Raw genomic sequence first — 57,671 nt, 5'->3', positions numbered from 1 at the left:
GCGGGCCCTGATGTGCTATAATAACGACCAAATGACGGAATGGATAACGGAGGAATGCCTATGAAACTGGAACGATTGATTTCGATCATCTATAAGCTGTTGAACAATGAAGTGATCTCGGCCACCATGCTGGCCGATGAGTTTCAAGTATCCCCGCGAACCATATACAGAGATATCGACGCGATCTGCGCCGCCGGCTTCCCGGTCGTGTCTTACCAGGGTTATAAGGGCGGATTTGGAATGATGGACGGTTTCAAAATGGATAAAAGCCTGCTCGGCTCGTATGATGTCGCTTCCCTGATTACTGTTCTCAGCAGTCTCTCCACCGTGTTTGAGGATGAGCGCGCGCAAGGAACCATCGAACGGCTGCAAACGATTGGAGAGGAGCATGAGACTCCGATTCTGGCGGTGGACCTGGATACCCGACGTACGGATCCCGACGCGCTGCCTCATCTGCGCGCGGCCATTAAGGAACGAATGGTCGTCCGGTTTGAATACATCAATGCCAATAATGAACGCACGACCCGTGATGTAGAACCGATGAAGCTGCATTTTAAATTTGGGAACTGGTACGTTCACGGCTTTTGCCGGACGCGGCAGGAATATCGGGAATTCCGGTTATCCCGGATGTTGAATTTGACCCCGACACAGGAGACCTTCCAGCCGAATTCCGAGTCGAAGGATGCCGCTTCATCAGGCAGGGCGGGGCTGGATCTGGCGGAGGAGGTTGTGGTGCGGGTTGGTCCCGAAGCTTTGGCGGATGCGCTGGACGAGTTTCATCAGGCCGATAAGCAATTCCATCCCGACGGAAGCATGACGATGCGAATATCGGTGTACAGGCCGCTTACAGCGCGTTGGCTTTGGTCCAAGCTGCTCAGCTTCGGCAGCGGCGCCGAGGTTCTCGAGCCTCCCGCGCTGCGGGACATCCTAAAAGAACAGCTTAAAAATACGCTCAAACTTTATGAAGTAGTATGACAGTCTGTTGTCATATTACTTTTTTTATAATGACGACAGAAGCCAAAACAAATCCTATATCGCATCAAAAGGAGACGATACGAATGACAAATTACCCTATTGAAATGTTCAATTACCACGCATGGGCCAACCAAACGATCTTAGGAAGAATCAAGGAACTGCCGTCCTCGGTGCTAAGTCAAGAAGTGAACAGCTCGTACCCGACTATCGCGCACGCCCTCAACCACATCTATGTGGTGGATAAAATGTGGTATCTGATTTTAACAGGCATGGAAATGCGGGAGGCGCTGCAGGAATGTATGCGTCATGCGGACATTCTGGATTCCGCCGACGGATATGCCGAACGGTTTGCGCAGCTCTCAGAGCAGTACCGGGAGTGGTTCCGGAGCCAGCCAGATCTGGAGCAATCCATTCTGCTCGACAATCCGTTCGCCGGCATCCGCCAAACGAGCTATTCGGAAATTGTGCTGCATGTCGCCAATCACGGCAGCTACCACAGGGGCAATGTGTCGACGATGCTCCGTCAGCTCGGCCATGCCTCTACCATGAACGACTACGCGCTGTATTGGTACCAAGAGCCTGTTGGATCCGCAAGCTAATGGACATTGAAAATCTGCTGCCAGCCAAATCAAGAGAGGAATTGAGGGCTTGGCTGCAGGAGAACGGCAAGACGGAAAAATGCTGCTGGATCATTGTCAGCATGAAGCCAAGACCCGGCACCTTGCTCTACTTGGACGCGGTCGAGGAATCGTTATGCTTCGGCTGGATCGACGGCGTAAAAAAGAAAATATCCGATACGGAGACGGCGCAGAGGCTGTCTCCCCGGAGCAAACGAAGCTTATGGACCGAGCTGAACAAAGAGCGCGTCCGGCGCCTCGAGAGGCTGGGGCTCATGACAGACGAAGGAAGAAAGGCGCTTCCGGATATGAATCCCCATTCCTTCCAAATTGACCCTGTAATTGAACAAAGGCTCAGAGAGGATAAGAAAGTGTGGGAGCATTTTATGGCGTTCCCGGAGCTATATAAAAGGGTTCGAATCGACACGATTCAAAGCCTTAAAAATGAGCCGGAAGTGTTTAAAAGCCGGTTGGACAAATTTATAGCGAGCACCAGGGAAAATAAAATGTACGGCCAATGGCATGATGACGGCCGTCTTCTGGATTAACAAAATAAGCCGGCCGCAGAAATGCGGCCGGCTTGTTCATGTTGGTATGCCTACGGCGTTTGACGCCTAAGGCTATTAGGAATTGATGCGAAGCTCTCCGTCGTACGACGCGATGATGCCGTACAGGTCCGGACGGCGGTCGCGGAAGATGCCCCATTCGATGCGCTGGGTCTCCAGCTGGTTCAGGTCGAATTCTGCGACCAGCACCGTCTCTTCCGTGCGGTTGGCTTCAGCGATTTTGTTGCCTTGCGGGCCCGCGATGAAGGAGGAGCCGTAGAAGGTAATGCTGGAATCGCAATCCGTCTCCACGCCTACGCGGTTCGAAGCGACGACAGGCACCAGGTTGCAGGCCGCATGGCCCAGCATGCAAGTCTGCCAGTGATCTTTGGAATCGATCGAGCCGTCCTGCGGCTCCGAGCCGATCGCGGTCGGGTAGAACAGGATCTCCGCGCCCATCAGCGCCATGCAGCGCGCCGCTTCCGGATACCATTGATCCCAGCAGATGCCGACGCCGATTTTCGCGTAGCGCGTATTCCAAACCTTAAAGCCCGTATCGCCGGGGTTGAAATAGAACTTCTCTTCATAGCCCGGACCGTCCGGGATATGGCTCTTGCGGTAACGGCCTAGAATCTCGCCGTCGGCGTCGATGACCGCGAGCGAGTTGTAGCGGGCGTTATTTTTCTTCTCGTAGAAGCTGATCGGCAGTACGACCTGCAGCTCCTTCGCGACTTGACGGAAGTGGTTGATTGCCGCGTTCTGCTCCATCTCGGAAGCGTACACGTAGTAGTCCGACTTCTCCTTCTGGCAGAAGTAAGGCGTCTCGAACAGCTCCTGCAGCAAAATAATTTGCGCGCCCTGCTTGGCCGCTTCGCGAACCAGCGCGTCGGCCTTGCGGATGTTCTCGTCTCTATCGGCGGAGCAGCTCATCTGTGTGGCTGCGACTTTGACCATTCGTTTGTTCATTCTGAAACCTCCTCAATGTTTCGCGTTAGCGAAACATGCTTCGTAAGATTATGCTAATGTTTGCGAAGCAAACATACTTCGTAAGCGTAAGCTAATGTTTCGCGTTAGCGAAACATGCTTCAACATTAACCTTCAGCCTAGCCTCTGCGGCCGGCCGGCATTTGTTGCGTCGTGCAGTGCACGTTGCCGCCTTCCGCGATAATGCCCATGCCGTTCACTTTGCGGATCCGGCGGTCCGGGAATGCCGCCGCCAGAATCTCCTCCGCCTTGCGGTCCGTCTCCTCCGCCTCGCCGCCGAACACCGGCAAAATTATGCCGCCGTTGACGAAGTAGAAGTTCAGGTAGCTCAGCGTCAGACGATTGCCTTCATATTCGCGCTTCGGAGGCTGCGGAATTTCGATGATCTCGAGCTTGCGGCCTTTGGCATCCACCGCGTTCCGAAGAATGTCCCGGTTCTCCTGAGTAATCTCATAGTTATCGTCCTCAGGATCGTCGCATACTTGCAGGATCACTTTGCCCGGCGCAGCGAAGCAAGCGATGTTGTCGACATGGCCGTCGGTCTCGTCGCCGCTTAAGCCGCGCTTCAGCCAGATGACTTTATCGACGTTCACGTAATTTTTCACAAGCTCTTCAATCTGCTCGCGCGTCAGCACGGGATTGCGGTTTTCGTTCAGCAGGCACTCTTCCGTCGTCAGCAGCGTTCCTTCGCCGTCCGTATGAATCGAACCGCCTTCCATAACAAGCGGCGCGTCGAACTGGCGCACGCCGACATGCTGGAGCACCTGAGACGCCACCGCATCGTCCAGATCCCATGGGGAATATTTGCCGCCCCACGCGTTAAAGCCCCAGTTCACGCCCGCAAGCTCGCTCTGCTCGTTCAGCAGGAAGGTCGGGCCGTTATCCCGCAGCCATGCGTCGTTATGCTCGATCGGCAGGAAATCTACGCTGCTGTTGCCGGCGAAAAGCGTTTTTACCTCAACCAGATCGTCCGGATTGACGACAACCGTTACCGGCTCAAACTCCGCCATCGCTTCTATGATTTCGGCATAGGCCTTTTTTACGTTCGGGTAGTTGTCCGGATAAACCATGGAGTCCTGCACAGGCCAGGAAATAAAAGTGCGCTCATGCTTTGCCCATTCGGCGGGCATTCTATAGTTGAAATCTCTAGGATTCATTTTATCGGAATTCATCGTATCCTCCGTCATCGCAGCAAATTGGTGACGGGCGTTCGCCCGAAAATCACCTTACATATCATATAACAAAAGATCAGCTGCTACAATGGATAAGACTGCTGTAATCTCATCTGCTATAGTCTTTCAATCTAAACGTCAAATCATGCTCCGATTTCCCCAAGCTTTGCCGTTGCTTCCCGAACGAACCGAGCATGCTTCTCCCGCATTGCGGCTTCCATCCCCGCTTCCAGCCCCCAAGTGGACAGCTTCGACGCCGGACGAAGCGCCGCATACAAATCCCAGCATGGCAGCGCATCGTAGTTCAAGCCCCGCATCAACGACCGATACCGCTTCGTAAAAGCAGCCATCGCCTCTTCGCTATAGTTCCATAACAGCTCCAGACGGGCATTGCCGACGTCGGACAGCGGGTCGCCGCAAGCCGCATCCTCCCAATCGATGATCGCCGCCAGCCGGTCTTCCCGCCACAGCACATTCCCCGGCCAATAATCGCCATGTAAAATCGCATCCTCATTTTGGGGCATAGTCGGCCATGCCTTCACGAGCGTCTCCCGTATGAGCCCTTCGCTCAGCGAATCGTCGAGCTTCTCCGGCGGCGAGGCAAGCTTGTCAGCCGCTGCGCTATGCGCGCCCTGAAGAAACGACTTCGCCTGGCGAACCGTTTGGCTAGGGAGTGAATGTACACGCGCGAGCTCGTCCGCCAGCTGAAGCGCGCGGTCAACCGGGTCCGCAGGCTGCAGCTCCATCGATCCTTCCATATACTCCACGACAATATAGGGAGTCGAAAAAATTTCGCCCGAGTCATCCGCCAGATAAGGCTTCGCCACCGGCAGTCCATGGGCTGTCAGCAGCTTCAACAGCTCATATTCATGCCTGGCCACATCAGGCTCGCGCCGCAGATCGGCTTCGCCATGCCGACGCACAACCAGCTTCATCAATCCTCTGCCGCCTGCGTCTACTTCCATATACGCCGTCTGCGCCGACACGCCGCCTTGCAGCATCTTGCAGGAGAGCAGCCTGGCCGAAGGCTCAAGCCTGCGCGCAATCGCCTCATAAGGCGTTTTGTCAGAACGCTCTTCCATATCTTCAACTCCCTTCAGCCGTTCATTTTATTTGCTTCACGCTTTGTATTATACTTTTGATGAATCCCACTTTACAGGAGCTGAATTGCCCATGTCCATGAAAGAGGAATTAATTAAACGTTTTTTTACATACGTGAAGGTCGATACCCAATCGGATGAAAATAACCCGAACTGCCCGTCGACGCCGGGCCAGCTGGAGCTCGGACGCATGCTGGCCGAGGAATTGAAGGAAATCGGCATGACCGAAGTGAGTATCGACGAGAACGGTTACCTTTTCGCTACCTTACCGGCTAATACGGATAAGGACGTGCTGACGGTCGGATTTATGGCGCATCTGGATACCGCCACCGACATGACCGGCAAAAACGTTAATCCGCAAATCGTCGAGAACTACGATGGCGGCGATATCGTGCTGAACAAGGAGCAGAACATTATCCTGTCGCCTTCGGAATTTCCCGAGCTGGCTGGATATAAAGGCCAGACGCTTGTCACAACCGACGGCACAACGCTGCTCGGGGCCGACGATAAAGCCGGCATGACGGAAATTATGACCGCGATGGCGTACCTGATCAAGCATCCGGAGATTAAGCATGGCAAAATTCGCGTGGCCTTTACGCCGGACGAGGAAATCGGCCGCGGCGCGCACCGCTTCAACGTCGATGCCTTCGGCGCGACCTACGCGTATACAATGGACGGCGGGCCGCTCGGCGAGCTGCAGTACGAAAGCTTCAACGCAGCCGGCGTCCGCATCGCGATTCGCGGCAAAAACGTACATCCCGGCACCGCCAAAAACAAGATGGTCAATGCCGTAAAAATCGCGATGGAGCTGAACGGCAAGCTGCCGGCTCAAGAAGCGCCTGAGCATACCGAGGGCTACGAGGGCTTCTTCCATCTCCAGTCGCTTGAAGGCGACGTAGAAGGCGCGGAGCTGCGCTATCTGATCCGCGACCATGACCGCGAGAAATTTAACGCGCGGAAGGCGCTTATGACGAGCGTTGTGGAGGAGCTTCAGGCGAAGTACGGCGCAGACCGGATTACGCTGGAGATGAAGGATCAATATTACAACATGCGGGAGCGCATCGAGCCCGTCAAAGAAGTCGTGGACATCGCGCATGAGGCAATGGTTAACCTGGGCATCAAGCCGATTGTTGAGCCGATCCGCGGCGGCACGGACGGATCCCAGCTTTCGTATATGGGGCTGCCGACGCCGAATATTTTTACAGGCGGCATGAACTACCACGGCCGTTACGAATACGTCTCGGTCGATCATATGGAGCTCGCCGTCAAGACGATCGTCGAAATCGTCCGGCTTTACGAGGCGAAGGCGTAAAGAGGCTGATGGCGCTGGCCGAAACCGGAAGCCGAAGGCAGATGGCGATGGCAGATGGCTGAAGTTCGAAAGCCGGATGCCGAAACCGGAAACGAAACCGGAAGCCGTAAGGCGAAGGCCGAAAACCGGAAGCAGAAGGCAGATGGCGATGGCAGATGGCAGATGGCCGAAGGTCGAAAGCCGGATGCCGAAACTGGAAACCGAAACCGGAAGCCGTAAGGCGTAGGCCGAAAACCGGAGGCAGAAGGCAGATGGCATATTGCGATGGAAAAGGCGATGGCAGAAGGCGATGGCCGCAGGGCGAAAATCGAAACCGAAAGCCCTCCAGCCGAAATTCCTGCGAATATGCATCATTTTTTTCGAGCTATGGCTGTATCGCATGAAATTCATGCAAAAATACAGCAATTTACCCGCAAAATGACCACCTGATCGACCATTAAGGCCGAATTCCTGCAGATTTGCAGCATTTTGGTGCGGAACAGCGGGCAGACGCTTGATTTCCTGCAGATTTGCAGTATTTTGGCGCGGAACAGCGGGCTGACGCTTGATTTCCTGCAGATTTACAGCATTTTGGTGCGGAACAGCAGTCTGATGCTTGAATTCCTGCATATTTGCAGCATTTTGGCGCGGAACAGCGGGCTGACGCTTGATTTCCTGTATTTTTGCAGCATTTTGGCGCGGAACAGTGGTCTAACACCTTGATTCCTGCATTTTTGCAGCATTTTGGTCCGGAACAGCGGTCTAACACCTTGATTCCTGCATTTTTGCAGTATTTTGGCGCGGAACAGCGGTTTGACGCTTGATTTCCTGCAGATTTGCAGCATTTTGGTGCGGAACAGCGGTTTGACGCTTGATTTCCTGCATTTTTGCAGCATTTTGGCGCGGAACAGTGGTCTAACCCCTGGATTCCTGCAGATTTGCAGCATTTTGGTGCGGAACAGCGGTCTAACACCTGGATTCCTGCAGATTTGCAGCAATTTTTTCCAGAACACCGCTCCAACGCCTGGATTCCTGCAGATTTGCAGCAAATTTGGTCCAGAACACCGCTCCACACTTGGATTCCTGCGAATGTGCATCAATTTTTTCGAGCTGCGGCTGTTTCGCTTGAAATTCATGCAAAAATACAGCAATTTACCTGTAAAATGACCAACCGATCAGCTATTTAGGCGGAAATCCTGCATTTTTGCAGCATTTTGGTCCGGAACAGCGGTCTAACACCTGATTTCCTGCATTTTTGCAGCATTTTGGTGCGGAACAGAGGTTTGAAGCTTGCTTTCCTGCATTTTGCAGCATTTTGGCGCGAAACAAGCGAGCTGACGCTTGATTTCCTGCAGATTTGCAGCAATTTGGTCCAGAACACCGCTCCAACCCCTGGATTCCTGCAGATTTGCAGCAATTTTGCAATTTGACCGAGTGGTTGGTATTTCGCCGCAAGGTGAGGAGCTCAGCTGAATAGCTATTTGCAGCGGTTTTGACTTAAGCAGCGAGCAATACGTGCGACCCGCATCAAGAATAGCAAAGAAAAGCCGGCCCCACTCGTCCAAAATGACGATAAGGCCGGCCTTTATTTACTCCTTCTCCCGTGAAGCGAAAAACAGCGCCTCAAGCTCCTTCGCAGGGAGCGGCTTGCTGTAGTAATAGCCTTGAATCTTCTGGCAGTCGTTATCCATCAGGATATCGAGCTGCTCCTTCGTTTCGATCCCTTCCGCAATGACATCCATATTCAAATGCTTGGCCATCGATACGATGGTCGCGACGATCGCTTTATCGTTCGGATTTTCGGTTATATCCCGAATGAAGGAGCGGTCGATCTTCAGCTTCTGGACCGGCAGCAGCTTCAAGTAGCTGAGCGAGCTGTAGCCCGTTCCGAAATCATCCAGGCTCAGCCTTATGCCATATTCGCTAAGCTCGCTTAAGATGCTGTTCGACACGGCCGGATCCATCATCATGCTCTCGGTAATCTCAAGCTCGAGATATTGGGGCTCCAATCCCGTCTCTTCCAAAATCGAATGGATGTGCGCGCCTAAATTCGCTTGATGGAATTGCTGGGACGACAGGTTGACGGAGATCGGAATTCGCGGCCCTCCCGCCATATGCCATTCCTTCATTTGCCGGCATGCTTCGCGCAGCACCCAGGTGCCCAGCTCGTATATGATGCCGGTCTCCTCCGCAATTGGAATAAAGACGCCCGGGGAGATCACGCCTCGGGAGGGATGCTGCCAGCGCACGAGCGCTTCTACCCCGATCAGCTCGTTATTTGCCGCCCGCACCTGGGGCTGATAGTGCAAAAAAAACTCGTTCGCGGCCAGCGCCTTGCGCAAATGGGCTTCCAGCTCAATTCTATCCTGCAATTTGTTGTTCAAGTCGCTGGAGTAAAAGCGGTAGCCGTTCTTCCCGTTTTTCTTCACCTCGTACATCGCCGTATCCGCGTTTTTAAGCAGCTGAACCGCGTCGCTGCCGTCCCCCGGATACAAGGCGATACCAATACTTGCCGTGACATAAAAGTCATTATCTTTAAGCCGGTAAGGGTAACTAATGGCTCGAATAATTCGTTCGACCATCTTCGAAAGGTCGCGATAGCTGTACGCGCCGTCGCACAGCAGCGTAAATTCGTCCCCGCCCATCCGGGCGGCCGTAACGTTCATCCCCGCTATGCAGTCTTGAATACGCCTGCTCATCTCCTGCAAAAACTGGTCCCCGTACAGATGACCCAAGGAGTCGTTGATCATTTTAAACCGGTCGATATCGATGACCATCACGGCGAACCGTTCCGTCTTACTCTCGATCTTCTCCGTCAAAAGCTGGTTGAACATGCGCCGGTTCGGCAAGCCTGTCAGCTCATCATGGTAGGCTTGGTGGCGGATCATATTTTTGTAACGCTTCTCGTCCGTAATATCCCGCGCAATGATGTAGCTGCCGACAACGCGGCCGTCTACCACCACCGGCACATTAATCCCATGCAGCTCAACGCGTTCCCCGTTCCGGCGCACAATGGCCGTCTCGTAGTTTTGCAGCTCCCCGCTAAAGGAGCGCTGCAAGCTTTCTCTCGTATGTTCCTGCTCTTCTTCCGCGATATAATGCAAGATCTCGTCAATCGACCGGTTGAGCGGCAAATCGCCGTTTAAACCGAGCAGCTCGGCCATCGCCGGATTAAAGCCCGTAATCCGGTACTCCAGATCCACGGCAATAATGCCGTCCTGGTTATTGTCGAACAACGATTTATACCAGGTAAATCCGGCCTGGATTTCCGACTCCTTGCTCGCGAACCGGTTCGATATAAAAATGCCGAGAATCGATAGCCCCAGCGTCAGCAGCGTGCCGCACGCGATGAAGTAAGCAAGCCGTTTCTGATCGAGGATAATGCCGGCCGTCGAGTTGAACTTGTCGCCCAAATAGAACTCGGCTGCGAACATGCCCGTATAATGCATCCCGACAACGGCCGCGCCCATAATAAAACCGCTGGCCAGCTTCTTCCACATTTTCCCGCTGTCCTTTCCCTTACGGAAATAGAAGGACAACCAGAATGCGGTTATAGCGGCCCCAATCGCAATCACAACCGATAAAGCCACATAATAAGGGTCGTAGGAAATGTTGATCTGCATAGCCTCCATGCCCCAGTAGTGCATGGCGACAATACCGGCCGCAAGCAGCAATCCTCCGCCTAACAGATGGCGAACCTCCAAGCGCTCCCGCCCTACGACGATCAATGACAAAAAGGAGCCCGCTAGAATAGCGATGTACGACTCTACGACCGTAATCAAGTCATATGCGACCGGAACATGAAGCGAAAAAGCCAGCATGCCGATAAAATGCATCGACCATACGCCCATGGCCATACCGGCAGCGCCGAACAACAGCCACAGCCATCGGAAACGCCCGACGGACGTGCTGATTCTCCCCACCAAATCCAGTACCGTATAAGAAGCGACAACCGCAACCAAGTAAGAAAAAACGACTAAAGCAATATCGTAATTACCATGCACGTGGTCCATGCAAATCCCCATTTCAAATGATGTTAATCATGATGTACGCTCAAAGTCCGTTCGCACGTTCGACTACATTCGACATGATTAGACACTAACCTATATTATTTTTTCGGTAAAAGAATGCCGGTTTTGAAGAGTCTTAGCAAAACAAAAACCGCAGATCTGATTATTTCATCAGACTGCGGTCTTTTGGCATAAGGGACTGGCCCCCGGCCTTCATGCTTCTTCCATTTCACCAACCGATAAAGCGTTATACTTCAGCATCATTTGACTAACCCACTCCGCCCTCTCGCTTTCGCACTGAACGAGCACCGTTATTTCAGGCTGGGCGTTCGAACGTTTTCGCCTCACCCTCCCGATCATGCTCCTCTGCCTGCGGCCCATCACCGTTCTTGCAATCAGAAACGCCGCAAGCATTCCGCCGAATGAGAAAATCACTCCCCACATCAGCGGTCCCAGCTCCAGAGTGAATCCTACGCTTGTGCCGACAACGCCAAGCGCGGTAGCGCATGCGATGCCGATTTCGAATGCCTTTTCGTTCACGGTGCCGGTTTTTGCGGATACGGAAGCTTGAGTCATTTCACGACCGTGCATCGGGACCACCGCAATATGTTCCGCAGGGACGCCATGATGCTCCAGAACGGAAAGCGCCAGCTCCAATTCGGTGTTTTGAATAAAGGTTCCGATCACGACCATTCGCTCACCCCGTTTTTGAAAAAAGCTTCAGAGTAGGGCGGCCGTACCGCTCGCGGAAATATTGAACTTGCTCGATGCGGAACAGGCGGTTGTGCTCGAGGGACGTTATAAAGGCATGATAGATTGAACCGCCAATCACGGATGGCATAAATAGGAGCCAATGAGGTCGCAGCAGCTGCGTGGAATACGCGATGTTCCCATAGACAAGCTCCAGTGCAGCGATATAAAAGTTGGATAAGCTAATATAAATAAACCACCACGTCATCGCATACGCGGCCAGACCGATTCGATGGTTGTACATCTGTCCCATTCCGGGGAAGCCGAATGAAAAGATGGCGGCCTTCAGCGGACTTTTTTTCTCCAAATAATGAATCTCCGATTTCCCGATAAAAAAAGGGCTGATCCGCGTATTTTCCAGCTCGGCAAGCTGAACGAGTTTATTATTTTGCAGAGCGGAGCGGTAGCTGTCCCACATGGCCAGCAAATAAACAAGCATATAACCGTAAGCCCACCTAGGATCTACAATTTCCGCCGCCAATCTGAAATTGCCGGAGCACGAGTAGACTAATGCCTCGTTCACTCTCGCCAGCGTATTCATGAGCACTTCCGCCAGCGTAAGAAAGGTCGCCCTTAAATATTGGCCTAGCAAATAATGTCCAAAACCGGGAAAAGCCGCAGACCACCAAGCAACCATAAAAGGGTTTCGCCATTCGATATACGTGACGCCGGATGAGCTAATTTTAGATTTTAATCTGCGTGGTTGCCCGGCTGCCGTTCCCGTCATCGCGAATCTCCCCTTATTTTTCGATGTACGCTTCTATGTTTCCTAATATTTGGGATTTTATGCAACAAAAAACCAGGCAAACTTTCTTGCCTGGTTTTGATATCGCGGCTCTCTATTAACGTCCTTCGCGCACCGGCTTCATAAAGCTGTCGATCGAGCTTCCCGTCACATAAATATCCGGCTGGATTCGCGTCGAGGCAATATTCGTCTGCTTCACATTCCAATAGAAGTTAACGACGAACACCATCATTTTGGCGGATCTGTCCTCGAAAACGACTTGGCCGACTCCTTTGCCGTAAGTGTCCCGTCCGATAATGGTCACATTCGGCAAATACGTCTTCAACCCAAGCGTGACAAGCTCCGCCGCGCTGGCCGTACCCTCGTCGACGAGAACATAGATCTTTTTAAAGGCTAGACTCGATGAATCGGAATAGTAGCTTTCGGTCGACCCGTCCCGATAAATCATGGTGCTTGTCACGTAGTCAGGAAGCAGCGCATCCAGCATACGGTTGGCGCTGTCGGATAACCCGCCTGCATTCCCGCGGAGATCAAGCACCAACGTTTTTCTCTCCGGATTTTTCACGCTGTCGAGGATTTCAATAAAGCGGTTATCCGTTGTCGCATCGAACGTCGAGACGGATAAATACAGCAGATCGCCTTCTTCCCGGAACGTTACGCTTTCTCCCCCGGATAATGAGGACAACTGGTCATACTCTTCCCCATAAATGACGAAGGTAAAGGGATCATCCTGCTTTTTGGCCCGCTCCACAGCTTCCGCAATCTCTTGCGGGGACGCCGCTTCAGTCAAACTGGCGAAGGCTTTCTCCCACTCTGAAGAGGTTTCCTGATATAAATATTGATCCCGGAAAAACGCCTCCACCCGCTTGCTGAGCGGCCGCTTGCGCTCCTTAAGCTCCTGCTCGACATACAGGGCGGTCGCTTCGCTGTCGTAAAGCTCCAGGCTGGCCGAAGCAAATTCAGCTGCCTCCTCGTCATTGCCTGTCAGGAGGTGAGCATAAGCCAGCTGGGCAAGCGAAGCATAATCGTCAGGGTTAATGGCGACCGCTTCCTCGAACGAAATGACCGCGCTCTCGTAGTCTCCTTTCTCCAGCTGGCAAAGCCCTGTATACCATGCGATATTTCCGCTGTAGCTCATCTTATTCCGCATGCTTGCGCCGCTCGCCGCGCATCGGTCGATCCGGTTCCCATAGTAAAGCGCCTCGAGCGCCGCCGTCGCATAGATCTCGTTATAGGGCTCCCATTCGGCAGCAAGGCCGTAATAATGCGCGGCTTCCGCGTACTGCGTTTGGTCCAAATACATATCGCCCATCGCCTCAGCCAGCTCCGCATGATCCGGATTCGAGCGCGCGGCTTGATGATAAGCTTCTTCGGCAGCGGCATAATCCTGCATCGCCGCATAGCTGCGAATGAGCCATACCGCGCTGCCCGACTCCGACGGATGCGATGCAAGCCTGCTTTTGAAATAGGCAACCGCTTCCCCGTAATACCCGGAATCGTAATACAGCCTTCCCGGCAGCTCCTGCGCTTCCGTCAAGCCGGGAAAAGCTTCAGCCGCTTGAAGGGCGAAAGCCTCGGCCTCCTCGAATTCGCCCGCATGCTCAAGCGCAATGGATTTCAGCCGGTAAGCGTCGAATCGGTCCGGATAATCGCCCAGCCATTTCTCCGCGAAAGCCAGCGCATCCTCCTCCTGTTCCCGTCCCAGAAACGAATAGAGGAGCATTTCCGCCGCATCGTAGTCGCTGGAGTCAATCGAGAGGCAGCGGTTGAACATGTCGGCCGCGCCGCTATAATAACCTTTGTCGTAGTAAATGAGGCCTTTTCCGTAAAGGGCGTTTAAGCTGTCCTCATTCTCTTCGAGCGCGAGGTCATAATAATCGACCGCCTCGTCGTAGCGGTTCAAGCCGTACAACGCATTGCCCTTATTTATATATTCGATCTCGGTATTCGGCAGAAGCAGCAGCGCCCTGTCGATCCAGTACAAGCTCTCTTCATAATCGCCAAGCTCATTATACGCCCAGCTCATATTGTTGAACGGCGAGTCGAACAGCTCCTTGGACCGCACCTCATCCTCAAGCGTTTCATACTCGGGATGCACCTCGTAGACGAACTTTACGGCCTCCCAAAGCCAGCCTATGCCTTCATCGTATTTCCCTTCTTCAATTAAATCGTACCCCGTCTGGTTATGCTTTTCGATCGCGCGCACGACTTCCGGCGGCCCGTCCGCAGGCTCGGCCAATCCTTCGCGGAAGCCTCTTGCAAAATCGCTGCAGGCTGCAGCGACGGCCGCAAGCGCAAGTATAGCCGCCAGCTTAACGGCAGCGGTTAATAAACGGTTCAATCGCTTCCCTCTTCTCTTCCGGCAATAAACGGTATTCCCTATTGTATTCGGAACTGCGCTGACGCTTTCCTGCTAGGCGAGGTAGCGGGCTGCCATAGCCTCCGCCTTTCTTTGCATGCGCGCAACGGCTTCAGCAGGAGCTTCAATGACCGCATCTTCACCGAGGGCCCAGAGCAAATCGACATAGAAAGGAAGCTCATCCCGCGCGATCGGCACAACCGCGTTGCCGCCCCCGTCTTCCCCTCTCTGCAAATACGCGGAGAATCGGGAGTTGGACTCCAGCTGCCATAATCCTTTGGCGGTAAGCGCCACGCGGAGCACGGTCTGCTCCCTTTGGCTGCTGTCCGGCTTGTCGCGGAGCGTGAGCTCCGCGATGTCTTCCCGATAAGGAATATCGGGATTGATTACCGCCGATTCGATACGATCGGCCCGAAACTGTCTGACCTCCTCCCGCAGGAGGCAATAGGCCGGACAATACCAATAACCGGTGCTGGCGTATAGGCTGAAGGGCATAATGTCCCGCTCCGTCCGGCCATCGCTCCCGCGGTATACAATCGTAACGGCGCGCTTTTCGATAACGGCCTGAAGCAGCGTACGCAGCACATCCTCCGACATCGGACGGAACGGGCTCCACAGCATCACCTTCTCCTTCATCGCGTCGATTTTCTCCCGCGCGTCGGCCGGCAAATAATGATAGAACTTATGAAGTGCGCCGTCCGCATCCTTTCCGAACGGATGAGACCCGAAGAACTGCAAAGAATGGCAGGCGAAAAACAAAGCGGCGGCTTCGCTCTCCGTGAAGCTGATCGGCGGAAGCAGCCTTTCCCGCAGCAGCTTATAGCCCCCACCCCTTCCCTGCACCGAATAAATCGGGATGCCCAGCTCGCTTAGCTCTTGCAAATCTCTTGTAATCGTGCGGGTCGATAAGCCAAATTCATCCGCTAACTCCTTCACGGTAAACGAACGCCGGGCGTTAATCATCATGATCAATTGGATAAGCCTCTGCGATTTCTGCATTTTTTTCACTCCTCCGCTTTTTTCTTAGTATCGCATTTAAATAAGACATGATCTGTCTTATTTTTGTCCTATGATTAGCGTACATGAAATGAAGCACGAGAAAAAGTACTGGAGGATGATGAATGTGACAACTTATAATAAACGGCAAGAAGAAATCGGGGCGGTATTCCTGCATGGCGTCGGACTGCGCGGTAGCGTATGGAGCGAGACGGCGGAGCGGCTGGGCATACCTTGTCTGCTCGCCGATTTCCCTCGCCGCGATGAAGCAGAGGATACGAGAGCGGACCTGGCGCTGGAAGATTATATCTCCGCCATTCAGCGGCAGATCGAGGAGTGGGGATGTGAGCGGTTCATCCTTGTCGCCCATTCGATCTCCGGCATCCTCGCGATGGAGCTTGCGCAACGCTTCCAAGGGCGCGTCGCCGGTCTCGTCGCGGTGGGCGCGGTTATTTCAAGAAACGGCGGCTCCTTCTTATCGTCGCTGCCGGCCCCGAACCGCTGGATCCTTGGCGCGATTCTTCGTCTAGCAGGAACCAAGCCGCCGGAATCGGCCCTTCGCAAGGGGCTTTGCAGCGATCTGCCGCCCGAGCAGGCGGACAGAGTCGTCAGGGACTTTCTCCCGGAATCGAAGCGCCTTTATACCGAGCGGATTCGCGCGTCCGCTCCCGCCGGCATCCCTAAGATGTATGTCAAACTGACGGAGGATAAAGAGATTACTCCGTCTCTGCAGAATCGGATGATTGCCGCTCTTGAGCCGGAGTATATCGAGGAGCTTCCGTCAGGCCATCTGCCCATGCTGAGCGAGCCTGAGGGTCTTAGCCAAGCCTTAAGTCGCATGCTTTCTCTTGTTGATTAAACCAGCAAAGATTTGCCTCTATACGAAGCCGAGGAAACTGCCGATGATTTATTAAGCAAGCTGTTTCATCAACCCTCAATATGATGACATCATAGAATCGGCTCGGAGGTTAGTGTATACATGAATCAAATAAAGGAGACCCGGCTCCACCGTTTGCTCGAGAAGTGCGGATACGGATCGCACTCGCATCTGTATTTTTTAGGCGACAAGGAATGGTTCTGGGACTCGAAACGCGAATCGCTCATTGCCTACCGTTCGGTCGGCAACAGCAGAATCGCGCTTGGCGATCCGATCGGCAGCAAGCACGCCAAAAAACGAGCGGCGATGCAGTTCGTTGCGGCTTGCAGGAGCAAGCGATGTTTGCCGGTCTTCTATCAGACGAAGGCGGACATGCTCCACGTCTACAGAGAGCTCGGCTTGCGGGCGGCCAAGATCGGTGAAGAGGCGGCGATTGGTCTGCGGGGCTTTAGTCTAAGCGGCAAGGCCTGGCTGAAGCAGCGCAACCGGCTGAGCAAGTTTCGCAAGTGCGGTTATTCGTTCCAGATGCTGAAGCCGCCCTATTCCGTTCAGACGCTTGACCGTTTGGAAGCCATTTCGAATGAATGGCTGCAAGACCGGAAAGAAAAAAGCTTCTCCGTCGGCGCGTTCAGCCGCGGCTATGTCGGCCGGTTTCCAGTTGCAGTAATGACCGGTCCGGACGGCGGGATCGAAGCTTTTCTAACCGTAGCCGGAGCCTCCAATGAACCGTCTGACGACTCGCAGCTGACCGTTGATCTTATGCGGTACTCGCATTCCTGTCCGCAGGGCACCATGGACTACCTTATCCTATCGCTCTGCTTATGGGCTCAGGAGCAAGGCTATGGACGCTGCAGCCTTGGAATGGCGCCGCTGGCCAATATCAACGACATGCTGGCCGCGAGACTGCTGTACAAGTATGGGAGCCGTCTCTATAACTTCAAAGGTCTTTACGAGTTCAAAAACAAGTTCGCTCCGCAATGGGAAGACATCTACCTCGTCTATCCGCCGGCAACCTTCTCGTTAACGGCTGCGCTATTGACCTATATCGTCCATTCCCCCGTACAAGCGCCAGCGAGCCGGCAATACTTGTCGGCATCCGAATAACATTAAAAAACCGTCTATATAAGCCAGTACGAAATGGACCTGCTGCGGCGCAAAACCGCTTGCAGGTCTTTTCTGTTATACTACATGTGGCAATGACCGATACTAACGAATAACATCGCTAATCCACTTACAATAATTGATTTACATTATTATTTATAGTAGAATTGAGATAAGAAAAAGGAGGCTACGGCATGATCGAACTTGGAATCAGCACATTTCTGGAAACAACCTCGCATCCGAAGACGGGTGCGGCAGTGAGTCATGCGGAACGGCTCCGCAACGCGGTCGAGGAGATTGTCTTGGCGGATCAGGTCGGGCTCGATGTATACGGCATCGGCGAGCATCACCGCGCGGACTATGCGGCGAGCGCGCCGGCGGTCGTGCTTGCGGCCGCGGCTTCCCGCACAAGCCGAATCAGGCTGAGCAGCGCCGTTACCGTCTTATCTTCGGATGATCCCGTCCGCGTCTATCAGGCGTTCTCGACCGTGGACGCGCTGTCGAACGGTCGGGCGGAAATTATGGCAGGGCGCGGCTCGTTCATCGAATCGTTCCCGCTCTTCGGCCAAAGCCTCGATGACTACGAGGAATTGTTCGAGGAGAAGCTGGAGCTGCTGCTAGCCATCCGCGAATCGGAGAAGGTGACATGGCGCGGCGGTCACCGCCCGGCGATCGATAACCGGGGCGTCTATCCGCGTTCGGTGCAGGAGCCGCTGCCGGTATGGATCGCAAGCGGAGGCAGCCCGGAATCGGCCGTTCGCGCCGGTACGCTGGGACTGCCGATCGTATTCGCCATTATCGGCGGTATGCCGGAGCGGTTCGCTCCGCTTGTGAACCTGTACAAGCAGGCTGCCGCGAAAGCCGGACACGATCCGAGCAAGCTGCAAATCGCGACGCATTCGCACGGCTTTATCGCGGATACGACGGAGGCGGCGGCCGACCTGTTCTTCCCGTACAATCAGGCGCAGATGAATACTATCGGCAGAGAACGCAGATGGCCGCATTACGACCGTGACGCGTTCGACTCCGCGCGCAGCCTGCGCGGCGCCCTCTATGTCGGCGACCCTGAATATGTAGCGGAGAAGATCGTCCTCCTCTACAAAAACTTAGGGATTACCCGATTCTTCCATCATGTCGATATCGGCTCCATGCCGCACCGCGACGTGCTGCGCTCCATCGAGCTGCTCGGCACCAAGGTCGCGCCGATCGTGCGCAAGGAGCTGGAGAAGATGGAAGGCAAGGCTTAACTCGAAAGCCCATCTAAGAACAAGCCGAGACGTTAACCCCGTCCCGGCTTGTTTTATTTGCACCTTTTCGAAACGCCCTCACGAGCATTCGAATCCGACCTCCCGTATGCGCAGCAAGCCCACATACTGTTCGACTGACCTTGCAAAGCGATACATGCATGGAAGCGCTAAAAAATGCTATGATAAACGTTGTGCAACAAATATCCAACAATCAGACTAAATGGAGGCTGTAAACAATGAGTGTACATATAGAAGCAAAGGCCGGCGAAATCGCGGAAACTGTACTGCTGCCGGGCGACCCGCTGCGCGCCAAATACATCGCGGAGACGTTCCTGGAGAACGCCGTCTGCTATAACCAAGTTCGCGGCATGCTGGGCTACACCGGCACCTACAAAGGGCATCGCATTTCCGTCCAAGGCACAGGTATGGGCATGCCTTCCGCGGCTATTTATATCCACGAGCTCATTAACGATTACGGCGCCAAAACCCTCGTTCGCGTCGGCACCTGCGGCGCGATCCAACGGGACGTGAAGGTTCGCGACGTGATTATCGCGCAAGCCGCCGCCACGAACTCGGCCATTATCCGCAACCGGTTCCCCGGTTACGATTTCCCGCAAATCGGCGATTTTGAATTGATGATGAAAGCTTACAACAGCGGACTTAAGAAGGGGCTTCAGCTGCGCGTCGGCAACGTGCTGTCTTCCGACATGTTCTACTCCGGCGACCAGGAGATGACGGCGTCGCTGGGCGCGCACGGCGTACTCGCGATTGAGATGGAGGCAGCGGTGCTGTATTATTTGGCCAGCAAGTTCGGGGTGAAGGGGCTGTGCGTACTGACGGTAAGCGACCATATCCTGACCGGCGAAGAGACGACGGCGCTGGAGCGGCAGACAACCTTCAACGATATGATCGAGGTTGCGCTTGAAGCGGTGACGGTTTAATACCGAGCGAAAAGCTCCCTGAAGGCTTACGCCGTCAGGGAGCTTTTGGGTTGGGTCTATTTTTTTAGGCCTGCTTAAATTTTCGTTACCGGATTGTAGGTGAAATCCCTGACCATCCTCAGCACTTTAAATAACCGTATGCCTTTCGGTTTAGGCATCCGCACCCTAAATTCCATATAAGGGGATAAGTTTATTAATTCCGTATCCTCGTCATACTGCTCTTTAATTAATCGAATATAGTCGCCGACCGTGGCTTGTTTGCCTTTCTCTACAAGAAGCGGCAATTGCTCGTTTTTCACTTGGTAATACCCGATCACTTCAATCGTAACAAAATATCGGTCTTTGGATACCAGGCCGGTTTCCTTTTTCAGCATATCTTTATCCACTGCGTTCATTCCCCTTCGTGCGTGACTGCAGGCATATTCTCGCTGCGCGTTTCTCTTTGAAGTCTTACCCTTACAGTGCCCTTTTTCCAGCAGAGGAATGCACTTGTTTAAGCTTTCGCCGTGTTCCCTTTTTATGCGGATCCCGTGCACAAAAAAAAGCTGTCCGCGTACGCCTGACGGCAACGTTCCGGACAGCCTTTCAGTTAAACCTTGATCTCCAGAAGCTCGTATTCGATAATGCCCATCGGAGCGTTAACTTGAATTTTATCGCCGACTCTTTTGCCCATCAGCTCTTTACCGAGCGGACTTTCGTACGAGATTTTATTATCCGCGACATCCGCCTCGGTCGGTCCGACAACGCGGTATTCGATCTTCTCGTTAAATTCAACATCGTTCAACGTGACCAGCGAACCGACGCCTACCTTATCAGCAGCTATACTGCCCGTATCCACAACCCGCGCAATCTTCAGCATTCTCTCCAGCTGCAAAATTCTAGTCTCCAAATGCGCCTGATCATCCTTAGCCGAATGATATTCGCTGTTCTCCCTCAAATCACCGTAGCTGATCGCGACCTTGAGCCGCTCCGACAATTCCTTCCGCTTTACGGTTTTGAGCTCTTGAAGCTCCGCTTCGATCTTCGCCAGACCTTCCGGCGTTAAGACCAACTCTTCATTTGCCACGACGTAACTCCCCTTTCACTTTCACTTTACCATTGTACCCTAAAAACCCGGTAAATTACATGCTGCTTCCGCACCGCGCCCGTTTAAATCTTTTTCACAAACTCCGATTTCAGCTGCATCGCACCAAAGCCGTCGATTTTGCAATCGATATCGTGATCGCCTTCGATCAGGCGGATATTTTTCACCTTTGTGCCGATCTTGATGACGGACGAGCTCCCCTTCACCTTCAAATCTTTGATAACGCTGACCGCGTCGCCATCGTTCAAGATGTTGCCATTGGCATCCCGAACGACACGCTTCTCCTCTGCGCTTTCTAGCTCGGCTCCGGCCGGCCATTCATGCGCGCATTCCGGGCAAACATACATATTGCCATCCTCATAGGTGTATTCAGAACCGCATTCCGGGCAGTTTGGCAAAGTGGACATCTTCGCATTCTCCATCTCTTTTTTTCTTTCCAGTATAACGGAATCGGGCGGGAAGATACAGCGATGTAGTTGGAGAAGAGCAGCGCGCGAAGGCTTCGTTATGTAATGTCGCCGGCGTAGCAGGATACTGCTTTCTTATTCTAAAATGATTATAAAATGTCACATTCTGGAGCGCCCGATTGTCATATACGGTTAACTAAGCTAAAAGGAGGCGAGGCATTGGAGGCAGCCGAAACGAATTTACCTTTGGCGGAACTTATACTTCCGTATCATCAGCCCATCTTTAAGTATTGCTATCACATGCTCAGGCACAAGCAAGACGCCGAGGACGCCGCGCAGGAGGTATTCGTCAAGGCGATGCGGCATGGTCGTCCGCAATCCATTGACATGTATTACGAGAACGCCGGGGACCCTATCCAGCCGCGTATCGCCTTGTATATCTCGGAGGCTACAGGTTTTTCCTCGACGAGCAGAATGGCTCCGAAGACGGAGGTCATTCAGGCGGCTCAATCGGAGGTTCTATATGAAGAAGAGCATATGCATGTAACGCTTGTCGTCCCGCATCATAACAACAATCTGCAATATACAATTGCCGGAAACAGCTTCACGTCCAAAGAAGACCTCCTTCGCATCGCCGAAGGAATCCTCGCCGCTTCGGAGCCGCAAGCGTCAACGTCGCAATAAAACAACTATAATTCTTCATTACATTTTCTTCCGGCGCGCGAATGGATTACAATGGATTCAGGCAATCTTAAAATTTATCCATTCCCATGAAAGCGGGTGTAGAGACGTGAAGTTTAGCGAATATACGTATGAGCGTCCGAATGTAAAAGAGTTTGAAAGCAAGTTCAAAGCACTGCTTAGCACGTTCGAGTCGGCGGGGAGCTACGAGGAGCAGGATGCGGCGATGACCGGTCTGAACAAGCTGCGCAGCGAGTGGGGCACGATGGAGACGATTGCGAGCATCCGCCACTCTATCGACACCAATGACGAATTTTATAAAGCGGAGCAGGATTTCTTCGACGAGAACGGACCGGTCGTGCAGGAATACATAAACGACTACTACCGCGCGCTCGTCCATTCGAAGTTCCGCGGACAGCTGGAGCAGAAATGGGGCCGTCAGCTGTTCCAGCTCGCCGAGCTGTCGCTGAAGACGTTCAGCCCCGAGGTCATTGAAGATCTCCAGCAGGAGAACAAGCTGACGACCGCCTACTCGAAGCTGATCGCCTCCGCGAAAATCCCATTCGAAGGCGAAGAGCGAACATTGGCTCAGCTGGCTCCGTTCCAGCAGTCCACCGACCGCGACATGCGCAAGCGCGCAGCCGAGGCATCCTCCGGCTTTATGGCGGAGCATGAGGCCGAGTTCGACCGCTTATACGACGAGCTCGTTAAGACCCGGACGCGCATTGCGAAGAAGCTGGGCTTCGAAAGCTACGTTGAGCTGGGCTACGCCCGCATGCAGCGTACCGATTATAACGCGGAGATGGTGGCGCGCTTCCGCGAGCAAGTGCTTCAGCACATTGTGCCGGCTGCTACAAAGCTGAAAAAGCGGCAGCAGGCTCGTATCGGCGTCGATGAGCTTCTCTACTACGACGAGAACCTCGCCTTCCTCACCGGCAATGCGACACCGAAGGGCGATCCCGACTGGATCGTCGCGAACGGGAAGAAGATGTACGCCGAGCTGTCGCCGGAGACGGACGCTTTCTTCCAGTTCATGCAGGATAACGAGCTGATGGATCTCGTCGCGAAGAAGGGCAAGCAAAGCGGCGGGTACTGCACGTACATCAGCGAACACCAAGCGCCGTATATTTTCTCCAATTTCAACGGCACTTCGGGAGATATCGATGTCCTGACGCATGAAGCAGGCCATGCCTTCCAGGTGTACGAAAGCAGAAGCTACGCGGTGCCGGAATACGCCTTCCCCACTTACGAGGCATGCGAGATCCATTCGATGAGCATGGAGTTTTTCACTTGGCCGTGGATGGACCTGTTCTTCAAGGAGGATGCCGACAAATACCGGTTCGACCATCTCGCCAGCGCGCTCATCTTCATCCCTTACGGCGTCACCGTCGACGAATTCCAGCATTACGTCTACGCCAACCCGGACGCGACGCCGGCCGAGCGGAAGCAGGCATGGCGCGAGATCGAGAAAAAGTACTTGCCGCACCGCAACTATGCGGACAACGCGTATTTGGAGCAAGGCGGGTTTTGGCATAAGCAGGGTCACATTTTCAACTCGCCGTTCTATTACATCGACTATACCCTGGCGCAAATTTGCGCGTTTCAGTTCTGGAAGAAGATGCATGAGGACCGCGACTCCGCTTGGAAGGCTTACGTCGATCTTTGCCGCCTAGGCGGAAGCCGGTCCTTCACTGAGCTGGTCGACGCCGCAGGCTTGATCTCCCCGTTCGAGGATGGCTGCGTCACTTCGGTAATCGGAACGATCGAGAGCTGGCTGGACAGCGTGGACGATACGAAGCTCTAAAAACAGAAAGCCTCTTCTCCATGCGGAGCAAGAGGCTTTCCTTCTGTTTCCGGTCAGGCAATGGATGCGCAAAAGCTTGTCAGCCTCGTGTTAAATATTCTTTCCTATCATCTAGCAACCTCCCTTTTTTTATATCTTGTCAGCGGAACGGGTTTCTCCTATACTAGTAGCTGTCGCCCAATGTCAGATTTTGCAGAATTGACACATTTGAGCGTAAATTCAATTTCACGGGGAAGCCCTGAAATATACTAGACAACAGGAAGGTGCACTATGATTAAAGAAAGAAATATCGCGCTAGCCATCATCCTATCCTTGATCACTTGCGGTATTTACGGGATTTACTGGTTTATCGTCATGACGAATGAAGTAGGTACGCTTTCACGGGACGACTCGTTCACCGGCGGCAAGCATTTCCTTCTGACCATCGTAACTTGCGGCATTTGGAGCTTCATTTGGTCTTACCAAGTGGGCAAGCATGTTGCGGAAGCGCAGCGCCAGCGCGGAATGATTGTTTCCGACAATTCCGTTCTGTATCTCATTCTTACGTTCTTCGGTCTTGGCATCGTAACGTATGCTTTGGTGCAATCGGATGTTAATAAAATGGCTAAAATGGTTTAAGGCGATCGCCAATAGAAACCCCAAACTTGTTTGGGGTTTCTTCATTGGCGCCGGCGCGCTTCTGTACTTGAAGGTGTGGCTGCCGCTGACTCGAATCGGAATCCCATGCGTTTTCCACGAGGTGACCGGCCTATATTGTCCGGGCTGCGGCATGACGAGGGCTGCGCTTGCCTTGCTGGAGCTCGATTTCGGGCAAGCCTTCCGCTACAATCTGCTTATCTTTTTTCTTGTTCCTCTTTACGCGGTATACGTGCTGGCCCATAGGAAACAATGGCGCCGAACAGGCCGGTTCATCATGGCCATCATGCTCGCCGCGACAATTCTCTTCGGAGTGCTCCGGAACTTTCCGGCTTTTCATTGGCTTGCCCCAAGCGACATATAGAAAGACCGATAAGCCTCAGGCGTATCGGTCTTTTTCGCTCGATTTAATCCGGGTAATCCCCAGCGCTTGATGCTCCCATAACAATTGCTGAACCGTCCGTCCCATTTCCTCTTCGCATCTGACCATAAGCACGATTTCGGAGGTCATTTTTTTGACTCCCGTCAAATTTTTCCTGACCAGGAACAGCTTTAAGAGAAAGCCTGAGCCCATGCCGAATACAGCGCCGATGATTCCCCAAATAATCGGTCCCCACGCCAGAACGTAGCCGTAAATCGCGCCCAGCAGCATAAAGACGGTCCCTAATATCGCCGCAAGGTCCAGCATGCTGAAGCCATCCGCGCTGTGAATCGTGTCGAATAGCTGCCTCGGCTCTACTCGTTTGTCCAGGGGGGCAGCGAAAATATTAGCTCGCGGGATATCCCGCTGCTCAAGCGCGGTAATCGCGAGCTCTATGAAAACCGAATTCTCGAAAGTCGCGATAATCAATGCCATATCGTCACCTCGGTCCGCTATACCGGAAATTCAAAATCGGGGCTCTGGTAATGGGTGCGCAAATATTTGGACAGTTCCTTTTCGAACAAAATATTATAGTCGACGGAGGAAGCGTAGGCGTCGTATAGGATAAAAAAGTAGATGGACGGCAAATACATCACCCATTGCATATCCATGACTTGCTTAGCCTGAACGAAATCGCCGACCATGGAGAACATGATGCCTCTGGGAATGTGAGCGCAATAGAGGACCGCAACCGTATAGCCGAATATAAAAAAGCCGGTAATGACTTTGTGGACATACAGATGCCCGAGTCCCGGAACAAGCATCGACCACACCATGGCTACCCAAGGCTTGCGTTTGTCCAAAAAATTAATATCCCATGTGCCGATTTTGAAAGCGGCGATTGGCGCGTCCTCCCGATCCGCCAGTAGATACTGCTTATTGAAATCGACCGTTGTGCGGTAGCTGTCCCAAATCCCGAGCATGTAAATGCCGACATACAGGATCAGCCATCGCTCTTCGATGACTTGCTTCGCCATTTCGAAATCGCCGATTAACGAATACATAATGCCCAGATTGACATTCGACATGTTATTGATGAACAGCTCCCAGCCGATCAAGATAAAAGCCGGCGCGTAGCGATGCTGCATAAGATGTCCAAATCCGGGGTAAGCAAAGGAAAAAAACGCGACAACCCATGGGTTGCGAAGACTGATCTGGCCGATGGAAAATTGAGAAATCTCAGCTCTGGTGCGACGCGGAGAATGGTTATGAATCATGGCATATTCCTTCTTGAAGTGATGGAAAGCTTTTTGTATGTTTTCCAAATAAAAGGAATTTATGCTCATGAAGCGGATAGGTGCATTAAATGTCCTGTCAGCGAGCTTTGAATTTATAACCGAAGCCCCGGACAGTCTCAATATACCTCGGGGCTGCGGGGTTCTCCTCGATTTTTTTCCGAAGATTGCGAATATGGACCATGACAGTGCGGATGTCGCTATGTTTGTCCCAGCCCCACACCTGTTCATACAGTTGGTCGACATGGAACACCTGCTCCGGATGCGACGCGAACAGCAGAAGAAGCTGCAGCTCCTTGGCAAACAAGTGAATCGCTTGTCCGTTCACGCGCACTTGACAGGCCGCATGATCGATTTCCAGCCGGTCGTCCTTCCAAAGCAGCGTTTCGGAGGCGGCCGGCGCTTCGTATCTTTTCCGCCTTCTCAGCACCGACTTAATGCGCGCAATGACAACACTGGGCTCAAACGGCTTCGTAATATAATCGTCCGCCCCAAGCTCAAGCCCGCCTACGATGTCCGCCGCTTCTTTTTTACAGCTCATCATAATGATCGGCAGGTCCGATTGCTCGCGGATGCGCGCCGTCAGCTTCGTTCCTTCCATATCGGGAAGCACGATGTCCGTCAGCAGGAGATCCATCCCGCCCTGCTCGCACAACCGCAAAGCATCCAGCCCGTTAACGGCAGTGATAACGGAATAGCCGTGTTTGCGCAAATAGGCGGTCAATATTTCCATAATATCCTCATCATCTTCCACAACCATTACCGTTTCCGCCATAACCGTCCCTCCCCATTTCATCTTAAACTCGCAGGAATTCGGAAATAAAAGACGTTTCGGGCGCTCTCATCCTTAACAAAACCGATGCTTCCTTGATGATAGGCCATGATTTCCTTACAAATCGCAAGCCCGAGACCGCTGCCGGCTTGCTTCGCCGAACCGCCATGCTTGCCTCGATAGAACCGGTCAAAGATATACGGAATCTCTTCTTCGGGAATACCCGGTCCTGCGTCGATAACCTTCACGCACAGCGCATATTCCGCGCCGTCCGCCGTCTCCAGGCACACGCTGACGACAATATCGCCTCCCGCATATTTACGCGCATTGCCGAGAATATTGGAGAGCACTTGCTCAAGGCGGATCCCGTCTGCCTTGATCATGATCTGCTTATGAGCGGGAAAAGGCGTCTCCTCCTTCCATATAAAACGCAGCCCTTCCTCGACCGCCCACTCTGCCGCATATTGTTCGAACATGCGGCGAAGGAGGGGCAGCGCGTCATACTCTTTGAAATGGAAGGAAAGCTGCCTCGTCTCCAGCTTCGTCAGTTCAATTAAATCGTCGATGACTCTCTCGAGCAGCAGCGTTCGCTCATGAATGCGCCGCGCGTATTTCGGATCGCCGCCATCGACAATACCGTCCATCATAGCGCTGGCGTAGCCTTTAATGGAAGTGAGCGGCGTTCCCAGCTCATGGGAAATATTCGCCAGGAGCTGCTTGCGGAATTGCTCCATCCGAAGCAGCTCTTGGTTCGCTTCCTCGAGCCTGCCGTTCGCAGCCGATAATGCCGCCGTCCGTTCCGACACCTTCCGCTCCAGCGTCGCGTTCGCTTCCTTCAGCTGCCCGCCAAGCGCCTCCGCCGTATGGAACGCTTTGGAGAACTTCGCCGATACTTGAATCGCCTGCATAAACAGTAGAAACAAGAGACCGAACGGCATCCATGTTCCGGTGGCAACCGCTTGATTATAGTAGAGAATATCGTTCACAATCGCGATGGCCATGATGGCAAACCCGATACCATCCGCTAGCGAGCCTTCCCGCCGCTTCCATGCTGCCCTGGCGTAAATTGAGATAACGTAGAGGATCGTCGGCAAAACGACAATAAGCTGATAAGGCAGCATGATCCGGGTATACAGATCGGCGGGTGTTAGAAGCACCAATGCCAAGACCAAGCTTTGCACGGCAGCGGAGCATCGATTCGTCAGCCGGCTTGCTTTGTTCGGATAACGGCCGTTCGCGTACAGCATGAACATGAGAAACGCGACGCAAGCCGAGCCGTATTCCAGCTTTACGCCGGTCTCCCAAGGAATAAACGGGAACACGGACATGCCCGCCGTCTCGCCCAGAACCATCGTGCGCACGCTTATGGCCAGACAGAGGATGCCGAAATAAAGCGGAATCCTGTCCTTCCGGCGGAACATATATAAGCAGACATGGTACAGTCCCATAAGGACCAAGCTTCCAACGATAAAGAGATCGGTCATCAGATTTCGTTCGCGTTCGCCGGCGATATCGTCCGCCGTCCCAAGCCGAATGCTTTCCCAAATCCCGCCCTTGCGCTGAACGAAATTGGAAACCTGCACGACGATCTCGTTGTTGCCCGCCCTCGGCTGGAAATAAACCGTTCGCGGAACATTGCGCGGCACCATCGTTTGCCGGTCCACTCCTACCGTTCCATTCGCGGCCAGCTCTTCTCCATTCACCCATAGCCGGTAAGCTGTGGCTACACTGCGTATGTATAAGCCCATTGTCCGCTCGCTTGCGCTTTCAGAGAGCGTGAACGTCAAACGGTAAGTCCCATACCCGCGGTTGGACAGCCGTTCACCCCCCCACCGCTGTCCTCCCCATTGCCCAGGGACCATAGCCCCTTCGCCTCGCGCCGCATTCGGCAGCTCCCCCTGAACGAAGGAGTCCGGCATGAGCAGCCGCTTCCAGTACAGCTTCCACTCCCCGTCCAAATTCGCGCTTCCGTCCTTATGGAAGTCCCATTCCGTAAAATCCGCGTTTCCTTCCGTCCACTCTGCCGCTTCCCCGTTGACGGACACAGGCAGCAAGGCAACGAGCAGGATCAGCAGCGGCACACACCAGATGAATCGTTTCATTCCAGCCTCCAACAACGCGTTCAATCGATTATTCCCTACTATTCGACAGGATCTCTCGCTTCCCTTTATTAAATCTATTGTAAATTCGACATGGCCGCCGTTTTTTAAACAGTTTTTAAACTGGCGCGTGTATCGTAGCAGCAGGAGATGCACAGAAAGGAGCTTATATGTGAAAAACAATTCGATTTTCAGCGCTAGAGGGCGGCACGGGCTTGTCCTGCTTGCTTGCTTTCTTGTCTTGGCGCTCGTTCCAGCCTCTGTATTCGCGCTTGCTTCCGAACGATCCGTCACGATTCTAGAGGCCAAAGGAGACGCGACCGTTCGCCTAGCGGGAGGCCAAGCGTCTTTCCCCGCTTATGCGGGAATGAAGCTGCATGAAGGAGATACGCTTAGAACGGGGGCCGGGGCTTATGCGATTCTAATGATCGACGACCGGAAGGACGAGCTTACTTTAGGCGAGCACGGCGAGCTGTTCCTGTCCGATCTGAAGTCGCAAGGAAAAGCGGCCATCTCGCGGTTTACGCTGCTGTCCGGCGCTATAAAGGCGCATGTGGAGGAGCGGACGGGGGAGAACGCAGGAGAACGATTCGAGATCCGGACGCCGACCGCCGTCATGACCGCCAAAGGCACTCACTTTCTAACGATCATAAACAAGAAAACCGGAGAGACCGGTATGGTTGTTGCCGCCGGAGTTGTCCGCGCGTCGACGGTCACCTCCTCGGAGACCGAGCAAGCGAGACGAAACTTGCAGGAAATTGAGCACGTTCTGGTCTATCCGGCCCAGCAACTTAATCTGGATGGGCGCCTGCAGGCGGACGATCTTCGAACGAAGGTAGAATACGTCGATATCGGCCAGATCGTGAGTCAATTGCCGCCTAAAGTAATTGAAAGCCTTGTTAAAAGCACGCCCGACATCCTAAAAGAGAATGAGCAAATCGCTGAGCAGCTGAAAAAGCAGCTCGAGGCAGGCATTACTCGTGCGGAGGGGTCTACTCTTCTTATTCAAGACGCGGACGATCTAAGCAAAGTCGGCGCCAACTTCGATAACTTTATCCCTAACCTGGCGAAGGAAGCGATCGACCAGCATAAGCTCGAGCAATTCCTTATTGACGAAGCGAATAAAAAAGTGGATGACCCCGCTAAAAAAATCGATCTTACCCGTGTAGAGAAAATCGATAAAGCAGCCGGGCTCGATCCCGAAATTGAAGCGTTGAAGCGTGCCGAGCAGGAGGGCGAAAGCCGCTTATTGGAGGAACAAAGCCGGCTGCTCGAAAACCAGCAGCGGCTGGCTGCCTTACTGCAAAAAGTAGAGGCCGATAAGAAGGCGATTGACGAGGCGAACCGGAAAGCTGCCGAGGAAGCCGCGCGCAAGGCGGAAGAGCAGCTGAAGGCGAAGCTTGACGAAGCGTCGCGCAAAGCGTTTGAGGAAAGCAGAACGCGGAACGAACAATCCTCCCGTCCATCGGGGACTGTTCCAAGCTCGCCTTCGCCAAGCACGCCGCCTTCCAATCCGGATCCGGGGACGGACCCTGGCACAGACCCGGATACCGACCGGGAGAGAACGCTCACTCTGCGCAACGCTGTCTCAAACGGAAGGACGGTGACGGCAAACCTTTACATTGGCGGCTTCGATCAGCCTGAGGAGAGCATTTACGCGGTCGAGGTTCATCTTCTCTATGAAAGGAACAGGCTAAGCTATCACGGCAAAAACCTTTTGCCCAAATCGCCGAATACCGTGTTCGGAGCGCTGCCGGGCAGTATGGAGATCATTAGGCAGCCTTTCGCTTGGGGCGACGAGGCAAGCCTGTATTACGCGGCGGTCAGCGACAGCTCCGGCGCCAGGGAAACCCAGCTGCACGTATCGGGAGAGAAGCTGCTCGTCAGCATCCCGCTTCAGCTTATGACTGCTAACGACGACGATCTAACAATAAAACTCGCTTATTACAAAGTTTTGGATAAAGACGGCAATGTATTGCTGGACGGAAGCAGCCTAGCGGATGATCCGATCACCGTTGCCGTGCAGCCAGCAGAAAGCAGGTGAAGCAATTGCAATTGAAAAAAACAATAACCATCCTTCTTGCGTCAGCCCTTTCCATTAGCACGCTTGCGGGCACGGCCGCCGCTTCCTTCGCTCAAGACAGTCTCGTCGGCGATAAAGGGCAAATCATGCTGGACGTCACAACCTATGCGGGATCGGGAGACTATGGCAGCATAGGCGGCATGAAGCTTCAAGCAGAGTTCCGCAGCCCTTCCGGGCTTCTGGTCCGCCAAGACGGCACCTTAGTCGTCACCGACCGGGACAACCATCTGCTCCGCTCTCTATCGGATGACGGCGTGGAAACCTTGGCCGGCGTCATGCTGCGAAAGGACGCCGAAGGCCTGCCAATTGGCGGCCTGCTCGACGGCTCCGCCGACGCTTCGTTGTTCCAGAGCCCGTCAGGCATTGCATCGAATGACAAAGGCGAGCTGTATGTCGCAGACACGGGCAATCACGCCATCCGCAAAATCGGCTCCGACGGACGTGTCACCACGATTGCGGGCAGCGGGCTGATGGGCAGGACTGACGGGCCGGGCGCCCGCGCGGCCTTCAACTCGCCGAGCGATGTAGCCGTGGCCGCAGACGGCACGGTTTATATCGCCGATACCTTAAATCATGTTATTCGCAAAATGACGACGGCCGGCGAAGTCGTTACGCTTACGGCTCCATCCGACCGGGTCGTCGAGGCTTTTCCGGGCGTTGCGGTGCCGGCCGGCGACTTCGCGGACGGCGATATGGCGAAAGCAAAGTTCAACGAGCCTACAGGGCTCGCGCTTGACGCCAGCGGCAACCTGTACGTCAGCGACTCCGGCAACCAAAGCATTCGCTACATCAATTTCGCCACGGGCAAAGTGACGACCGTTGCCGGCATCGGCGCCGGTCTTAAGCAAGGCGCTTCCCTGTATGCGGACCGGACGAAGCTTTACGCGGAGGGCGGATTTGCCGACGGCAAGGCCTCTGCCGCATCATTCCGCTATCCCGCCGGTATCGCCGTTACCGAAGAAGGCGGACTCGTCATCGCGGACAGCCTGAACCACTCGATCCGCTATTTGCGCGACGGAGAGGTCGTGACGCTGGCTGGACAGCCGTCCCTGCTTACCGGCGAGAGGGATGGCGCGGATCGTCTAGCGTCCTTCCATCGCCCGACTGATGTTGCGGTCGCTCAAGACGGAAGCGTCTACGTTGCGGATTCCCGTAACAACAAAATCCGTCTGCTCACGCCTTACCAGCTTCCTGAGCTGCCCGATTCCCGCGCGCTGAAGGTTGTGCTCGGCTCTGAGCTCGTCTCCTTCGACGCCCAGCCGGAGATGGTGAACAGCAGGGTCATGGTGCCGGTTCGCGCGGTCGCAGAGCAGCTCGGATACGAGGTGGAATACGCGGACGGCGAGAGGCTTGTTACCTTTACGGGAGAAGAAGGCGCGGTCATTGAGCTGCGCATCGATGCGGCTTCGCCGTACGCGCCTTATTTGAAGCAAGGCCGCGCTTACGTGCCCGTGCGGTTTATGGCGGAGGCGTTAGGCCTCGACGTGCAATGGAATCAAGCGAACCGGACGGTCATCTTGAGACCTTAACGAACTGGAGGATTTGCAATGAAAATGATACAGAAGCGCGCCCGCATGGTTGTCGCGTCGCTTCTTGCGGCGGTTCTGCTCCCTTGGAGCGGGGCCGTTCCGGCAAGCGCGAGCAGCGGCGGAAGCATCCTGGCGGCGCCCTACCCGAATATGCAAGACGTGGCGTACGACATTCAGTTTACGGCAAGCGAAGCGATTCCCGCTTCGCCGGAAGGCTCTCTTTCGGTCGAATTCCCTGCAGCCTATTCGCTGCCTGACGAGGCCTTGTTTGCCGCCGGCACCATTATCAGCTCGGAGCTAGCCGTTCCTGGCGGAGATACCGAATACAGCTACTATGACATCGTTAACGTAAGCGTCGATCCCGCCGCGGAAGCGCCGACCGTGCAGTTTGAATTAAGCGATGCGATACCGCCTGGCAGCGCGGTCACGATCAGGATGTGGGAGGAGGTTGGCATCGACAACCCCGATTCCGGCAGCTACACCTTCTATGTCGGCAGGACGGACGGATCGTTAACGGCTATTCCGTTCGAGATTATTAGCGGCGCGTCGGTGTCTCAATTTACAGTCGCTTCCGATGACAATGGACGGTATTTAAGCAATTACAGCGGTTATTCCAATCTTTCCACCTATACGTTCCAATTCACGCCCGCCACCGCTTTAAGCAGCGGCGACCGCATTCAAGTAAAAGTGCCGGACCAGTACAGCTACGACAACGCCTTCTATTGGAGCCCGGCTTCCATCCGTTTAGACAAAACGAGCGTCACGCTTAACGGCGGCGAAGCGGCGGACGCCTTAAGCGGCGCAAATACCGACTGGGACGATTACGGCTATCCCGCGCTTACGTTTACGCTGAACAGGCCGATTGAGGCCGGCACGGATGTCGCCATTACGCTTTCGAATTTCTTAATAACGCCCGATCGCGTAAGGGCGACGCCTGGACCTGCCGCTTTCGAATTGACGACGAGCAAGGATCTGATGCCGAAAGCATTTGCGTTCAACTTATACAGCCGCAGCGTTACGGACTTCTACCCCGATGCCGATTCGTATACCGTCACAGCCGCATCGGGGTATCAGTTCTCGTTCACGGTCATGCAGCCGATTGCCACGGATACGCGAATTGCGATCACGTTCCCGGCGGGAATGCTGCCGGAGACGCTTGAATCCGTCGAGCCCGATAAGATAACGATTAATGGCGTTCCAGCAGCTTCCGCCTCGATTGACGGCAGCCAATTGTTCCTGACGCCATCGGCTGCTCTGTCCAGCTTTACGACAGCCAGCATCGCCATTGCGGAAAGTGCGGGGATTCATAATGCGGCATCGCCCGGATTCCACACCTTTAAAATCCAACCTGAGAGCGATATGCTTCCCGCAGAGCGCGATATCGGTTTTATTCCGGCCGAAGGAAGCTCCTTGAACGGCGCAGGTCACGGCAGCTTGGATTCGGGCGGCGCACTTCGGTTTCGGTTCCCCGTTCATACGATATTAAAGGGCGGGGATACGATAACGATTACCAGCCCGGAGGGCACTCTATTGACGGATGAGGGCATCACGGTTCAGGACATCGGCATTGAGCCGCTGGAGCTTGATCCTTCGGCAGAGATGAGTCATCCCGTTTCCCTGGAGCGCCCATCGGGCAATAAGCTAACCTTTACCCTTCCACCTGGTTACCGCCTCGACCCGGATTACGCGTTCACGATCCGTATTCCGAACATCATTGCGAGCGAGCCGGGAAATTACGTTTTTACGATTGCGACTTCGCAGGAGACGATTCCTCTGGCGTTCAATATCATGAACGATCCGTCAGCGGATGACCTCTCTTATGATCAGAAAGCGTTAATCGATGCCGATCGCGACGGCCTCCACATGGACGATATCGTTCGTTTCATTAAGGCAGGCGAGGGGCTTGACCTGAATCATGACGGCCGGTTCGACAATCTGGATATGCAAATGCTGCTTGCCGCCATCGAACCGCTCTCTGAATGGTAAAAGCCGCTCAAAAACAAACATTACGGTCTCATAACGGTCGGTCAGGAATTATCTCCTGGCCGGCTTTTTTCATTTTTTTGGATTTTTTTCAACCGGCGATGAACGATTTCGATCTCTTATCCGTCGTAGAACATGTAAGCAGGATTAGAGATAGGGGGAGAGTCGCATTGAAGCCGATTGTTTTGGCGGATTTTCAAAAAAGCGGGCGGAGCGCAGCATGCTAAAAAAGCTAGGAAAGATGAGTTTGTATGTGATCGCAGGAATGTTATTGCTGCTCGCCATCGGAGCTCTCTATCAATGGATGGGGGTTCAAAAGGATCGGGACCATTATGTTCCGGTCGGGGATCTGTATGAGGTGAACGGCCATAGGATGCATTTGTACACGGAAGGAACCGGTGACGCAACGGTAGTTTTTGCTTCGGGCTGGGGGACCGTCAGTCCTTACGCCGATTTTTATCCCTTAACGGAAAGGGTGGCGTCGTTTGCCAAGGTGGCTGTATATGAACGTCCGGGCACAGGCTTCAGCGAGCTAACCGATCAAAGACGGGATATTGACGTCATGGTCGAAGAGATTCACTCTCTGCTGCAGTTATCCGGACAAAAGCCGCCGTATGTCTTCGTTGCCCATTCGTTAGGTTCCCTTGAGACCGTTCGGTACGCGCAGACCTATCCGGGGGAAGTGCAGGGAATCCTCCTCATTGACGGAGGAACGCCTGAGTATTATGCGGAAGCACCCGCCGTTACAGCCATGTCGCACTTGCAACGATTCGCGGTTAACACGGGGATTGCCAGAGTCATTATGCAAAGCGGCAAGCTTGCCAAGTCCATTCAGAGCGAGCGCAATGAATTAAGACTGCTCCCGGCAGAGCTGCAGGAGCTGGAGAAAAGAGCGCTTCTTCTGAAAGGCTTTAATCGGAATATGACAGACGAGCTGGGATTAAGCCGGGCTAACGCCAAGAAGGTGGCAGAGGGCAAAAAACCGCTCGAGATTCCATTGATCGCCTTAACCGCAGACCGCTTTGGCAGCCGAAACAATAAGGCCTGGCTGGAAAGTCAAAGAAGCTGGGCAAGCTGGTCGCCGGATGCGGAGCAGGTCGTCATTCGCGATTCCAAGCACTACATTCATCTCTATCATCCGGATCTGGTGGCTAAGGAAGTAGAAAAGCTGATCAAAAAACCGAATTAATCCTATAGGAGCGTGATTATTTTGAAACGTGTACAGCCCACTGCAAAAAAAGCCATTATCGCCTCTTCTATCGCATTGCTCATGGCGGCTCCGTCCGTCACTTACGCGGCACAGGAAGCCGCCCTCTCTTCGGGCAGCGTGAAGACCGCCGCCGAAACCGCTCGGGCCCCGCTGGCAGACTCGGCGCAGGTGCCAATCAGACAGGTAGCGGAATCCCTTGGAGCGAAAGTGGAATGGGATCCTGCCGCCCGAGCCGTAACGATACTGCGCGGAGCCGACACGATCATCCTCACCGTCGGCAAGAAGCAAGCGATTGTGAACGGCAAGGAGATACAGATGAGCGAAGCCGTATCCATTGCGGACCAAAAGACATACGCTTCGTTAGACTTTCTGAACGAATCGTTAGGAACTGCGGCGTTTTGGAGCGCGGCTGACGAAGCTGTGACGGTCGATGCCGGCGATTTCAAGGGCGCCGCCAGCTTATTTGTCCATCATCTAATTGCAGGCGCCGCATCAAAACTTCCATCCATGATGAGCGCCCCGCTGCAGCAGTCGCTTCCGGAACCAACGTTAGGCGTGCTGTCACAGCAGTATGCGGCGGCTTATGGCCGGCCGGCCATGCAGCTTACGGCCGCTGTTCAAACCAATGATGTTCATACAAGCGTCGTTATGGGGTACGAGACCGACAAAGGCCCGCTGGAAATTACCGTCCGGTTCAAGGCTGACGGCCTTATCGACGATTTGTATTTTGCTCCGTTGACGCCTGCTACGCCGTATCAGAAGCCCGAATACGATAAAGGGAATTATACGGAGAAAGAGGTCGTCATTGGCGATGGCGAATATGCGCTGCCGGGCACATTAACATTGCCGGAAGGCGAAGGGCCGTTCGCGGCCGTCATCCTGGTACACGGATCAGGCCCGCATGACCGGGATTCGAGCATCGGAGGCGCGAAAGTATTCAAGGATATTGCGGCCGGCCTCGCCGCCCGCAACATCGCGACTCTGCGATATGAGAAGGTGTCGAAGGAGCACACGTTCAAGCTGTCGGCCCAGCCGAAATTTACGTTAAAAAACGAAACGGCAGACGACGCGCTGCTGGCCGCGGGTCTGCTTGCAGCGATGAAGGAAATTGATTCCGCGCGTATTTATGTAGCCGGCCACAGCCAAGGCGGGTACGCCGTTCCCATGATGCTGGACAGCGATACGAATAGCCTCATTGACGGTGCGATCCTGCTGTCTGCGCCTAGCGGGCAATTGACGGACGTGATGGTGGAGCAGCAGGATGAAGCGTTAAAACGGATGAATGAGCTCGGCTTGCCCGAAGAGATGATCGCCGCTCAGGAGAGAAGCGCAGCCATGATCAAACAGACGGCAGCGCTCATTCAGAACCCTGAATATTCGGCCGAGAAGCTGCCGGAGCCATTCCCTCTTCCGCCGGCCTATTGGTGGTATGAGCAGCGCGATTATGTGCCGAGCGAGTCGGCCAAAAGCCAAACCGCTCCCCTGCTTATTCTGCAAGGAGAGAACGATTGGCAAGTTTCCATGAAGCAGTACGAAGGCTGGAAGACGGCACTCGCCGCTCGTCCTAATACGGCATTCAAATCCTATCCGAAGCTGAACCACCTGATGACCGAATATGACGGATTGTCCATAGGCATGGAATACGGCGCACCTGCCAATGTCAGCGCCGAGGTCATCACGGACATGGCGGATTGGATCGACAGACAGAAATAAAGCCAAAGATAAACCGCCCCTTCGGCCGTGCCGGAGGGGCGGTTCTATTTGTCATCATATAAGTTCGGTTTAATAACGGAACAGCATCGCGGCCAGCTGAAAGCCCGATCCGATCGTCCAGAAGAGAATGGTGTCCCCCCGCTTAACGCGGCCGGCTGCTATGCCTTCATACAAGGCGATGAAAGGGCTGCTCGTTCCCGTGTAGCCGTACTTGTCGCCTACATAGACCATTTGTTCATCCCGAAGGCTGAAATGCTCCTGTATTTTCAGTATGTTCGCGAGCGAAAACTGTGACAAGCAGTACGCTCCCACATCCGCCGCCGCAAGCCCGTTACGGTCCAGCAAAGTTTGAAGCATGTCATAAGTCGGCGGCATCGCCGAATTCGCGTCAAAGGGCAGCCACTTTATGTACCGGGCGTCGCTGCCGTCAAGCATTGCCGCCGCAAGCCCTTCCGCCGGATACATAATGAAGTCCTTCAAGCTCGAATCGGTATAATAGGCCGCGTCCATGAAGCCTGTCGCCTCTTCCGTCTTCTCCAAAATGACGGCGCATGACGCATCTCCGTAATTCGCATAAGTGACGGCGTCCTCTGGATTCGAAATCAGCGTATTGTAATCAGAACCGACAATGAGAGCGCGGTTCACATGCGGACTTCCTTGCATATAACGGACGGCATGATCGACCGCGACGGTCATCCCCGCGCAGTTGGCGTTGGAGTCCATCACAATGGCGCGGCTGTCCGCTTCGATCGCGGCATGAAGCTTCAAAGCGTTAGTCGGAAATGATGTTTCCGGGATTTGCGTAGAGAAGACGATCATGTCGATGTCCTCTCCCTTCAGCCCGCTTGTCTGAAGCGCCTTCCGCGCAGCCTCGATCCCCATGGTCAGCGTGTTTTCTTCACCGGATGTGATCACGAATCGGCTTTGGCGTCCCATATGCGCCATGAAGCTACGGATATCCTGCCCGCGTTCATCAAAGCGGCGGTAGAAAAACTCGTTATCTCTGCTCTGGCTGGGATGGTATACCTCAACCGTTCTTATTTTAATGTAGCTCATGATGCCGATACTCTCCAATCCCGCTGCTTACTGCACAATAATCTCTACGTTGCCAAGCCCCGCTTCTCGCGCAACTCTCGCCAGCTGCATTTTATTGACCAATTGGGCTTGCGTAATGATGAGAATGACCTGCTGGAAGCCGCTCTCCTTATACCGCGTGAACGATGCCTTCAGCTTCTCGACTTCCTCCTGGCGGAGAAGTGCCATCTGCCTGCAGTCGACCTCGAGCTTGTACTCTGCCGCATTCATCGATGTCGTGGAAGCTATGTAGTCTTTTACAAAGTTTTCGTAGTCCTGCGGCGTAAAAGTGCCGGATACCATCATCTCCATTGTTTTTGTCGCTTGGTTCACCTTGATGCTGTAGGCTTGCTGTGTCATATGCTTGTCTTCCTGCCCCTCTTCGATGTTTACCATAAAAAAGACCCCCTGAAACAGGGAGTCTTGGATAGCCCTCTTTCGGTAGCTGGCTGGCGTCGTAGCTTGCACTACCTTAGCCCCTGTAGCTTTGCGTCACAGATTTTCATCTGCTTTGCCGTTATCGTGGATTGCTTTATGTGCTGGTCCTATTCTATCATTATAGGTCTTTGGACGGAAGCGGCGAAACTATGAGAAATTATTCCATTCGATAGGAGTTCTACAGGCCTACAAAATGGGAAAGAACAAAAACGGCCGGCGAGTTCCAATAGATCGTCACTTCGTTCGTCGAGTAGCTCTCCATAACGTCGGCGAAGGAGGCCGCCGGCGCTTTGCCCGCCAGGTGTTCGCGCGCGTAATCGTCCTGCAGGCGGTAATTCGGTCCGCCCGAGACAAGTCCCGGAACCGGCGCGTCCACCCCGTCGCCTTCCGATGGGCGGTGGTGCGGATACAGAATCGGCTTCGTCCCGAGCCCCGTCACATAGCTCATGCCGAGTACGTTGGCGCCGAACAAATAATGGACATGCTTGATCGCATGGCGTTCATAAGCAGCGGAGCCCGATAACCGGTTCGCGACAAGCAGCAGCATCGCATGGTTCATCACGAGCATGTTGCTCCCCCATATATATTGCTCCGGCTGAAGCGAGATCCCGTAACCGTCAGCCGCGCAGACAGCGGCCAGTTCATCGGCCCGGCGAAGCAGCCCTTCCCGAAGCTGCGCCGCTAACGCCGGCGATTGTTCTCTCTCCGAGAATAAGTACGCGATCGTCCCGTACCCGCTCATATTCGCCCAGCCCAGCTCGAACAGGCCGAAGGGCTGGACCGCATCCACAAGCTGACGGAATGCTTCGTGGTACTTGGATTCTCCGGTAGTTCGATACAGCTCGGCGGCCGCCCAATACCGCTCGTCGGCATCCTGCTCATCTCCATACTCGCCGGTGGAGACCGCCGGCGGATTGCGGAAGCCCGGATAGCCGGGATGACCCTCCAGCCAGTCCCAAGCCTTCTCCGCCGCACGCAGACAGCTTGCCGCAAAAGCTTCGTCATACGGGCGGTACCGTCTCGCCGCCATCGCCATCGCCGCGGCAAAGCACCCTGTCGCCGTCGCCGATATGGGCGAGACGTACAGTTCTGCCGTGTCGTCCTCCGGCATCGTATCTCCCGGCGGGAACTGCAGCGTCGTAAGCTTGTGGTATACGCCGCCTGTCGCCCCGTCCTGCATGCGCAGCATCCATTCGAGCTCGTACCGGCATTCCTGAAGCGCGTCCGGCATGAACCCGCCGCTCTCCGGAATGCCCAGCTCCCGCTTGAATGCCTGCGGATAAAACTCCTCGGCAAGCAACAGGTCGGCTACCGCCTTGGCGCCGGGGCCGACATATTTGCCATAATCGCCGGCGTCATGCCAGCCGCCATGCGCATCCACGCGTTTTTCCTCTTCGCCGTACACAATGGCCGGGGTCAAATGGCAGGCGCGGTGCGTCCATGGTCCCGCATGACGCTCTTCCAGCTCCATTCCGCAGCGGAAGAAATAGAAAGCCTTCAGTAAGGCGCGGTGCGCCTCCTCGTATACGTCATCCGCAATGACAAACGGGTAAGAAATCTCGCCCTTATCGGTTTCAATGCGATAGACGCCGGGCTGCTGCCAGCCCGAGAAATCGCCGCGGCTGACCATGCCTCCGCTAGCCTCATTCCACTCCGCCTGCCCCGTCTCGCCCTGCCACACCGTTTCTCCGCTTCCCGCGTCCACTAGTGAAAAGCCCCCGCTTCCGTCTCTCCGGATGGCAATCTTAACGTCTTTGCTCCGATAGCCTAACTGATTAATCGCAATACCGGCCTGCCGCGTCTTATCCATAATTGAGCTCGCTTCCTTTCAAATATGAAATACGATCCAATCTATCTACCTATTCTCGGCCTTGTTTAACACCGGCTATTTAAACTGTCCATAGATATACCAGCCGCACCATACAATGCCTACTATCCATACGGCTATTATGATTGTGCCGGCAATCCAGTTTTGGGGTTTGCCTAATTTTTTTCGCTCTTCAGCCTTTGTCCGATATTCATCGAGCACTTCTTTTGGAAATAGCCGCAGAGCGATGTAAACACCTAGCGGGACAAGAATCAAGTCGTCCAGGTATCCAAGAACCGGTATAAAATCCGGGATTAGATCTACGGGGCTGAAGGCATACGCGACAACGCAAAGGGCAAATATTTTTGAAAACAATGGTACCCGCGGATCACGATACGCCAAATACATCACCAGCAAGTTTGCTTTAAGCTTTTTTGCCATCGTCTTCAATTTACTTAATAAGGATTGCTTTGTTTCATTCGCCTTTGCGTCCATGGCCAAACATCCTTTTAAGATATAAGCTTCTGAAATAATCAGAGCGTACCTTACTATTCCATATGAGCTTTGAAATATCCTGCCGGACGCTTCCCCTTCAGCAGAATCCAGACCAGCACCGCCGCATAGAACAAAATAAGCACGACGCCGCTGTCGCCTGTCATGTAGCCTGTGACCGGATCCGCATTTTGCGTAAAAATATCGCCGTAATTCCACGCCAAATTATGCGAGGTATGCGCGATGATTGCGGGCCAGATGCTGCCCGACCTGTACCGGAGGTACGTGATGAACGCGCCCGCAAGCGTCGCGGTAACCACGAACATCGGGATGTAAAGATAGGGGTTCATGTCGCCGTGGTACGAATCGGTCAGGAGCATAATCGGAAGATGGAACAACCCCCATATAAAGCCGTTAAGCAGTAACGACTTCGCGAAGCCCAGCTGCTGCAGCTTCGCAGATAAATATCCGCGCCAGCCTGCTTCTTCGCCAAGCGTCACGGTTAGCGATGAAACGATGAGCGTCATGACAAAGCTGATAGCAAGCACCAGCTCCTGCCCCTTGAACTCCTCGGCAAGCCCGAACTCAGCAAGCCCCGACCCCCAAATGATAGCAAAACCAACGATGATCGGAATAAGCGGAATAAGGAAACCAACGAGAACGCTCTTGAACGAAAACCGATGAAACCCAAGCTGCCTCCAGCCTTCCTTCGAAAACGCTTCGCCCGTGAGCAGCATCGTGATAAGCGCGGCGGTTACGGGAACGTACATAAAGCTTGTCGGATCAATCTCGACCGGCAGCATAATGAGCATGAACAAGAAGAGGAAGATAAGCGCTAGAAATACGGAAACCTTTTGCATGCTGTTTAAAGCTTTTAACATGTGTACAACACTCCTAATTCGGTTCATTCGGCGCTTCTGTGTAGGCCGATAGCCGTATCGTAGCCGAACCCGCTGTCATAACGGCAGTGACGGCGATGTCACAAGGTTTGTGAGCCTGCCATTCGCCTAATTTCTCGTGACAAAGCCGCATAAATCTGCATAAATAGAGGTTGTACATCCAGGCAAAACGAGGAGCGGACATAAGATGACAATTCAGCAAAAGTGGAATGGCTACGATTGGATCATGTTTATTATTCGGGCCATCGTATTTATATCGGTATTGTATAACGTCGCTGTCGTGAAGGACGACTTTCAGATTCCGTTCTGGATCATTATTGTGGGGATCGGACTTTCTTACATCGTTCCGTTTCTCCTGCTGCTGCGGAACCGGACTTGGTATGTCGCCGCGGAGCTCTTGTTCCTGCTCATGCTTACCCCCGTATTCGCGCCTGTCGATTCAACGGCGACCGGCAATTTTGTGACGTATACGTTAATGCTCGGCTTCTATCAATCGCTTGCCGGGAATCGGTGGCGCAGCATCCTAGCGGTTGCCGCAGTCATGGCTATAGGTTCACTGCCTTCCTTATGGGACAGCTTTGTCAGTTATATTTCGATTCTGATATCGGCTTTTGTGTTTTACGGGCTCGGGATCATGTTTAACGCCCTGCTCTGTGCGCGGAATGAGATTGCGGAGAAGAACCGCATTATTGAGCAGCAGTACCGCGCTTTGGAGCAATATGCCGCGCAGGTGAAGCATACGGCCGCGCTTCAGGAGCGCAACCGGATTTCGACCGAGCTCCACCATTCCGTGAGCCATACCTTTGCGTCGCTTATTCTTCATATGGAGACGCTGCAGAACCGGCCAAGCGGAGAGGCCGATCTGCAGCCGCTTATCGAGCACACCCAGCGAGGCATGCTGGAGGTGCGGGCAGCGCTTCAGCAGCTCGAGCCGCTCAATGTTGCGGTGAGCCTCTCTGAAGCCGCCGCTCCTATCATTCAAGAGGTTGGAAAAAGGATGTCCGGCAAGATCGAGCTTGTCGTGAAAGGAGAGGAGGCCCCTCTCTCCAGGCCGGTCATTCATGCTTTCACCCAATGTCTGCACGAGCTTCTCACGAGTATCGCGCAGGCGGGACAAGCGCATATGGTGCTGGTGACACTCGCTTACATGGCCGCTCATATCGAGATGCGGGTGGAGGATGACGGGGCGATGTCCGAAGAGGAGCGTTGGAATGCGGGAATGGCTTCCGTTACGGAGCAGATGTCGGTCATCGGCGGAGCGTTTGACATGCATTCTTTCCTGAATAAAGGCGTAACCGCCGTATGCCGCGCAGCGATCAAAAATGAGGCGGATCAGCCATCTATCCGGGTTCTCGTCGCAGACCACAGCTCGCTTGTCCGCGACAGCCTCGTCACGCTATTATCGCTTCAATCGGATATGGAGGTCATCGGCCATACCGACAGCTCGGAGGATGCGATACGGTTAGGCCTCACGATGCATCCGGATGTCATTTTGCTGGATTCCAGCATGAAGGACTCTAGCGGAAAGCCGCTGACGCTTTCATTGAAAGAGGCCACGCCGCAAACCCGCATCATGGTCATGACCTCTTCAGACGATGTCGAAGAGGCTTACGAGTCGATCCACGCCGGAGCGGAGGGCTACCTTAGCAAGAACACGCCGCTGCGCGAGCTGATGGCTAAGCTGCGCCTTGTCCACATGGGCGAGACGATGATTTCCCATGCCATGGCCAAGCGGTTCCTTCGTCAGACGAGGAGCTCGGATGAATCGGCGCAGCAGATCGAAAGCTGGAAGCAAAGCTACGGCATTACCGATCGCGAGATGGAGGTTCTCTACTGCCTGGCCGACAATTTAAAGTATAAGGAAATCAGCGAAAAGCTGTTCCTCGCCGAAGGCACCGTGCGCAATTATATCTCCAGCATCTATTCCAAGCTCCAAGTCAAAAACCGGGATGAAGCCACGTCTAAGGCGCTTCAGGAAGGCGTTTTACAGGGCGACGCGCGCTAGTTATAAATAGTTCTAATACTTTGAAAATAATAATTCCTAAATAAAAAAAATGATGATATGATAGCGATGTTGTCGAATTTTATTAGCGTCAAAATTGGGAATCGCAGCTTGAATGAACTGGAGGAAATCCTGTGGACGTGAAACGCGAAGTGTTTAAAAAATTGCTCCTCTATCTTCTGAAAAACTTCCTGCAAGGAGCGGTAATCGGCGTTGCCGCCGTCGTATTGACGAACCTGATTTTCGGATCGGCCTTATTCTCCGCGGCATCGATTACCTGCATTATTCTTGTAGGCCTCGGCAACATTATCTCGGGCTTCAACCAGCAGATCAATCATATCTCCTTCGTCGGCGAGCAGCTGGCCGCCGGCAGCGAAGAGATTGCCGCGACGGTCGAAGAGATGGCGAAGACCGCCGAAAACTCCGATGGCGGCGTGCAGGAAATCGTCAAGCTGACCGGCAGCGTACAAGCTTCGCTTGGCGAAATTACGCAAGCGACTTCCAAGCTGAACGAGCTCGGCGGAAATCTTCAGACGTTGATGAACCGGTTTACGATATAGACCGCTTTAGACAACAGAACCCTCCTAGTCAGGAGGGTTTGTTCTATTAACCGGCAATTGCCGCTTTCTCCGTTTTGTCGATAAAAGCCTTCGCCATCCCGCCCGCTTCCTTCGGCATCTGCATCCAGACGAAAGCGTGCATCGCGCCCGGCAGATGCCCAATCTCATAAGAAGGGACAAGCGACCCGAATTCCTTTATACTCGCTCTTATCTTTTCGTTTGCCCATTCGTCCTCGCTTGGCAGGAACAATACCGGGCAGCTTACGCGCTTATAGTAGTCCTCGAACCGCAAATCCAAATAGCCGCTCATGTACGCCATTCGGACACGGTTCAAATAACGGTTGCCATACGTCCCGTCCTCGCGTAACTCCATCGTGCTGTCCGCAAACTTGGCCGTTACCGGATTCCAAAGGTTTTGCGTCTCGTAAGAGACTCTGAGGGCGTCGATATACGCTTCGCGCGAATCGTATACGAGGTCGGCCCGCATCGACATCCGCTCCATGACCCGCGCTTTCTCCTGCTCGATCTCCTCCGCGGTGCCATCGAACAGCCCATAGTCACCGAACTCATTGTAGAGCGCGCCTTCGCAAACCAGCGATTGTACGAGCTCGGGATGGTTCGCCGCAAGGCACAGTCCGACCTCCGCTCCCATGGAGCTGCCTACAATATGGACTTTGGCGATTCCAAGCTGCTGCAGCAGCAAAAAAATATCGTCCGCCATATCCTCGATGTGATAACCGGACTCCGGCTTATCCGACCGGCCATGCCCCCTGAAATCGGGCGCAACGATGCTGCAGCCCGAGCCGAACAGAGGAAGCACGCCGTTCCACATGCCCAGCGTTCCGCCGCTGTAATGGAGGAACAAGACGACGGGCTTCTCCGTAAGCTCAGCCTGTACATGTAAATGAATGCCATTCGGCAATAAAATGATTTGTTCGGTCATGTTGTCGATCCCCTTGTCGCGTTAAACTGAAGTCAGTTTTTCATCCAAAACGTATTGAGGAAGGCTGTCCGGAATCCGGCCTTCTCCATGTTGCCATGGCTGACGGAGCCGTATCGCACATCGGTATACACATCCGTCAGGCCTAGCCGCGCGGCATCGCCGAGCCGCCGCTCAATAAGCGCCGTCTGGCAGCCCCGGCCTCGGTAGGCCTCAAACGTAAAGTCGTTAGCCAGATAGCCTTCTTGGCCATGAACGAACAGCGATGACATGGCCGCCGGTTCTCCGTCAATGCGAAGCATATAGTTGATAAAATGCGGGGCATGGAAATAAGACCTTGTCCGCGCAATCATCGCGTCGGTTATTTTGATCCCGCCGTTCGAGGACAGCACGATCCATTCAATAAACTCTTCCGCGCTCTCCTCCGTCACCCGTTCGATTTGGAAAGGCGGCTGCGCCGTATCCAAATCTCTGCTCCCTGGCTGAACGGCCAGAAAAGCCAGCTGTTCGACTGGGACAAAGCTTTTTTCGCTCAGCGCGCGCGTCACTTCCTCGGTCATCCGATCCGGCGTTAGGTCGAAGCACGGCGCGAAGTCTCCGTAATAGTCGAGTATCTCCCCGAGAAGCGGCAGCTCGTCCGGACCAAAGCCTTTGACCCGGTTGTAATACATCGAGATCGGCGCCGTCTGGTCGCGGAGCAGAGTGGCGTGTCCGACACGCTTCACTTCAAGCCGTTTCTCGATCGGCGACAGCGCCCGTTTGGCATTCCATTGGGTGAGCTCCAGCTCCATTTGTTCCATGCGTTCCATTCTTTGCAGCGGATTCATCAGCCGCCTCCTTTTCACATAGCCGAAAATGTCATATGGCACTATGCTACAACAATTCGAGCGGCCGATCTATGTACAGCTTTTTTTAAACCGCTTTTTACTAAGCTGCGGGGCGCGAGCATATTAAGAGCATGTTGCCTTCGGGATCATAGACATGGAAGCCTCTCATCCCTTCCGGGAACGGCTCGATCTCGTCCGCGCGTATACCTTTGCCGGTCAGCTCCCGGTATGTCTCCTCCACGTTGTCCGTCTCAAAGAAAAAAACGGAATAAGGAAGCGGCGTGATGCTCTGATGATGCGATTGCAGCAGCATAAGCTCGGTGCCTTCCATTTTGAATAGAAGAAAATCCCCGTCCGCCTCCGCCTCGATCTCAAATGGAAACACCGTTGTATACCATTCCTTCGCCTTTTTCAGGTCTTGCAGGTGGATGAAGCAGGTATTGATGCGGTTTTTGATCGTCAAATGAATCCTTCCTCTCAAGTGGAATATGATATGATCCCATTATAAGACAATCCTTGGAATGAGGAGGCTATTTTCGACATGAGTTTGAAAATAAAGGATATCATTCAGGCGCTGATCGAGCCTGTCGGGCTGCTGGAGCAAACCGTTGATACGCTCAAAACGGGCGAGTCCGATACGGAGGTGACCGGCGTCGTTATGACGTTTATGCCAACGATGCGCGTGCTTGAGGAGGCCCGTGCGCTCGGCGCCAATCTGGTCATTGCGCATGAGGGGCTGTATTATAGCCACCACGACTCTTTTGGGGCTTCGTTATCCGAGGATCCGGTCTATCTAGCCAAGCAAGCTTATATCCGCGACTCCGGTTTAGCCGTATTTCGTTGCCACGATTATTGCCATCGCTATCAGCCGGACACCATTACCGAAGGGTTGGTGCGTGCGTTAGGCTGGGAGGAGCATGTGCTCGAGCGAGAACCGGCGTATTCGGTTGTGGACATTCCTCCCCGATCATTATCGGAGTTAGCTGAGCATGCGAAAGCCCGGCTCGGAGCGGCCTATATTCGCACGGCTGGAAATGCGGAGAGCATGTGCCGCCGGATCGGGGTGCTCGTCGGGTATCGAGGCGGCGGCTCGCTCGCGATTCCTCTGTTCGAGAAGCATCAGCTGGACCTGATTGTATATGGCGAAGGGCCGGAATGGGAACTGCCGGAGTATGTCCGGGATGCCGTACATCTCGGACACGCGAAGGGACTCCTCGCGCTTGGCCACGCGGAGAGCGAACAAGCCGGCATGAAGCTGCTCGCCGACCGCTTGAAGCAGCGATTCCCGCAAATTGCGGTGCATTTTTTACCGAATGAACCGGTCTTTCGAATTCTTTAGCCGTCGTCGTACATACTTTTTTTGGAAAAACAACACCCTAATCTCGAGGAAATGACTCGAGGGAAGGTGAACAGCCGCTATGGCGCTTGAAAAAGCCGTTTTATTGTCCTCCATATCGCTTTCATCGCTCGGGGCTTTGTGGATTATAAGCAAGGATTGGAGACATTATGGTCTGCTCTACCTGATTAGCGCAGCTGTAGGAGAAGTTCTATGCTATATTTTCGTACGGCTCGGCTTCTATACCTTCCCTTATCGTCTCCTTCCTAACGTGACACCCATGCCTATTTTTGCATTGCTGACAATTTTTCCTTTCTATATCTTGTTCGGTGTCCGCTTCAGCCCGCAGAAATGGCGGTGGAAAATCCCGTTTTATTGGGCGATCGTCCATATCGGCATGACAGGCGAGCTGCTATCCGTGAACTTTACGCGGATTATCCAATACGCCGGGTATTGGGATACTTGGGATTCCTATACGTGGTGGTGGATTTACGTCCTAATCTTCGAAAAGATCGGGGAGCTTATCGTACCCGAGTCGAAGCGGAAGCCGATCGATCCTATGGCTCATCTTACCTACGGCAAGCTGGGCTGGTTCCTGATTCATTTCATTCTGATCGTGACGATCTTCCTTGCGGGTTATTATGTAGGAAGAATATCGCTGCGGTAATAGAGAAAGGTCCCGCCATTCATGGCCGGGACCTTTCTCTCTTCCTATCAACTTATTGCTGCAAAGTCAGTACATTATAAATAGCCTGGGCGCTTTCAGCGCGCGACAGCTTCTCCTGCGGCGCGAAGCGGCCGTCCGCCTTGCCCTTTACAAGACCCAGCTTCGCGGCTTCGGACAGGTCATGCGTCGCCCAATCGCTAACCGCTTCAAGATCGGGGAAGCCCGGTTCAGCCGCTGATCCGTTCGCGCCTTCTCCGCCTGTCAGCACGTACGCCCGAAGCAGCATAACCGCCATTTCCTCGCGGGTTATTTCATCGTTCGGCGCAAAGGTCTTGCCGCCCCGCCCCTTCACGATACCCAGCTCATAAGCCGCTTCCGCATATGGCGCGTACCAAGCTTCGGCCGGGACATCGGTGAACAGGCCCTCCGCCTCTGTCCACTCGCCTGCCGGACGCAATGCCCGCACGAGCATCGCGGCGAATTGCGCGCGCGTCACCTGCCTGTTCGGCGCAAATTGCATGTCGTTTATTCCTTCGATAACGCCTTTGGCCGCTAAGGACTTCACCGCTTGCTCCGCCCAATGGCCGCTTGGCATATCGGCGAACGTCCGGTCTATTTCAAGCGCGCCATAGGCGCTGAAATGATGCAATGACGCCGTCATGACGCCGTCCTTCAGCTCGCCGCCTACATACTGGAATTCCCCGGCCTCGCTCAAGTAATATACACCGCTGATCTCTTCCTTTATCGGACCAAGCAGCGTGAAAGAAACGGCAACCGGTTGCTCGAAACGCTTCAGTACGCCGACCTGTTTATTGCCTTTCAGGATGGAGATACGGAAGTCATAGATCGGAGACAGCCTCTTCAAGGACAGGCCGCTGCCGCCGGCGTTTTCGAGCGCCGCCTCACTCTCATCATCCGTTAGCGGTTTCGCCTCGAATAAAATATAGGTATCCGAAGTTTGTTCGCCTTCAGAAAGCAGCTTCGCCGCGTCCTCCAATACCTTGCGAGGCAGCACGACGGTCAAATCCTCCGCCGTCAGCTCCAGATCATTCGTGCCGAGCAGGGATGCCGCCTGCAGAGGCAGTATGACGCCAGTTTCCCCAGCTCCCAGCTCCACTGTCGCTTTGCCGTCCTTGCCGGCCGTAAGCGCGCTGCTTGACACCGTCTTGGCTCCCGGCCATTGCGCCGGCTGCGTCACAATCGCCCCATTGCCGCCTTGCACGGGCTGAGGCGAAACCCCGCTAATAATCGCCGTGCCGCCGTCCGCGCGGCCCGGCACTTGTACGGTCAGCTTGCCGTCCGCCGTTACGGTATACGTCTGGCCGCCGTACTCATCGACGGCTTGCGTCGCCGGAACGAACGGCACGTTCAGCGTTACGGCAACCGCCTCTTCTTTGGTGTTGATGATCGTTACAATATTTTCGTTCCCGTATTTCTTGTTGAAGGCCAAGTAGCCCAGCGCGTCGCTGCCGGCAAGCTTGGTGCGCGCGCCTTTGGCGTACAGCTTCGAATAGTCGGCGCGGATGTTGAGCAGCTTCTCGTAATGCTCATGCAGCTGCCGCTCTTCGTCCAGCTGGTCCCAAGGCATATCCGCCCGATTCTCGCTATACTGTCCTTGGCTCATATCTCCTCCGTTAGCGCCGGAGCGGCCCAGCTCTTCGCCATAATAGACGACCGGGATCCCTTTGGCCGTCATTTGCAGCGCGGCCGCAATCATCAGCTTGCTCTTGTCGCCGCCAACGTAATGAGACAAGAAGCCGTTCTCGTCATGGCTGCCAAGGAACTGCGCCATCGTCTTCGTATTCGAAAGCTTCGACTCGCGGTCCTGCAAATACGCGTCCACCGCGTCGATGCTTCCGCCGGCGAAGTTTTTCGCCTGCTCCTTGAAGCCAAAGTCAAGCAGCCCATCCATCTGGCCGCTTTCCAGCATGCCGCCGTCGCCATCGACCGTACCGCCGAAATATTCGCCAAGCAGCTTGAAGCCAGGGTCGATGTCCGTCAGCGCGTTTTTGAACGCGACCCATGTGGTGCTTTCCACATGCTTAACCGTATCGACGCGGAAGTAGTCGATCGTATCGCCGCGGTCCGTCCTAGCGCGCTCCAGCCAAGCCGTCTGCCATTCGATGATGGCATCCCGCACGTCCGCATTTTCCGTAAGGAAATCCGGAAGGCCCGCAAGCTCGCCTTTAATCGGGTTCACATCCGCTGACAGACCGTTCGTTCGAAGCATATCCGCGAACCGCGCCTTATCTTCCTCGGTCACGCCCGGGTAGTTATCTCCCGGCTTCAGACCGTAGCCTGTGTGGTTCAGCACGACGTCCACCATAATTTTGATGCCGCGGTCATGCGCTTTTTCGATCAGCTCCTGGAACGTTTCCATATCGCCGAGATGCTCGTCAAGCGCCGTGAAGTTTTTCGCCCAATAGCCATGGTAGCCGTATTGCGTGCCGCCGAAATCGACGCCTTTGTTGAAATCGATATTATCGACGATCGGCGTAATCCATAGCGTATTGATGCCGAGCTCATCCAAATAATCCAGCTTATCGATTAACCCCCGGAAATCGCCGCCATGGTACGCCTCAGGATGCGACTTGTCGACGTTCTCGTTATTCGTGTGATCGCCGTCTTGGAACCGGTCGGTCAGCAGGAAGTATATCCGCGACTCGTCGAAGTCGAAATCCAGCTCGCCCGTATACGTTCTCGGCTTCACCGTTACCTGAAGGCTCGTGCGATGCGTGTTGCCGTATTGATCGACGAGCGATACCGGGATATTTTTCACGCCCGCTGTTATGGTATCCCGAACCGCAATGGTATGGGCCATAAGCTCCGTATTGAACGGAGCGGCAGACGGTCCGCCAAGAGCGCTCAAATCCATCGCGCCTTCGCGGAATGTCAGCGGCTCAGACGAAGAAGCGCTAATACGCAGCACCGCGTTCTCATCGGAATGAATGACGCTTGGCGCTACACTGCCGGATAGGGTAACCGCCGGCTTGCGGTAATCGACCACCGACTGACCGTCCGCCGTGTTCGTCGGATCGTTCCGTTCCACTGTCTCGCCGTCCTTGGTCACAAGGAAGGTATAGACGTGTCTTCCCTCTGCGGCATTCCGAAGCGTGTACTCGAACCACTCTTTGGCCGGATCGTACACCATGTCATAAGTCCGGCCGCCGATTTTCACCTGCACGCCGTCTATGCGGTCCATTTGTCCTTGGCGGAACAAGCTTTCGTCCCGGTAGCGGAACGTCATGTTGCCGTCCTTGAGATATGGACCGTCAATCGTCGGGAATACGTCCAGCTCGCCCACCATGCTGGTTACGTTCACCTTCGTATACCGGTCCCCGTCCGCAAGCGGAATGATGCGGTCGTAGCCGATATCTTGCTTAGCCGTATCCCAGTTGGTTCCTTTCCGCAGGACGAATCCAACGCCAACCGCATCGTCCGCAACCTCGATTGTTGCGGTTGCAACGCCGTTTTGTACGGTGTCAAACAGAATTTGGCCATCCTGCGCGCCCGTATTCCATACCCAAATGTTCCAATCCGTATAGTTGCCGTCAGGCCGGATATAGTTGAATTGAACGACCCTTGCCCTATCCGCTTCCGTCACCTCGACGGTCACGATGGCAGAGAAGCCGCCGTATTCGACTGTAATTTGCGCTCGGCCGGCGCCGACCGCCGTCACGACTCCGTCGCCAGAGACCGCAGCGACCATCGGATTGCTCGATGTAAAGGCAGCGCCTCTCACTTTCGTCCGACTGCCGCCCTCATAGTGAGCGTAAACCGAAATCGAATGCGTTTCGTCCGTATGAAGCGCAAGCTCGCTGTCATCCGTCGCAATCGACACCATCGACGGAGCAGCCGCATCCATCCGAATGACGACCGCGCTTAACGGATCGAGAGTAATGGCGTCCGCAGTCAGCTGGAAGCCGGATGGCGATGCCACGGCCGCAGTTCCCGCTTCATCGTTATCGACAACAACAATTCCGGACGTTAAATCCTCGGAAAGCGTCAACGTTCTGCCGGTGCTGTCGGCGTTAATAAACACGTAATAGTGTCCGCTGCCGTCCATGGCCTCATTTTTGTACCCGATGACAAGGTCGTTATCCGCGATTTCGGGCGCGTCAATAAGCGTAACGTTCGTGTTCACCAGGTCTTGATCGCCGAGCCGGAAAGCGTCGGTAGACTTCCGAAGCGCGATCAAACCTTTGGTGTATTCGCCTGTCACATGGTTAACCGGATAGGCAGCCGCGTCCGTCGCCTTGGCCCAATCGAACTTATTGATCGCATCGGAGGAGTCGTAAGAATCATGGATAAAATAGCCGAAAACATTGCCCGACTCATCCTCCAGCGCATGGTACTTCTGCTCCGGCACGCCGGCGCCCAGCCATTGCTTGGTGCGGCCGTACTCCTGGCCCGCATGCAGGAAGGAGGTCCCCTGCGAGGTCAGCACGATTAAGTTGCCGAGCCGAATGCGCTTATGGATCTCCAGATCGTTGGCCGGTATCGAAGGATCCTTCTTAATCGACTGCGCGATGACGTCATACAGCGGCAAGTTGTCGTGGGCCTCGATATAAGGAACGATATCGCCCGGATCGTCCTCCGCCGTGTTGCTTGGCTGGCCTTTAATATTGTTCAGGATCGTTTGAATGCTTCTGGCACCGCCCGTAATGAAGCGCGGCTCGCCTTCGGAACCGAAGCCGGATTTCAGCTCGTTGCGGATCTCATCGGAGAACACGCCGACGCTGTCCGTCTGATCCATCCAGTCCTGGTCGGCTCCCATGCCTGCCAGCGACGGGTCGGCCAGGTTCCCCTTGAACGTGCGCCAGCCTTCGCCGATAAACAACGCGTTCGGGTTAAGCGCGGACGCCGTATCGTACGCTTTCTGCACGGCAGGGTAATACGCGTCCCCCATCATGTCCCAGCGCATGCCGTCAATTTTATATTCGTCGAACCAGTAGCGCACCGAATCCACCATCAGCTTTTCGGCCATGGCATGGTCCATCGCCAGGTTGTTCCCGAAATCGCCGAGGAAATTGCCGTTCGCGTCTTGGTAAGCATAATAGTTCGGCACGATGTCGTTCAGAAAATCCGCTTTCGCCATATGGGTATAGACGACGTCCAGCACGACGCCCATGCCCGCTTCGTGAATCGCGTCGATAAGCTCTTTCAATTCTTTCACGCGAAGCTCAGGATCCTTCGCATTTTCGGAATAAGCGCCGTCCGGCGAGAAATAGCTGTGCGGGTCATAGCCCCAGTTGTATTCGTTGCCGCTTGCCGAGTACTCCATCTCCCGCGTGCCCATAGCCGCTTCATCGCCGTAATACCACGCCATAACCGGCAGCAGCTGGACATGCGTTACGCCAAGCGATTTGATGTACGGCAGCTTATCGATAAAAGCCTTGTACGAGCCCCAGCGCGCATTCAAATCGCCGGCAATGGAAGGATCGGACGTAAAGTCGCGGATATGAGCCTCCCAGATGATCGCGTCCTCCCGTATCTCATAGCCGTCGATTTCCGCGAAGCCATAATCAGCGTCAGGGTCGGTGCCGCTCAAGTCAATGATTGCGGCTTTGCCGACCGTATCCCCGTCCGGTCCAGCCTCGCCCGCCGTATTCACGCGGAACTCGGCCATCGACTTGGCGTAAGGATCCAGCACCTTCTTCGTCACGCCGTTATTCGTGACTTCATACTGGTAGTAGTAACCGCGCAAATCCGCGATCCCGGCACCGGTCAAATCCTGCGGGTCGACCTGCGCCGACCATACGCCATATTCGCCGATCGTCAGGTCCACGCTTCCGACAAGTACAGCCGCATCGTTCTTGTCATAGAAGTTAGCCGTCACTTTGCTCGCTTTCGGCGCCCACAGCTTCAGCGCTACGCTGCCGCCGCTATAAGTCGCCCCGAGATCATTGCCGTCATACGTATATTTGCGATCCAGCAAGCGCCACCCGACATTAGCCGCGATCGTGCGCCCGCCGTATTGAACCGAAAGCGGCGTGTTGTCCAGGTTTATGTTTTGCGACATCGTCAATGTAACCGCCGGTTGCCCGGCTTGAAGAGCCGCGCTCTGAACCGTCAGCGTCTCGCCGTTCTTGTCTTGAACGGTAATCTCTTGCGCCAAGGCGCTCGCGTTAAGCCCCTCCGTCGTCGTAAAGCCGAGAAGCAGCTGATTATCCGACACAATCTCGGCGGACAAGAGAGCCTTCGCAACCTCCCCGGTCGGCGAAGCATACACCTTGTCGTCGCCTTGCTTAATCCACACTTCATTCATTTCCGGGGACGAAAGAATGACCGACTTATCGCCTCCGTCCTTCTCCCCGCTTGACCGGTTCACGACAAGGAAGCCCACCTTGGCCGCGCCGTCAGCCAAAGGCACGTCGACATAAGCGCCGTAGCCGTCTCTCTTGTCTGCGGGAAAAGCCGTAGCTCCCGACGGCCAGTTGGCCGATGGGGACGCCACATGCTCCCATAGCCACAAGCCGTACGCATCATAGCTGTTGTCGGCCCGCTTGTAATGGATCCGCAAATGCCCTTCCGGAACCGGATCAGCCGGCGCCGGAGAAGTGAAATTCGCCTTCACCTCATGTGTCCCCGCATGGTATGTAAACGTTACGGGAAGCTCCTGAGGCAGAGTAAATGCCGCATTCGAGCCCGGATAGGCTTCGTTCCAGCCGCCGCCAAGCACGACCTTATATTCATAGTCGCCCGGATCAAGCGTTGCCGTCACATCGTAGATCTGGTCAAAATCGCGATCCGCCATGAGCAGCGTTTCCGAGGACGGGTTCCAATCCCCCGAATCGCCCAGCTGCGCCTGCATGTTGCCCGCAACCCGAGGCAACTTCTCCTGCGGAAGCGGCGAATAATAGGTGGAGTCCGCGATCTTCTTCGTCGTATGGTTGTAATAAAAAGTTACTTCCGTCTCTTCGGACAGCCTGAGCACGATATTGCCGCCGTTCTCCTCCGCGTTCGGCTTCGTATAGCTGCCGATGCCATAGCTCTCTGTCCATGCGCCGTTCAGGGCAACCTTATACTCATAATTCCCTGCCGGCAGCGTGCCCGTCAGCTTATAGCTGCCGCCTCCGAGGCTGGTCATCGCGGTGGCATCCGCTGCAGGATCCCAATCGCCTGCCGCGCCAAGAGCTGTCTGCAGCGTGCCGACCAGGGTTACTTTGTTCGGCTGGTCATCATCCGCCTGTGCGGGCGGAATGGCGATCGTCGTCCATAGCAGCGCAGCAGCCACTACCACTGATAAAAGCCTGCCGTACCTTCTCCATTTCTTCATACCGAGTCTCCTTTCCTTATTTTCAAGCTGTGCAACAGATTGATGCAAACGTTTGCATTAACCTCAAAATAAAAGGCAAACGAACCCAAGCGGCATTTTCCAGACCAAAGATACTAGTAAATTTCCCTTGAAAGCGTTTGCTTTATCTATTCTAAATCCGAAAATAAAGCGCTGTCAATCCCTTTTATATGCGATTCGCGAGGAATTTACCCGTCATTACGTGAATCGCCGCATTTTGACAAACGTTTGCACTAAAACGAGCCACCCCTCAATTCTTTCCTTGCGCGAACACTATCTGCGGGCATTCCATCTGTCCTGCATGGCCAACTGCTTGTAAAAAGTGGACAAAGGCTGATAGCGAACGGTAAAATTGGCAGCATAACCGATTAACTTTTTTTAGGAGGTTTGAAATGATTCGGAAATGTTCGGAGCAAGATGTGAATGAAATGTGGAAGATTATTAACGATGGAGCACAGGCGTACAAAGGCATCATACCCGAAGACCAGTATCATGATCCTTATATGAGCATGGATGAATTGCTGCATGAGATCGAGAGCGGCGTTATGTTCTGGGGAGTTGAGCACGATGGCGAGCTTGTCGGGGTTATGGGCCTCCAAGATAAAGGCGACGTCGCCTTGATTCGGCATGCTTATGTTCGCACGGTTAAACGCAAAGGCGGCATCGGCACCCAATTGCTGCGGCATATCGCCGCGCTTACAGAAAAGCCGATTCTAATCGGCACTTGGGAAGACGCCGGCTGGGCGATATCCTTTTACACCAAAAATGGCTATACGCTGGTCCCTCAAGAAAAAAAGAAGGGGCTGCTGCAGCGCTACTGGCAAGTCTCGGATAGACAGATCGAAACATCGGTTGTTTTGGCCTCGCCAGGTTATAACGATACAGGGGCAGTAAACTTCGCATAACCGGAATGACCCGAACCTTTGCGCCAAGCAGCGGTTACGGGTCATTATTTTTAGGCGACCGCTAACGGACCAGACCGATTTATTCATGAAGGGAATGTAAAGAACATGAGCAGAAGGATCCCTGAGCAAAGTTTTTAGATGATATTCGCCATCTGCCTGTGCTTCATCAGTTGACGCCGGAGGAAATTCGTAAAGCGGTTATCGCCAATGCGGTTTCGGACAGCTTTGAATCCGATAACCGATTGGGCAATAGGCGCTACAATTGACGCCAGCTGTCCAGAGGATTATCCCCCTCCTCATTCAATCATTACTGAAACCGATCATTCGAATCGGAATCTCGTGATTGTTGCGCTGTGGAGAGGGGAGTACACTTTAGATGTGAAGCGATACGTACAACAATTTACACGGGGGGCGTTTTCACGAAGCCATGCACCTTGGTATCATTTTGAGCCAGCTTAAAGCCATGCAATAAGATGTGGCCATAACGCATAGCAGGTGGATCTGGTCCGCCGCCCGAAATTCCAACTCTATAAAAAGGAGATATGAGCGAAATGAAACCGGATCAAGTGTTACTTCAATACTTTCACAATATGGTGGATATCGACAAAGCCCTCCGTTATGTACATCATGATGCCACGTTTATCGCGGCATTCGAGAAGGAGACGGACAGACATTACTTCTATGGAACCTATTATGGGAAGGAAGGCGTAAGGACGCTATTGTCCAAGTTCCAGAAAGATCTTGATACCCAACAATTCGAAATCCGCAAGATACTTGCCGATGAAACCACTGCTTTCGCGTGGGGAAGATTTAAGCATCGGATTCGCCCTACCGGCAAAATGTTTGAAAGCTATTGGGCGATGGTTTGCGAAGTGGAAGACGGCACGATTAAGTATTTCCGGGGCTTTGAGGATACAGGCGCCTTGGAAGCCGCTTATAGAGTGGATTGATGCACCGCAAGAATTCCGCATTTGTACGACCGCCATATCACAAGTAATAAAGGGTACTTTAGCATAAATAAACAGGGAGCAGACCGCCACCTGGCAGCTGCCCCCTGTTT

At 54.1% G+C, this 57,671-nt stretch carries 50 protein-coding genes and 1 riboswitch; of the genes, 25 read left to right on the top strand and 25 right to left on the bottom strand.

Going from position 1 to position 57,671, the window contains the following annotated elements; genetic code table 11:
• Positions 1–60: 60 nt before the first annotated feature.
• The 3 genes from D3P08_RS16295 (at position 61) to D3P08_RS16285 (ending at position 2,140) form a co-directional block, all read left to right on the top strand.
• Positions 61–975, top strand: coding sequence for a helix-turn-helix transcriptional regulator (locus D3P08_RS16295; RefSeq protein ID WP_119600769.1), 915 nt, complete (start codon positions 61–63; stop codon positions 973–975).
• An 83-nt stretch (positions 976–1,058) separates the two neighbouring features.
• On the top strand, positions 1,059–1,574 hold the full coding sequence (locus D3P08_RS16290) for a DinB family protein (RefSeq protein ID WP_119600768.1): 516 nt from the start codon (positions 1,059–1,061) through the stop codon (positions 1,572–1,574).
• The gene (locus D3P08_RS16285; RefSeq protein WP_119600767.1) at positions 1,574–2,140 is read left to right on the top strand and encodes a YdeI/OmpD-associated family protein; all 567 of its coding nucleotides are present in this window, start codon (positions 1,574–1,576) and stop codon (positions 2,138–2,140) included. The genes D3P08_RS16290 and D3P08_RS16285 overlap by 1 nt, the downstream gene beginning before the upstream one ends.
• 75 nt (positions 2,141–2,215) lie before the next feature.
• Here the strand turns inward: D3P08_RS16285 and aguB are convergent, their stop codons facing one another.
• From aguB to D3P08_RS16270, 3 genes are all read right to left on the bottom strand, one after another.
• A complete protein-coding gene (gene aguB, locus D3P08_RS16280; protein WP_119600766.1) occupies positions 2,216–3,103 on the bottom strand; it encodes an N-carbamoylputrescine amidase in 888 nt (295 codons plus the stop codon).
• A gap of 137 nt (positions 3,104–3,240) precedes the next feature.
• Positions 3,241–4,278, bottom strand: coding sequence for an agmatine deiminase family protein (locus D3P08_RS16275; RefSeq protein ID WP_119600871.1), 1,038 nt, complete (start codon positions 4,276–4,278; stop codon positions 3,241–3,243).
• 158 nt (positions 4,279–4,436) lie between these two features.
• Positions 4,437–5,375 carry a phosphotransferase family protein gene (locus D3P08_RS16270; protein ID WP_119600765.1) on the bottom strand — a complete coding sequence of 313 codons (939 nt, stop codon included), beginning with the start codon at positions 5,373–5,375 and terminating at the stop codon, positions 4,437–4,439.
• A gap of 97 nt (positions 5,376–5,472) precedes the next feature.
• Here D3P08_RS16270 and pepT point away from each other — a divergent pair, with 97 nt between their 5' ends.
• Genes pepT through D3P08_RS27335 form a run of 3 tightly spaced genes read left to right on the top strand, consistent with a single transcriptional unit; the run spans position 5,473 to position 7,134 of the window.
• The gene (gene pepT / locus D3P08_RS16265) at positions 5,473–6,705 is read left to right on the top strand and encodes a peptidase T (RefSeq protein ID WP_119600870.1); all 1,233 of its coding nucleotides are present in this window, start codon (positions 5,473–5,475) and stop codon (positions 6,703–6,705) included.
• Between the two features lie 54 nt (positions 6,706–6,759).
• Positions 6,760–6,924: a hypothetical protein gene (locus D3P08_RS27340; RefSeq protein ID WP_162848506.1), complete on the top strand. Its 165-nt coding sequence runs from the start codon at positions 6,760–6,762 to the stop codon at positions 6,922–6,924.
• Positions 6,925–6,969: 45 nt separating this feature from the next.
• Positions 6,970–7,134 carry a hypothetical protein gene (locus D3P08_RS27335; protein WP_162848505.1) on the top strand — a complete coding sequence of 55 codons (165 nt, stop codon included), beginning with the start codon at positions 6,970–6,972 and terminating at the stop codon, positions 7,132–7,134.
• 131 nt (positions 7,135–7,265) lie between these two features.
• Here the strand turns inward: D3P08_RS27335 and D3P08_RS27085 are convergent, their stop codons facing one another.
• The 6 genes from D3P08_RS27085 to D3P08_RS16235 form a co-directional block, all read right to left on the bottom strand.
• Positions 7,266–7,820 (bottom strand): hypothetical protein, encoded by a 555-nt coding sequence (locus D3P08_RS27085; protein ID WP_147381816.1) that lies wholly within the window; start codon positions 7,818–7,820, stop codon positions 7,266–7,268.
• A 453-nt stretch (positions 7,821–8,273) separates the two neighbouring features.
• On the bottom strand, positions 8,274–10,697 hold the full coding sequence (locus tag D3P08_RS16255; RefSeq protein ID WP_119600763.1) for a bifunctional diguanylate cyclase/phosphodiesterase: 2,424 nt from the start codon (positions 10,695–10,697) through the stop codon (positions 8,274–8,276).
• 210 nt (positions 10,698–10,907) lie between these two features.
• Positions 10,908–11,387, bottom strand: coding sequence for a hypothetical protein (locus tag D3P08_RS16250; protein ID WP_119600762.1), 480 nt, complete (start codon positions 11,385–11,387; stop codon positions 10,908–10,910).
• Between the two features lie 4 nt (positions 11,388–11,391).
• The gene (locus tag D3P08_RS16245; RefSeq protein WP_119600761.1) at positions 11,392–12,171 is read right to left on the bottom strand and encodes a DUF5683 domain-containing protein; all 780 of its coding nucleotides are present in this window, start codon (positions 12,169–12,171) and stop codon (positions 11,392–11,394) included.
• A 115-nt stretch (positions 12,172–12,286) separates the two neighbouring features.
• Positions 12,287–14,530 carry a S41 family peptidase gene (locus D3P08_RS16240; RefSeq protein WP_119600760.1) on the bottom strand — a complete coding sequence of 748 codons (2,244 nt, stop codon included), beginning with the start codon at positions 14,528–14,530 and terminating at the stop codon, positions 12,287–12,289.
• 72 nt (positions 14,531–14,602) lie between these two features.
• Entirely contained in the window at positions 14,603–15,547 is a 945-nt protein-coding gene (locus tag D3P08_RS16235; protein ID WP_119600759.1) for a helix-turn-helix transcriptional regulator, read from the bottom strand.
• Between the two features lie 124 nt (positions 15,548–15,671).
• Between D3P08_RS16235 and D3P08_RS16230 the strand changes: the two genes are divergently transcribed.
• From D3P08_RS16230 to deoD, 4 genes are all read left to right on the top strand, one after another.
• Positions 15,672–16,403 (top strand): alpha/beta fold hydrolase, encoded by a 732-nt coding sequence (locus tag D3P08_RS16230; protein WP_240647577.1) that lies wholly within the window; start codon positions 15,672–15,674, stop codon positions 16,401–16,403.
• A 120-nt stretch (positions 16,404–16,523) separates the two neighbouring features.
• Positions 16,524–17,525, top strand: a complete 1,002-nt coding sequence (locus D3P08_RS16225) for a phosphatidylglycerol lysyltransferase domain-containing protein (protein WP_119600758.1) — start codon at positions 16,524–16,526, stop codon at positions 17,523–17,525.
• Between the two features lie 191 nt (positions 17,526–17,716).
• Positions 17,717–18,769, top strand: coding sequence for an LLM class flavin-dependent oxidoreductase (locus tag D3P08_RS16220; RefSeq protein ID WP_119600757.1), 1,053 nt, complete (start codon positions 17,717–17,719; stop codon positions 18,767–18,769).
• A gap of 236 nt (positions 18,770–19,005) precedes the next feature.
• Positions 19,006–19,710 (top strand): purine-nucleoside phosphorylase, encoded by a 705-nt coding sequence (gene deoD / locus D3P08_RS16215; RefSeq protein WP_119600756.1) that lies wholly within the window; start codon positions 19,006–19,008, stop codon positions 19,708–19,710.
• Between the two features lie 74 nt (positions 19,711–19,784).
• On the opposite strand, the gene D3P08_RS16210 is transcribed toward deoD, so the two are convergent.
• The 3 genes from D3P08_RS16210 to D3P08_RS16200 form a co-directional block, all read right to left on the bottom strand.
• On the bottom strand, positions 19,785–20,096 hold the full coding sequence (locus D3P08_RS16210) for a hypothetical protein (protein ID WP_119600755.1): 312 nt from the start codon (positions 20,094–20,096) through the stop codon (positions 19,785–19,787).
• A gap of 203 nt (positions 20,097–20,299) precedes the next feature.
• Positions 20,300–20,776, bottom strand: a complete 477-nt coding sequence (greA, locus tag D3P08_RS16205) for a transcription elongation factor GreA (protein ID WP_119600754.1) — start codon at positions 20,774–20,776, stop codon at positions 20,300–20,302.
• 83 nt (positions 20,777–20,859) lie between these two features.
• Entirely contained in the window at positions 20,860–21,201 is a 342-nt protein-coding gene (locus tag D3P08_RS16200) for a zinc ribbon domain-containing protein YjdM (RefSeq protein ID WP_119600753.1), read from the bottom strand.
• Positions 21,202–21,420: 219 nt separating this feature from the next.
• On the opposite strand from D3P08_RS16200, the gene D3P08_RS16195 reads away from it, so the two are divergent.
• The 4 genes from D3P08_RS16195 (at position 21,421) to D3P08_RS16180 (ending at position 24,686) form a co-directional block, all read left to right on the top strand.
• Entirely contained in the window at positions 21,421–21,885 is a 465-nt protein-coding gene (locus D3P08_RS16195) for a sigma factor (RefSeq protein ID WP_240647576.1), read from the top strand.
• A 106-nt stretch (positions 21,886–21,991) separates the two neighbouring features.
• Positions 21,992–23,686, top strand: coding sequence for a M3 family oligoendopeptidase (locus D3P08_RS16190; protein WP_119600751.1), 1,695 nt, complete (start codon positions 21,992–21,994; stop codon positions 23,684–23,686).
• A 270-nt stretch (positions 23,687–23,956) separates the two neighbouring features.
• Positions 23,957–24,304, top strand: coding sequence for a DUF4234 domain-containing protein (locus D3P08_RS16185; RefSeq protein WP_119600750.1), 348 nt, complete (start codon positions 23,957–23,959; stop codon positions 24,302–24,304).
• Complete coding sequence (locus D3P08_RS16180) at positions 24,276–24,686, top strand: DUF2752 domain-containing protein (protein ID WP_119600749.1); 411 nt, start codon at positions 24,276–24,278, stop codon at positions 24,684–24,686. Before D3P08_RS16185 ends, D3P08_RS16180 begins: the two co-directional genes overlap by 29 nt.
• A gap of 15 nt (positions 24,687–24,701) precedes the next feature.
• Here the strand turns inward: D3P08_RS16180 and D3P08_RS16175 are convergent, their stop codons facing one another.
• The 4 genes from D3P08_RS16175 to D3P08_RS16160 form a co-directional block, all read right to left on the bottom strand.
• Entirely contained in the window at positions 24,702–25,178 is a 477-nt protein-coding gene (locus D3P08_RS16175) for a hypothetical protein (protein WP_119600748.1), read from the bottom strand.
• A gap of 17 nt (positions 25,179–25,195) precedes the next feature.
• Positions 25,196–25,960: a hypothetical protein gene (locus tag D3P08_RS16170; RefSeq protein WP_119600747.1), complete on the bottom strand. Its 765-nt coding sequence runs from the start codon at positions 25,958–25,960 to the stop codon at positions 25,196–25,198.
• Positions 25,961–26,057: 97 nt separating this feature from the next.
• Complete coding sequence (locus D3P08_RS16165) at positions 26,058–26,753, bottom strand: response regulator transcription factor (RefSeq protein WP_206098970.1); 696 nt, start codon at positions 26,751–26,753, stop codon at positions 26,058–26,060.
• A gap of 17 nt (positions 26,754–26,770) precedes the next feature.
• Complete coding sequence (locus D3P08_RS16160) at positions 26,771–28,852, bottom strand: sensor histidine kinase (RefSeq protein WP_147381815.1); 2,082 nt, start codon at positions 28,850–28,852, stop codon at positions 26,771–26,773.
• A 169-nt stretch (positions 28,853–29,021) separates the two neighbouring features.
• Between D3P08_RS16160 and D3P08_RS16155 the strand changes: the two genes are divergently transcribed.
• The 5 genes from D3P08_RS16155 (at position 29,022) to D3P08_RS16135 (ending at position 37,367) form a co-directional block, all read left to right on the top strand.
• Positions 29,022–30,893, top strand: a complete 1,872-nt coding sequence (locus D3P08_RS16155) for a FecR family protein (RefSeq protein WP_162848504.1) — start codon at positions 29,022–29,024, stop codon at positions 30,891–30,893.
• Positions 30,894–30,904: 11 nt separating this feature from the next.
• Positions 30,905–32,461 (top strand): stalk domain-containing protein, encoded by a 1,557-nt coding sequence (locus D3P08_RS16150; RefSeq protein ID WP_119600868.1) that lies wholly within the window; start codon positions 30,905–30,907, stop codon positions 32,459–32,461.
• An 18-nt stretch (positions 32,462–32,479) separates the two neighbouring features.
• Entirely contained in the window at positions 32,480–34,447 is a 1,968-nt protein-coding gene (locus D3P08_RS16145; protein ID WP_119600743.1) for a hypothetical protein, read from the top strand.
• A gap of 217 nt (positions 34,448–34,664) precedes the next feature.
• A complete protein-coding gene (locus D3P08_RS16140; protein WP_119600742.1) occupies positions 34,665–35,633 on the top strand; it encodes an alpha/beta fold hydrolase in 969 nt (322 codons plus the stop codon).
• A gap of 21 nt (positions 35,634–35,654) precedes the next feature.
• A complete protein-coding gene (locus D3P08_RS16135) occupies positions 35,655–37,367 on the top strand; it encodes an alpha/beta hydrolase family protein (RefSeq protein ID WP_119600741.1) in 1,713 nt (570 codons plus the stop codon).
• A 69-nt stretch (positions 37,368–37,436) separates the two neighbouring features.
• Here D3P08_RS16135 and D3P08_RS16130 read toward each other — a convergent pair whose 3' ends face one another.
• From D3P08_RS16130 to D3P08_RS16110, 5 genes are all read right to left on the bottom strand, one after another.
• On the bottom strand, positions 37,437–38,423 hold the full coding sequence (locus D3P08_RS16130) for a 3-oxoacyl-ACP synthase III family protein (RefSeq protein WP_119600740.1): 987 nt from the start codon (positions 38,421–38,423) through the stop codon (positions 37,437–37,439).
• A gap of 27 nt (positions 38,424–38,450) precedes the next feature.
• The gene (locus D3P08_RS16125) at positions 38,451–38,837 is read right to left on the bottom strand and encodes a hypothetical protein (RefSeq protein WP_240647575.1); all 387 of its coding nucleotides are present in this window, start codon (positions 38,835–38,837) and stop codon (positions 38,451–38,453) included.
• 41 nt (positions 38,838–38,878) lie between these two features.
• A riboswitch (cyclic di-GMP riboswitch) is annotated at positions 38,879–38,967 on the bottom strand.
• A 90-nt stretch (positions 38,968–39,057) separates the two neighbouring features.
• Positions 39,058–40,689 (bottom strand): glycoside hydrolase family 9 protein, encoded by a 1,632-nt coding sequence (locus tag D3P08_RS16120; RefSeq protein ID WP_119600739.1) that lies wholly within the window; start codon positions 40,687–40,689, stop codon positions 39,058–39,060.
• Positions 40,690–40,764: 75 nt separating this feature from the next.
• On the bottom strand, positions 40,765–41,181 hold the full coding sequence (locus tag D3P08_RS16115; protein WP_119600738.1) for a YkvA family protein: 417 nt from the start codon (positions 41,179–41,181) through the stop codon (positions 40,765–40,767).
• Positions 41,182–41,234: 53 nt separating this feature from the next.
• Entirely contained in the window at positions 41,235–42,059 is an 825-nt protein-coding gene (locus D3P08_RS16110; RefSeq protein ID WP_162848503.1) for a CPBP family intramembrane glutamic endopeptidase, read from the bottom strand.
• Positions 42,060–42,264: 205 nt separating this feature from the next.
• On the opposite strand from D3P08_RS16110, the gene D3P08_RS16105 reads away from it, so the two are divergent.
• A complete protein-coding gene (locus D3P08_RS16105; protein ID WP_119600736.1) occupies positions 42,265–44,082 on the top strand; it encodes a helix-turn-helix transcriptional regulator in 1,818 nt (605 codons plus the stop codon).
• Between the two features lie 131 nt (positions 44,083–44,213).
• A complete protein-coding gene (locus tag D3P08_RS16100) occupies positions 44,214–44,639 on the top strand; it encodes a methyl-accepting chemotaxis protein (RefSeq protein ID WP_119600735.1) in 426 nt (141 codons plus the stop codon).
• 46 nt (positions 44,640–44,685) lie between these two features.
• On the opposite strand, the gene D3P08_RS16095 is transcribed toward D3P08_RS16100, so the two are convergent.
• The 3 genes from D3P08_RS16095 to D3P08_RS16085 form a co-directional block, all read right to left on the bottom strand.
• Positions 44,686–45,582 carry an alpha/beta hydrolase gene (locus tag D3P08_RS16095; RefSeq protein WP_119600734.1) on the bottom strand — a complete coding sequence of 299 codons (897 nt, stop codon included), beginning with the start codon at positions 45,580–45,582 and terminating at the stop codon, positions 44,686–44,688.
• 32 nt (positions 45,583–45,614) lie between these two features.
• Positions 45,615–46,406, bottom strand: coding sequence for a GNAT family N-acetyltransferase (locus tag D3P08_RS16090; RefSeq protein ID WP_119600733.1), 792 nt, complete (start codon positions 46,404–46,406; stop codon positions 45,615–45,617).
• 100 nt (positions 46,407–46,506) lie between these two features.
• Positions 46,507–46,869, bottom strand: a complete 363-nt coding sequence (locus tag D3P08_RS16085) for a VOC family protein (RefSeq protein ID WP_119600732.1) — start codon at positions 46,867–46,869, stop codon at positions 46,507–46,509.
• Between the two features lie 78 nt (positions 46,870–46,947).
• On the opposite strand from D3P08_RS16085, the gene D3P08_RS16080 reads away from it, so the two are divergent.
• The gene (locus D3P08_RS16080; protein WP_119600731.1) at positions 46,948–47,745 is read left to right on the top strand and encodes a Nif3-like dinuclear metal center hexameric protein; all 798 of its coding nucleotides are present in this window, start codon (positions 46,948–46,950) and stop codon (positions 47,743–47,745) included.
• A 79-nt stretch (positions 47,746–47,824) separates the two neighbouring features.
• Positions 47,825–48,409 carry a CBO0543 family protein gene (locus D3P08_RS16075; protein WP_119600730.1) on the top strand — a complete coding sequence of 195 codons (585 nt, stop codon included), beginning with the start codon at positions 47,825–47,827 and terminating at the stop codon, positions 48,407–48,409.
• A gap of 52 nt (positions 48,410–48,461) precedes the next feature.
• Here D3P08_RS16075 and D3P08_RS16070 read toward each other — a convergent pair whose 3' ends face one another.
• Positions 48,462–55,688, bottom strand: a complete 7,227-nt coding sequence (locus tag D3P08_RS16070; protein WP_119600729.1) for an alpha-amylase family glycosyl hydrolase — start codon at positions 55,686–55,688, stop codon at positions 48,462–48,464.
• A gap of 410 nt (positions 55,689–56,098) precedes the next feature.
• On the opposite strand from D3P08_RS16070, the gene D3P08_RS16065 reads away from it, so the two are divergent.
• Both D3P08_RS16065 and D3P08_RS16060 read left to right on the top strand, forming a co-directional pair.
• Entirely contained in the window at positions 56,099–56,611 is a 513-nt protein-coding gene (locus D3P08_RS16065) for a GNAT family N-acetyltransferase (RefSeq protein ID WP_119600728.1), read from the top strand.
• 551 nt (positions 56,612–57,162) lie between these two features.
• The gene (locus tag D3P08_RS16060; protein ID WP_162848502.1) at positions 57,163–57,561 is read left to right on the top strand and encodes a nuclear transport factor 2 family protein; all 399 of its coding nucleotides are present in this window, start codon (positions 57,163–57,165) and stop codon (positions 57,559–57,561) included.
• The last annotated feature ends 110 nt before the right edge of the window (positions 57,562–57,671 follow it).

Source organism: Paenibacillus nanensis (genome assembly GCF_003583765.1).
In the GTDB taxonomy this organism is placed as follows: domain Bacteria; phylum Bacillota; class Bacilli; order Paenibacillales; family Paenibacillaceae; genus Pristimantibacillus; species Pristimantibacillus nanensis.
Note: the sequence above shows the minus strand (reverse complement) of the source record. Positions and strands in the feature narration are given on the sequence as shown.

Bases quoted from the DNA above. Each gene is read 5' to 3' on its own strand.
- D3P08_RS16295 (WP_119600769.1), top strand. From the start codon at position 61: ATGAAACTGGAACGATTGATTTCGATCATCTATAAGCTGTTGAACAAT.
- D3P08_RS16290 (WP_119600768.1), top strand. From the start codon at position 1,059: ATGACAAATTACCCTATTGAAATGTTCAATTACCACGCATGGGCCAAC.
- D3P08_RS16285 (WP_119600767.1), top strand. From the start codon at position 1,574: ATGGACATTGAAAATCTGCTGCCAGCCAAATCAAGAGAGGAATTGAGG.
- aguB (WP_119600766.1), bottom strand. From the start codon at position 3,103: ATGAACAAACGAATGGTCAAAGTCGCAGCCACACAGATGAGCTGCTCC.
- D3P08_RS16275 (WP_119600871.1), bottom strand. From the start codon at position 4,278: ATGAATCCTAGAGATTTCAACTATAGAATGCCCGCCGAATGGGCAAAG.
- D3P08_RS16270 (WP_119600765.1), bottom strand. From the start codon at position 5,375: ATGGAAGAGCGTTCTGACAAAACGCCTTATGAGGCGATTGCGCGCAGG.
- pepT (WP_119600870.1), top strand. From the start codon at position 5,473: ATGAAAGAGGAATTAATTAAACGTTTTTTTACATACGTGAAGGTCGAT.
- D3P08_RS27340 (WP_162848506.1), top strand. From the start codon at position 6,760: ATGGCTGAAGTTCGAAAGCCGGATGCCGAAACCGGAAACGAAACCGGA.
- D3P08_RS27335 (WP_162848505.1), top strand. From the start codon at position 6,970: ATGGAAAAGGCGATGGCAGAAGGCGATGGCCGCAGGGCGAAAATCGAA.
- D3P08_RS27085 (WP_147381816.1), bottom strand. From the start codon at position 7,820: ATGAATTTCAAGCGAAACAGCCGCAGCTCGAAAAAATTGATGCACATT.
- D3P08_RS16255 (WP_119600763.1), bottom strand. From the start codon at position 10,697: ATGGACCACGTGCATGGTAATTACGATATTGCTTTAGTCGTTTTTTCT.
- D3P08_RS16250 (WP_119600762.1), bottom strand. From the start codon at position 11,387: ATGGTCGTGATCGGAACCTTTATTCAAAACACCGAATTGGAGCTGGCG.
- D3P08_RS16245 (WP_119600761.1), bottom strand. From the start codon at position 12,171: ATGACGGGAACGGCAGCCGGGCAACCACGCAGATTAAAATCTAAAATT.
- D3P08_RS16235 (WP_119600759.1), bottom strand. From the start codon at position 15,547: ATGCAGAAATCGCAGAGGCTTATCCAATTGATCATGATGATTAACGCC.
- D3P08_RS16225 (WP_119600758.1), top strand. From the start codon at position 16,524: ATGAATCAAATAAAGGAGACCCGGCTCCACCGTTTGCTCGAGAAGTGC.
- D3P08_RS16220 (WP_119600757.1), top strand. From the start codon at position 17,717: ATGATCGAACTTGGAATCAGCACATTTCTGGAAACAACCTCGCATCCG.
- deoD (WP_119600756.1), top strand. From the start codon at position 19,006: ATGAGTGTACATATAGAAGCAAAGGCCGGCGAAATCGCGGAAACTGTA.
- D3P08_RS16200 (WP_119600753.1), bottom strand. From the start codon at position 21,201: ATGTCCACTTTGCCAAACTGCCCGGAATGCGGTTCTGAATACACCTAT.
- D3P08_RS16185 (WP_119600750.1), top strand. From the start codon at position 23,957: ATGATTAAAGAAAGAAATATCGCGCTAGCCATCATCCTATCCTTGATC.
- D3P08_RS16180 (WP_119600749.1), top strand. From the start codon at position 24,276: ATGTTAATAAAATGGCTAAAATGGTTTAAGGCGATCGCCAATAGAAAC.
- D3P08_RS16175 (WP_119600748.1), bottom strand. From the start codon at position 25,178: ATGGCATTGATTATCGCGACTTTCGAGAATTCGGTTTTCATAGAGCTC.
- D3P08_RS16170 (WP_119600747.1), bottom strand. From the start codon at position 25,960: ATGATTCATAACCATTCTCCGCGTCGCACCAGAGCTGAGATTTCTCAA.
- D3P08_RS16165 (WP_206098970.1), bottom strand. From the start codon at position 26,753: ATGGCGGAAACGGTAATGGTTGTGGAAGATGATGAGGATATTATGGAA.
- D3P08_RS16160 (WP_147381815.1), bottom strand. From the start codon at position 28,852: ATGAAACGATTCATCTGGTGTGTGCCGCTGCTGATCCTGCTCGTTGCC.
- D3P08_RS16145 (WP_119600743.1), top strand. From the start codon at position 32,480: ATGAAAATGATACAGAAGCGCGCCCGCATGGTTGTCGCGTCGCTTCTT.
- D3P08_RS16140 (WP_119600742.1), top strand. From the start codon at position 34,665: ATGCTAAAAAAGCTAGGAAAGATGAGTTTGTATGTGATCGCAGGAATG.
- D3P08_RS16130 (WP_119600740.1), bottom strand. From the start codon at position 38,423: ATGAGCTACATTAAAATAAGAACGGTTGAGGTATACCATCCCAGCCAG.
- D3P08_RS16125 (WP_240647575.1), bottom strand. From the start codon at position 38,837: ATGGTAAACATCGAAGAGGGGCAGGAAGACAAGCATATGACACAGCAA.
- D3P08_RS16120 (WP_119600739.1), bottom strand. From the start codon at position 40,689: ATGGATAAGACGCGGCAGGCCGGTATTGCGATTAATCAGTTAGGCTAT.
- D3P08_RS16115 (WP_119600738.1), bottom strand. From the start codon at position 41,181: ATGGACGCAAAGGCGAATGAAACAAAGCAATCCTTATTAAGTAAATTG.
- D3P08_RS16110 (WP_162848503.1), bottom strand. From the start codon at position 42,059: ATGTTAAAAGCTTTAAACAGCATGCAAAAGGTTTCCGTATTTCTAGCG.
- D3P08_RS16105 (WP_119600736.1), top strand. From the start codon at position 42,265: ATGACAATTCAGCAAAAGTGGAATGGCTACGATTGGATCATGTTTATT.
- D3P08_RS16095 (WP_119600734.1), bottom strand. From the start codon at position 45,582: ATGACCGAACAAATCATTTTATTGCCGAATGGCATTCATTTACATGTA.
- D3P08_RS16090 (WP_119600733.1), bottom strand. From the start codon at position 46,406: ATGAATCCGCTGCAAAGAATGGAACGCATGGAACAAATGGAGCTGGAG.
- D3P08_RS16080 (WP_119600731.1), top strand. From the start codon at position 46,948: ATGAGTTTGAAAATAAAGGATATCATTCAGGCGCTGATCGAGCCTGTC.
- D3P08_RS16075 (WP_119600730.1), top strand. From the start codon at position 47,825: ATGGCGCTTGAAAAAGCCGTTTTATTGTCCTCCATATCGCTTTCATCG.
- D3P08_RS16070 (WP_119600729.1), bottom strand. From the start codon at position 55,688: ATGAAGAAATGGAGAAGGTACGGCAGGCTTTTATCAGTGGTAGTGGCT.
- D3P08_RS16065 (WP_119600728.1), top strand. From the start codon at position 56,099: ATGATTCGGAAATGTTCGGAGCAAGATGTGAATGAAATGTGGAAGATT.
- D3P08_RS16060 (WP_162848502.1), top strand. From the start codon at position 57,163: ATGAAACCGGATCAAGTGTTACTTCAATACTTTCACAATATGGTGGAT.